This is a genomic window from Pseudomonas fluorescens, from assembly GCF_902498195.1.
GTDB classification, from domain to species: Bacteria; Pseudomonadota; Gammaproteobacteria; order Pseudomonadales; family Pseudomonadaceae; genus Aquipseudomonas; species Aquipseudomonas fluorescens_BU.
In genome coordinates this window covers 57,462-115,132 of record NZ_CABVIY010000010.1, presented here as the reverse complement: position 1 = coordinate 115,132, position 57,671 = coordinate 57,462, and the positions used below count along the sequence as shown (strand labels likewise).

The following is a 57,671-nucleotide window of genomic DNA, read 5'->3' as shown; positions in this document are numbered from 1 at the left end:
GCGCGCTGCTGTCCTGGTGGCTGAGCCGGGCGCTGCGGCGCTTGACCCTCTATGCGCAGGCGGTGAGCGAAGGGCGGCGGATCGAGGTCCCGCATTATCGGGGTGGCGAGCTGGAGCAACTGGCGACCGCCGTGGAACAAATGCGTACGCAGCTGGAGGGCAAGGCCTACGTCGAGCGTTACGTGCACACGCTGACCCACGAACTCAAGAGCCCGCTGGCGGCGATTCGCGGCGCGGCGGAGTTGCTGCAAGGCGAGATGCCGCTGGACCAGCGGCAGCGTTTTGTTAGCAACATCGACAGCGAGAGTGCGCGGATGCAGCAACTGATCGAGCGTTTGTTGAACCTGGCGCAGGTTGAGCAACGTCAGGGGCTGGAAGAACGGGTGAGCGTGCCGCTGGCGGCATTGGTGGATGAAGTGTTGAACGCTCAGGCGGCACGCATCGAAGGCAAACAGTTGCGGGTTGAACGAACCCTTGCGACGGATCTGACGCTGATGGGGGAGCCGTTTCTATTGCGTCAGGCACTGGCGAACCTGCTGGAGAACGCGCTGGATTTCACGCCGACCCGGGGCGCGTTGCGATTCACTGCCGAGCGGGTGGGCGAGCAGATCGAGATCACACTGTTCAATCAGGCCGAGGCGATTCCCGACTATGCGCTGCCGCGATTGACCGAGCGTTTCTACTCCCTGCCGAGACCGGACAGTGGGCGTAAAAGCACCGGGCTGGGGCTTAATTTTGTCGAGGAAGTGGCCAAGTTGCATGGTGGGGTGATGAGCATCGGCAATGTTGAGGGCGGGGTTGAAGTCAGGTTGCGCCTGGCTTAGGACCGAGCCGCGGCATTCGCGAGCAAGCCCGCTCCCACATTTGACCGAGCACTCTGAACCAATGCAATCAAATGTGGGAGCGGGCTTGCTCGCGAAGAGGCCGGCCCATTCTCCACACAATCTCCATATTCCTTCCATAAAGCCCCCACACACCCACCCCAGACTCTCCCCATCCAAACAGGGAGAGTCCCATGAACCGCCATCTGACCTTGAAACTCGGGGCCATCGCCCTTCTGATTCTGTTGTTGCTGATCCCGCTGCTGATGATCAACGGCGTCATTCAGGACCGCCAGCAACAGCGCGACGCGGTGCTCGAAGACATCGCCCGCAGCTCCAGCTACAGCCAGCAATTGAGCGGGCCGTTGCTGGTGGTGCCGTATCGCAAAGTGGTGCGCACCTGGAAGCTCAACGAAAAAACCAACGAACGCTATCAGGACATCGGCGAAGAACGCGGCCGATTGTATTTCCTGCCGGAGCGCTTCGAACTCGACGGGCAAGTCCAGACCGAGCTGCGCTCGCGAGGCATTTACCAGGCGCGGCTGTTCCACGCCGACAACCGTATCAGCGGGCATTTTTCGTTGCCGGCGCAACTGGGCATCCAGGAAGACTTCGCCGATTACCAGTTCGACCGACCCTTTCTTGCCGTCGGGATCAGCGACATACGCGGCATCGAGAACGCCTTGAAACTCGAACTCAATGACCAGCAACTGGACTTCGTTCCTGGTAGCCAGGTCGGCTGGCTGGGCGAGGGCGTCCACGTGACACTGCCGGTCCTGGACGCGAAGCAAACCACCGAACTGGCCTTCGGCTTCGACTTGAAACTGCAAGGCACTGGCCAGTTGCAGATCCTGCCGGTGGGCAAAACCAGCAAAGTCTCGCTGGCCGCCAACTGGCCGCACCCCAGCTTCATCGGCAACTACCTGCCGGCCCGGCGCGACATCACCGATCTGGGTTTCACCGCCAACTGGCAGACCTCGTTCTTCTCCACCAATCTGCAAGAAGCCTTGAACAGTTGCGTGTCCCGTAGCAGCTGCGAGGGGTTTCATGGACGCAGCTTCGGCGTGAGCTTCATCGACCCCGTGGACCAGTATTTGAAAAGTGACCGCGCGATCAAATACGCACTGCTGTTCATCGTCCTGACCTTCGCCGGATTCTTCCTCTTCGAAGTGCTGAAAAGCCTGGCGGTGCACCCGGTGCAATACGCGCTGGTGGGTGTGGCGTTGGCGTTCTTTTATCTGCTGTTGCTGTCGTTGTCCGAACACATCGGTTTTGCCCTGGCGTATGTGTTGTCGGCCAGTGGTTGTGTGTTGTTGATCGGGTTCTATGTCTGCCATGTGCTGCGCAGCGTGCGTCACGGCTTGAGTTTTTCCGCGGGGTTGGCGGCGTTGTACGGGCTGCTGTATGGCTTGTTGAGTGCCGAGGATTACGCGCTGTTGATGGGGTCGTTGTTGCTGTTTGGGGTGTTGGGTGTGTTCATGGTGCTGACGCGCAAGCTGGATTGGTATGGGGTTGGGCAGAAGGTGGCCAAACCGGTTGAGTTTGATCTGGGAGCGGTGGAATGAGCCGGTCGGTGGGGTTGCGGGAGGATCAGCGGGAAGGGGAGGTGTTGGCGATGCGGATTGCGATGTTGTTTCCCGTTGATCGAGTGAGGTCCTATCGGGTGCCGGCTCGCTCCAGGAAGGGGAGGGCTGAGTAGGGGCAAGCTAAATTGGGGGCAGATTTAACTCTTCATGCTTTAAATAAATCTGTCCCCTTTTGTCGTCCCCTTTTGTCCTCCTTTTGTCTCTGCTAGTTGGTCACTCTCCATTGAGACAGATTTCTACTTCCTTCGCTATACACAATTGCCTCTCTATAAGAGGGTAGTCTGTTATGGTTGCGAGGTGTGGTAATGGCAGTAAAGTAGTTGGGTGGTGGCTCTGAACGAATCGAGTGCATTGGGGCCTCAAGTTGTTCAATGCTTGATTGCGTTCTGCGTGCCATCCTGGTGTAACGTAAGGCGCGGTCTGGGTTGGAGTTGATTAATGTCGCAGCAATGTCAAGTTGGACTAGTTCTCTTGCTTTCAGGGTTTCTATTGTCTCCGTCAAATGTTGCATTGATGATGTGTTGAGTTCGATAGGATTTAACTCTGGTAGGTCATTAAGTAGGTAATAGTGAGTTTTTACATTCGCTCGTTTTGCTAGTTTTTCGACTACGCCCTCACCACCTAATACATGGACCCGATTGGTCAAGGCATGTACTGTAGTTTCAGAAAGCGGATCGACTCCGACGCGGGTGAGATGTCTGTTGGCCTGTGTAATAAATTGTGCAAGCCAGGCCCTGCCATTGGGGTCTCGTCTATTGATCGAATCTCCCCCGCAATACGCATATGCATTCAAACCACCTTTCCCAAACGGGCTAAAACTGTCCTGATTTAAAAACCGCATCAATACCGGGCTGTACATTCGATAACCATTGCCCAGCGAATACCAGCCTGTCATTGCCTCCCGAAATACGCCATTAAATCGAAACTGATTCTGCGGGTCTTCGCCCGTTGGGCTATCTCCGTAGGGCGTGTAGGCGATGGCATTGTTTCGGGTCGAATCGACGGTGTTCGAGACGGAGCCCGCATAATCGGGTGCTAACAAGAGTGTCTTGCGTGAGCGCGCAGGCATTGGCTGATCTCCGATCCCAAACCCAAAGGAAGGCGGTTTCAGTGTCGGAGTATTTTCAGCCTTTGCCTACTATCAGAACTGCTAGTCCTTTGACCTTGCCAAACTCAAACCTTCGGCATCGTCGCCAGCATCGAAGGCCGCTGGCTCACTTCGAAGTACCACGCCGCCAGCTGCGGATTCGCCTCGCGCCAATCCAGGTCCGGGTGGCGCAGATCCACATAACCCAATGCGCACGCCACGCTGATCGCCGCCACGTCGAAATGGCTGGTCAGTTCTGCGATGGCGTCTTTTTCCAGCAACGCCAGGGCGCGGCGGATTTTGTCGCGCTGGCCGTCGAGCCAGGCGTCCCAGTGTTTTTCCGGGGCGCGCAGGGCGACTTCGTAGCGCACCAGGACGGCGGCGTCCATGATCCCGTCGGCCAGGGAAGCCAGGGTCAGGCGGCGCCAGCGGGCCGAGCCTTCGCGGGGGATCAGCGGGTTGCCGACGTGCTGGTGATCGAGGTAGTCGAGGATCACCCGACTGTCGTGGATGACGTTGCCGTCGGCCAGACGCAGTGCCGGGATCTTGCTCAGGGGGTTGTCGCTGATCAGTGCGCTGTCCGGATCGACCGGTGTGAGCACGCAGTTTTGCAGGGCCACGCGGTCCTGTTGACCGGTTTCGTGCAGCAGCACCATGACTTTGCGGACGAAAGGGGAAAGCGGGTTGTGGTACAGGGTCATGCTCGGGGCGGACATGGCAGCGTCTCGGTCGGTGGCGGAGTCGAGGCAGCATAGCGTGTGGAACTCTGTAGGAGCGAGCCTGCTCGCGATGGTCGTCAACGATGACGCTGGCGTCCTGACACTCCGAGGCGTTCTCAGGTGCATCGCGAGCAGGCTCGCTCCTACAGTAGATCGGTGGGGTTGTGGGTTTTGTGCAGATCAGTGGCGTTGGAGGAGGCCACGCAAGGCGAGGACGGCAGGGATGCCCAGCCCCAGCCAGCTCAGGGCATCCCACGGGCCATCGCCGAGCAGCGCGGCAAACAGCCCGGCCGCGCTGAACAGGGCGATGACGGAGGGCGTGGCAAATACCTTCCAGAAGTTAGACTGGCGCGGTTTCATGCCACGCTCCCGGCTTTTTCCAGCACGGGTTTCGCGGCCTTGCGCCGTACCACCCACAAGTACACGCCGCTGCCGAGGACGATGATCGTCAGCACATCCAGGGTCGCCCAGAGGATTTTCATCGGCATGCCGCCGTAGTCACCGAAATGCAGGGGCTGCGACATGCCCATGGCGTCCATGTACCACGGCCGCTGCGCCACGGCGGTGACTTGCAGGGTGCTGGCGTCGATCAGCACGGGCGTCAGCAGGTGCGAGGTCAAGTGCGTGCTGCCCTTCATGAACACCGCGTAATGGTGCTCGCTGGAGAACCGCGTGCCGGGAAACGCGATGAAGTCCGGCTGCATGCCTGGTGCGACGTCCTTGGCGATGTCGAGCAAGCGCGTGGCCGGCGCGAGTTGCGTCAGTGGCGGTGCGTCGCGGTACGGGGCGATCATCGCGCTCAGGCTGTCGGTGCGCCACGCGGCGATCAGCAGGTCGGCGCAGGCGCTGATCACGCCGGTCACGCCAACGACCAGGGCCCAGGTCAAGGTCACCACGCCAATCAGGTTATGCAGGTCGAGCCAGCGCAGGCGGGTGGATTTGTCCTGGCGCACGGTGGCGAATGTCAGGCGGCGCATGAACGGCAGGTACAACACCGTGCCCGAGACAATCGCGACAACGAACAGCAGGCCCATGAACGCCAGCAACAACTTGCCCGGCAGGCCGGCGAACATGTCCACGTGCAGGCGCAGCATGGTCATCATGAAACCGCCGTTGGCCGACGGCGTTTCCAGCGCCTCGCCAGTGCGGGCGTCGAGCATGAAGGTATGGGACGAGTTCGGTTCGGTGCCGGCGGTCGCCGCCATGATGGTCAGTACGGCATTGGGCTCATCGTCCTCGAAGCCGAAATACTGCATGACTTCACCAGGGCGATGCTTCTCGGCTGCCGCCACCAGCTGCTGCAAATCCAGGCGCGGGGTGTCCGCGGGCATTTCCTTCACTTGCGGCGCATCGCCCAGCAGGTGGTCGATCTCGTGGTGAAAGATCAACGGCAGGCCGGTCAGTGCCAGCAGCAACAGGAATACCGTGCAGATCAGGCTGGTCCAGGTGTGGACGAAGGACCAGCGGCGAATTGTTTTACTTTTCATTTCATAGCCTCCAGAAATACCAAAGCCGTCCTCGTAGGACGGCCTGGGTACCGGGCGTGTCAGTTCAAGCCTTTACCACTTGTAGGTGGCACTGGCGACGACGCTGCGTTCATCGCCGTAGTAGCAGTAGAAACTGTCGCAGGTGGAGAGATAGTCCTTGTCGAACAGGTTGGTCGCGTTGAGTGCCAGCGACGCCCCTTTGAGGCTGTTGTCCAGACGGCCGAGGTCGTAGTGCACCGTCGCGTCGAACACGGTGTAGGCATCGGCCTTACCGAGCTCGGTGTTGGCCTGGTCGCCATAGGTGTTGCCGGTGTAGCGAACGCCGCCGCCGATGCCGAAGCCATCCAGCACGCCGTTGTGCCAGGTGTAATCGGCCCACGCCGACGCGGTCTGGTTAGGCATCAGTTGCAGGCGATTGCCCTTGAACGTGCCGTCTTGCACTTCGGATTTGGCCAAGGTGTACGCGGCGGTGAGCTTGAGGTTTTCCGTCACATCGGAAACAGCTTCCAGCTCCAGACCCTTGACCTTGACTTCACCGGTCTGGCTGGTGACCGGAATGCCGCCGATGTTGTTGGTGACCGAGACATTTTTCTGGGTCAGGTCATACACCGCGGCGGTCAGCAACGTGTTGCTGCCAGGTGGCTGGTACTTGATACCCAGTTCCCACTGCTTGCCTTCGGTCGGCTTGAACGATTCGGTGGTGGAGGTATCGGCGTTGCTCGCCGGCTGGAACGATTCGGCGTAGGACAGGTAAGGCACGACGCCGTTGTCGAATACGTAGCTGATCGCTGCGTTGCCGCTGAAGTTCTTGTTGCGGTCGGTGTTGGTGGCATCGCCCTTGTTGAAGAACTTGGTGCTGGTGTGGACCCAGTCTTCACGGCCACCCAGCGTCAGGCGCCATTGATCGAGGGCCATCTGGTCCTGCACATACAGGCCGGTCTGATAGGTCTTCTGGTTGTAATCGTAGAAGGCCGACGAGCGAGGCGGACGCACGATTGGCAGGCCATAGACCGGGTTGTTAACGTTGGTCGTCAAGCCGTCGCCGAAGATCGAGGTGTAATTGGTGTTGGTGCGCTGGTGATCGAGGCCGATCAGCAGGGTGTGGCGGATGTCGCCGGTGGCGAAGTCAGCCTGCATGTTGTTGTCCACGGCGAACTGACTGATGTCCTCGTCGGTCGTGGTGCTGGTACGGCCAACGTTACCGTCGGCATCGACCTGGGTAAACGGGTAGGCGCCGGGGGTGAGGGCCTGGAAGGACAGGTCCGACTTGGTGTAGCGCAGGTTCTGGCGGAACTGCCAGACATCGTTCAGGCGGTGTTCGAAGGCGTAGCCCAGTGCGTAGTAAGTACGGTCGTAGTATTCCCAGTCCGGGTCGCCCAGGTTCTTGTGATGGGAAATATCGCCCAGTGGCGAGTGGATCTTGGTGCCCTGGATTGGCCGGAACTGGCTGGTGATACCGGTATCGTCACGCGTGAATTGCGTGAGCAGCGTCAGCCGGGTGTCTTCGTCGATGTTCCAGGTCAGGCTTGGCGCGATGTTGTAGCGCTTGTCGTCGATGTGGTCAATGGCGGTTCCGCCATCACGCACCACGCCGCTGAGGCCGTACAGGAACTGACCTTCATCGTCGATCTTGCCGGTGCTGGCAAAGTTGATCTGGCGATGGTTGTCGCTGCCGTATTGCAGCTGGATTTCATTGCTGGATTCGGCGCTGGGACGGCGGCTGACCATGTCCAGCAAGCCACCCGGCGGGGTCTGGCCATAGACGGACGAGGCCGGGCCACGCAGCACGGCCAGGCGATCGAGGTTCCAGGTTTCCTGCTTGGGGTTGGCATAGACGCCCTTGGGCAGCGGCAGACCGTCCAGGAACTGGGTCGGCTCGAAACCGCGCACGCGCAACCAGTCGGCACGGGTATCGCTGCCGAAACTGGCGCCGGTGGTGCCCGGCAAGTAGCGCACGGCGGCGTCGAGTGTGTGCACGTTGCGATCGTCCATCTGCTCGCGGGTCACCACCGAGATCGAGCGCGGTGCTTCAACCAGTGCCGTGTCGGTTTTGCTGCCGGCAGCGGTGCGCTTGGCCACGTAGCCTTCCACCGGACCCCAGGCGCTTTCCGTGCTCTCCACGCCGATCACGCTGGTCGCGGGCAGGGCCATTACGCCTTCGGGCACGGCCACCAGGGTATAGGTGCTCCCGCTCTGTTCCAGTTGCAGACCGGTGCCGCGCAAGGCTTCTTGCAGGGCGCCGGCGGCATCGAACTGGCCTTTTACCGGGGCGGACGTCTTGCCGGCGGCCAGGGATGGATTCAACGACAGCGCCAGGCCGGCCTGGCTGGCGATCTGGTTCAGGGTGCTGGCCAACGGCGCGGCCGGCAGGTTGTAGGCACGAACGCTGGACGCCTGTTCGGCGGCGATCAGTTGGCTGCTGGCCAAAGGCGTGCAAAGGGCAATGGCAACCGCCAGCAAACCGGGGCGCATCAAGGTGTCGAGTGAACGTGACATACAGCGGCTCCTGAAAGGGAATACTTCTCAATTGCCTAGGTGCCGGACGAGAATCGAAAAGTGATAGGGCTGGATGAAAATAATTTTGATTCAGTAAATGAAATCGGGCTTTTGTGGTGAGGGTGAGGGCCCCTTCGCGAGCAAGCCCGCTCCCACAGGGTGGGTGGATATCCTGGGCTTGCCCGGACACCCTCACATCAAGGCTTGACCTCGGTCTTCGCCGCCACCGTCACCCACCACTGCGTGCGCTGTTCGATCTGCACCGGCAGGGTTGGCAGCAGGGCGCTCAGGGCCAGGTTGGTGTCCTTGAGCGGGAAGCTGCCAGTGATCCGCAGGTCGGCCACTTGCGGTGCAACGCCCAGGTGCCCGGGGCGATAGCGGGCGAGTTCATTCACCAGATCTTCCAGTCGCGCGTTGTCCACCACCAGCATGCCTCGCGTCCAGGCATCGGCGCCCGGGTTGAGCACGGCAACCGGTCCCAGGCCGTCGCTGCGGATCAGCACCTGCTGGCCTTCGCGCAGGATCTGTTCATCGAGGCTCGATTGCGGATGGGCCGCCACCGCCGACTGCAACACGCTCAGGCGCGTGCCTTGTTCCTCGCGCTTGACCAGGAACCGCGTGCCCAGCGCGCGCATGCTGCCTTCACGGGTTTCGACGATAAACGGCCGGGCATCGCCATGGCCGGTCTCGACAAGGATTTCCCCTTCCTGCAGGACGATCAGGCGTTGCTGCTCATCGAAACGCACGTCCACGGCACTGTGGGTGTTGAGGTTGATCAAGGTGCCGTCGCTCAGGCGAAGGGTGCGTTGCTCGCCGGTGGCGGTGCGCTGGTCGGCCAGCCAATAGTCGACGGGCAGATAACGCTCGCCGGCAAACAGCGCCAGACCGATGACCGCGGCCACACTGGCCAGCCCGCTGCCAAGCTTGCGCACCCGCCGGCGAATGCTTTCGCGCGATTGCAGCAATGCGGTGCGGGCCGGGCCGCTGGCGACGCTGAAACGCTGGTCGAGCATGCCCAGCTGGCGCCACGCGCGAGCGTGCTCTTCGTGGGCGGCATGCCATTTGGCGAACTCTTCGCGCTCCACCGGGTTGCCGGAGTCCAGGGACAATTGCCAGGCGATCGCGGCATCGAGCACTTGCGCCGACACCGGTTTGGAGCTGACCGGGCTCATGTCGGCTCACCGTACAACGCGATGTAGCACTGGCGGACGCCCTGGGCCAGGTACTGGCGCACACGGGGCACCGACACGCCCAGGCGTTCGGCGATTTCCGCGTGGCCCAGGCCGTCGAGACGGTTATACAGAAACGCCGCCCGGGCCTTGCTCGAGAGCTTGCCGAGCAGGCGATCGATGTTCTTCAGGTCTTCGAGGATCATTTGCTGTTCTTCCACCGAGGGCTGCTCGGCTTCGGGAATCAGCATCAATTCGGTGAGGTAGGCCTGTTCCAGCGCGGCGCGGCGGAAATAGTCAAACAGCAGGCCCTTGGCAATCGCCACCAGGAACGCCCGGGGCTCGCGCGGTTCTTTCAGTTCCTCGCGGCCCAGCAAGCGCACGAAGGTGTCCTGGCTCAGGTCTTCGGCCCGTTGCGGGCAGGTGACATTGCGCCGAAGCCAGGCCAATAGCCAACCGCGATGGTCGCGATATAACGCACCGACGAGCTCACTTTGAGGGCTTGGGACTGACGACACGTAGCATCACCGATTGGGAAGTGTTAACTAACGAGAATTGTTCGCGATTGTGTCAGAGGCGAGGGAGGTAAAGCAATTGGCGTTGGTCGGGTGGTTTGGAGGGCAGTTGGACCGCGTTATCGTTCTTCGCGAGCAAGCCCGCTCCCACAGTTGACCGGGTGCTCCAGACAGATGCGGTCGATTGTGGGAGCGGGCTTGCTCGCGAAGGGGCCGATACAGGCACTGGAAATTCAGAAGGATGGAGAATTCTGGCGGCGCTTCCACTGGCTCAACCGCTGCTGCAGATTCACCGGGCTATGAATCTGCTGCTGCCGCGCCCGGCTGAACAGGATCAACGCCAGCTCGGCGGTGGCCAGGGCGTCGGCGCTGGCGTTGTGGCGCTCGAAGACTTCCAGCTTGAACCAGTCGATCCACTCGTCCAGTCCCGCCTCGCGGATGTTGGCCTGCGGACACAGCAGGGGGGCAATGTCCGCCACATCCAGAAAGGCGTGCTGCAACTTGTAACCCAGATGATCTTTCAGTGCCCGCCCCAGCATGTGCTGGTCGAACGGCGCATGAAAGGCCAGCAACGGGCTGTCGCCGACGAACTCCATGAAGTCGAGCAATGCCTGGGCCGGGTCGCTGCCGGCCGCAATCGCACTGGGGCCCAGCCCGTGAATCAGCACGCTGGGGCTGAGTTTGAGCTCAGCGCATTGCAGGGTGCGTTCGAATTGCTGGCTGAAATCGATGGCGCCATCCTCGATCACCACCGCGCCGATGGACAGCACCCGGTCCTTGTTCAGGTTCAGCCCGGTGGTTTCCAGGTCGAGCACCACCCAGCGCTGCTCGCGCAGGCTGCATTCGCCCAGCGCCGTCGCTGCCGGCAAGCGTTGCAGACGTTGTTGCAGATCACCGGACAGGCTCGGGCCGGCCGGGCGCAGCCATGAAAACAGGCTCATAGTTGATACCGCAACGTCAGGCTGCTTTGCAGGCGCTGCGCCTGGCGCAGGGATTCACGCAGGATTCGTCGATCCAGATGATTGAGGCTGTCGGGGTCGACCCGGTTGGAGTAGGGCAGGTTCTCGCGGGTCTGGCGTTGATGTTGCTGCATGCGGGTCTGCTGGATGAAGTGATACGCCTCTTCGTAGGCCGCGCCATCGAGTGGCTCGATGACTTCTTTATCCACCAGTTGGCGGAAACGCTCCAGGGTATTGTTGGCCTCGATGCCATGGGCCAGCGCCAGCAAGCGCGCGCCGTCGACAAAGGGCGTCAGGCCCTGGATCTTCAGGTCCAGGGTGGCCTTCTCGCCATTTTTGCGCGCCAGCACAAACTCACGGAAGCGTCCCACGGGCGGGCGATTGCGCAAGGCATTCTCGGCCATCATGCGTTGGAACAGACGGTTGTCGCCGACCTGGTCGAGAATCCCGCGACGCAACTGTTCACAGCCTTGCTCGCTGCCCCAGACCACACGCAAATCGAAATAAATGCTCGACCCCAACAGGTTCTCCGGCGTGGCCTCGCGTATGAACGCGGCAAAGCGTCGTGCCCATTCGACCCGGGACAGGCACAGCTCGGGGTTGCCCGCCATGATGTTGCCTTTGCACAGGGTGAAACCGCACAGCGCCAGGCTGTGGTTGATCTGGTGGGCAATGGGCAGCAGTTTTCCGCGAATTTCCGCCGCGTGGGCGGCATCCCGGGCTTCGAACAGAATGCCGTTGTCCTGGTCGGTGTGCAGTGTCTGCTCGCGGCGACCTTCGCTGCCGAAACACAGCCAGCTGAAGGGAATGCCGGGGTCGCCTTTCTCGGCCAGGGTCAGTTCGATTACCCGGCACACGGTGTGGTCGTTGAGCAGGGTGATGATGTGGGTGATTTGGGTCGAAGACGCGCCGTGGGCCAGCATGCGTTCCACCAGTTGGCCGATCTCGCCACGCAGCGCCACCAGGTTTTCCACGCGCTGGGCGCTGCGGATGGTGCGGGCCAGGTGCACCAGGTCGACGCGCTGCAGGGAAAACAGATCCCGCTCGGACACCACGCCGCACAGGCGCTGGTCCTTGACCAGGCAGACGTGGGCGATGTGCCGCTCGGTCATGGCAATCGCCGCGTCGAACGCGCTGTGATCCGGGCTCAGGTAAAACGGCGCCTGGGTCATGTGTCGTTCGATGGCTTCGTTGAAATCGCCGGTGCCATTGGCCACCACCTGGCGTAAATCGCGCAGGGTGAAAATCCCCAGCGGCGCTTTGTGTTCGTTGACCACCACGATGCTGCCGACCTGCTGCTCGTGCATCAGGGTCACGGCTTCACGCAGCGGCGTTGTCGGGCTGCACGTCACCGGATGACGCATGGCCAGTTCGCCCAGGCGGGTGTTGAGCGAGTACTGGGTGCCGAGGGTTTCCACGGCTTTTTGCTGGACCTGCTGGTTCACCTGGTCCAGCAGGCTGCTCACGCCGCGTAGGGCAAAATCGCGAAAGGTGTGGGAAATGGCGAATAGCTTGATGAATGCCAGCTTGTTGAGTTGCAGGCAAAAGGTGTCTTCGGCGGCCAGGTGTTCAGTGCGGGTCGCCCGCTCTCCCAGCAGCGCGGCGAGGGGAAAGCACTCGCCGGTGGTGATTTCAAACGTGGTTTCAGTGCCGCCCTTGGCCGAATGCGGACGCTCGCCCACCACCCGGCCCTGCTTGACGATGTAAAAGTGCTCAACCGGGCCATCGGCAGGCTTGATGATGCTTTCGCCGGGGCCGTAGAAACGCAGTTGGCATTGCTCGACCAGGTACGCCAGGTGGGCGTGTTCCATCTGGTTGAAGGGCGGGAAGCGCTGAAGGAATTGCAAAGTGCCCTGGATGTTTTGCAACACCGCGGTTTTCCCTGCCTGTGTGAAGGCGTCCGCTTTACTCATAACCATTACCGCAGTCTTTTTTGGATTTGTTGTTGTCGGATGACTCACCCATGGTCGACCCCTGCGGTCGGGGTGCCCATTGGACGTAAGTCTAGGTAGGCAATCGGTGTGATCAAATGTCGGAAAAAACCCACGCTAATGAGAGAAAAACCTCTCGACTTAGCTATTGGAAAATTATCCGACGAAGTGCACATTGAAGGTCTGCTTAGCGATGTCTCACCACTGTGCTAGGGAATTGTACTGAACATGTAGAGAACGCCATGTCCGACCACGATATTTTGAGTGACGCCGAGCGCGAAGCGCTCAGTGCCGTCATGCTGGAACCCGACCTGCCACCGCAGCGGGTGCTGATCGTTGACGACGACAAGGACGCCCGGGAATTACTGTCAGAGATCCTGGCCCTGGATGGCATTCGTTGCATGACGGCGGCCAGCGGCGAAAGCGCACTCAAGATGCTGGAAGAGAAACCCTCGATCGGCCTGGTGATTACCGACCTGCGCATGGGCAATGTCGATGGCCTGGACCTGATCCGTCAGGTGCGGGAGTCGGTGAGGGCAGCGATGCCGTTCATCATTGTCTCCGGCGATGCCGACGTGAAGGATGCCATCGCGGCGATGCATTTGAGCGTGGTGGATTTCCTGCTCAAGCCCATCGATACCGGCAAGTTGTTGGGGTTGGTCAAGCATGAGTTGGGGATGGATTTGTGAATAGCCGAAAAGATCGCAGCCTTCGGCAGCTCCTACAGGGCAATGCGATCATTCAGTAGGAGCTGCCGAAGGCTGCGATCTTTTGATTTTAATAAAAAAAGCCCTGATCGAAAGACCAGGGCTTTTTCATGTCCGGCATCAGCGCTCAGTTACAGGCCATTGGCAGCCTTGAACTCGCGGCGACGACGGTGCAGGACCGGCTCGGTGTAGCCGTTCGGCTGTTTGGTGCCCTCGATCACCAGTTCGACCGCCGCCTGGAAGGCGATGTTGCTGTCGAAGTTCGGCGCCAGTGGGCGATACAGCGAGTCGTTGGCGTTCTGACGGTCAACCACCGGCGCCATGCGCTTGAGGCTTTCCATCACTTGGGCTTCGGTGACGATGCCATGACGCAGCCAGTTGGCGATGTGCTGGCTGGAAATACGCAGCGTGGCACGGTCTTCCATCAGGCCGACGTCGTTGATGTCCGGCACTTTCGAACAGCCGACGCCCTGGTCGATCCAGCGCACCACGTAACCCAGAATGCCCTGGCTGTTGTTGTCCAGTTCGTTCTTGATCTGTTCGGCGGTCCACTGCGGGTTGACCGCCAGCGGGATGGTCAGGATGTCGTCCACCGACGCGTGGGCACGTTTGGCCAGTTCGGCCTGACGGGCGAACACGTCAACCTTGTGATAATGCAACGCGTGCAGCGCCGCGGCGGTGGGCGACGGAACCCAGGCGGTGTTGGCGCCGGCCAGCGGGTGAGCGATTTTCTGTTCCAGCATCGCCGCCATCAGGTCGGGCATCGCCCACATGCCTTTACCGATTTGCGCACGGCCTTGCAGGCCGGTGCTCAAGCCGATATCGACGTTGGAGTTCTCGTACGCGCCGATCCATTTTTCAGCCTTCATGTCCGCCTTGCGCACCATCGGGCCGGCTTCCATGGAGGTGTGAATCTCATCGCCCGTACGGTCGAGGAAACCGGTGTTGATGAACACCACGCGTTCGCTCGCCGCCTTGATGCAGGCCTTGAGGTTGATCGTGGTGCGACGCTCCTCGTCCATGATCCCGACTTTGAGGGTGTTGCGCGGCAGGCCCAACACGTCTTCGATACGCCCGAACAGCTCGTTGGTGAACGCCGCTTCTTCAGGGCCGTGCATCTTCGGCTTCACGATGTAGACCGAGCCGGTGCGTGTGTTTTTGCGCGACGTGTTGCCATTCAGGTTGTGGATGGCTGCCAGGCAGGTGACCAGACCGTCGAGGATGCCTTCCGGCACTTCGTTGCCGTCTTTATCGAGGATCGCGTCGATGGTCATCAGGTGACCGACGTTGCGCACGAACAACAGCGAGCGACCGTGCAGGCTCAATTCGCTGCCGTCGACGGCGGTGTAGGTGCGGTCGGCGTTCATGGTGCGGGTGAAGGTCTTGCCGCCCTTGGCGACTTCTTCCGACAGGTCGCCCTTCATCAGGCCGAGCCAGTTGCGGTAGATCACTACTTTGTCGTCGGCATCGACGGCGGCAACGGAGTCTTCGCAGTCCATGATGGTGGTCAGCGCGGCTTCCATCAGCACGTCTTTCACGCCGGCAGCGTCGGTCTGGCCGACCGGGGTGCTGGCATCGATCTGGATTTCGAAATGCAGGCCGTTGTTTTTCAGCAGGATCGCGGTCGGTGCTTGAGCCTCGCCCTGGAAGCCAATCAGTTGCGCGTCGTTGCGCAGGCCGGTGTTGCTTCCGCCTTTAAGGGCGACCACCAGTTTGCCGTCGACGATTGTGTAGTGTGTGGAATCGACATGGGAGCCGGCGGCCAGTGGCGCCGCTTCGTCGAGGAAGGCGCGGGCGAAGGCGATGACCTTGTCGCCGCGAACCTTGTTGTAGCCTTTGCCTTTTTCCGCGCCGTCAGCTTCGCTGATGGCGTCGGTGCCGTAGAGCGCGTCGTACAGCGAACCCCAGCGGGCGTTCGAAGCATTGAGCGCGAAGCGGGCGTTCATCACCGGCACCACGAGCTGTGGACCGGCCATGCGGGCGATTTCTTCATCGACGTTTTGCGTCGTCGCCTGGAAATCAGCCGCTTCTGGCAGCAGATAACCGATGTCTTGCAGGAAGGCTTTATAAGCCACGGCATCGTGAGATTGACCGGCACGGGATTGGTGCCAGCCGTCAATACGAGCCTGGAAATCATCGCGTTTGGCGAGTAGGGCTTTGTTCTTCGGCGCCAGGTCATGAATGACCTTGTCGGCACCGGCCCAGAACTGTTCGGCGGTGAGGCCGGTTCCGGGAATGGCTTCGTTGTTCACGAAGTCGAACAGGACTTTGGCGACCTGCAGGCCACCGACTTGAACGTGTTCAGTCATTGCTTGCCTCACTCTGCTCAGCTATTTCGCTTTTCAGCTCTTCAATTTAACAATGAAGCCATTGGCATTTAAACCACAAACCCTGCGACCAGTGCATGCCATTTCTGACGGCTGGGTTGGGACCAATCAACGGCTTGGAGGCCTTGCTGACGGGGCTTTCAGGGATGCGACCGTGCCGGTGGCAGACATCGATCCAACGTTATGTAGTGCGCGCTGCGGCATACTACATGATGAATTGCGCTTGTGAAAATTAGACTAATTACGTCGTTCTGCGACCCCGTGACGCATTGCAGTCACGTCGGGGATCGGGATGTTCTCAAAAAACCATGAGATTGTTCCAGTTAAATATAAAAAGTTGTACACGATTTGTCTTCGGCAGGATTTTCCAGGGTGAACCATTCGCGAGCAAGCCCGCTCCCACAAAGGCTCGCTCGGCCCTGTGGGAGCGGGCTTGCTCGCGAAGGCGTCATCCCGATCAACGCGTGATCACCCCTTGCCTATACTTGCCTTTCCATAACAAAAGTCATGACCAGAGGGCTGCGCCATGGACCACCTCGTACTCACTGTTTTCGCTCCGGACAAGCCCGGGCAGGTCGAGCGCATCGCCCAATGCATTGCCGAACAGGGCGGCAACTGGCTGGAAAGCCGCATGTCGCGCATGGCCGGGCAATTCGCCGGGATTCTTCGGGTGGGCGTGCCGGCCGAAGCCTACGATTCACTGGTGGATGCCCTGCAGGGGTTGTCTGCCCATGGCATTCGCGTGTTGATCGCCGAAAGCGGCATCGAGCAATCCTGCACCTGGAAACCGATCGCGATGGAGTTGGTGGGCAATGACCGACCGGGGATCGTGCGCGATATCACGCGGTTACTGAGCGAGCAGGGAGTCAACCTGGAACGGCTGGTGACAGAAGTGCGGCCGGCGCCGATGAGCAGCGAACCGCTGTTTCACGCCGAGGCGATTCTGGCGGTGCCGCTGACGCTGTCACTGGATGTGCTGCAAACACGCCTGGAAACCCTGGCCGACGATTTGATGGTGGAACTGGTGCTGCGCAGTGAACCTTGATCGGGTTATCCAAGTTAAACGTGCACCTGCCTGTGGATAACCTGTAGAGACAGCCCGCCAGGCCACGTCCGTCGTGGCTTGGCGAGTGTTGATCAAAAAATCGCCAGTATTCAGTGACTTGCGCACAATCGCCGGGGATCACGCTGTGGATAACCTTGGGAAGGAACGAGGCAGGCCACGTGAACCGTGGCCTGTAGAGGTTTGTGTGTTTTTTGATCAGCTGCGCCGGCGCAAACTTATCCACGCATCGACGCTGTAAACCGCCAGACCCGCCCAGATGAAGATAAACGCCACCAGGGTGCTGGACGACAGGTGTTCGCCAAACAGCAGCACGGCTTGCAGCAAGACCAGGGTCGGCGCCAGGTACTGGAGAAATCCCAGGGTGGTATAGGGCAAATGCCGCGCGGCGGCGTTGAAGCACACCAGCGGCACCAGCGTGACTGGCCCGGCGGCCACCAGCCACCAGGCTTCGGAAGTGGTCCAGAACTCGGCTTGAGCGCTGTGGGCGGTCGGGTTGAACAGCAGCCAGGCGATCGCGATCGGCACCAGCATCCAGGTTTCCACCACCAGGCCCGGCAGCGCCTTGACCGGTGCCTGCTTGCGGATCAGCCCGTAGAAACCGAAGGTCAGGGCCAGCACCAGCGACACCCACGGCAGGCTGCCCACCTGCCACACCTGCTGCGCCACGCCGATGGCCGCCAGGCCCACGGCAATCCATTGCATGCGTCGCAGTCGTTCGCCGAGGATCAGCATGCCCAGCAGCACGTTGACCAGCGGGTTGATGTAGTAGCCGAGACTGGCTTCAAGCATGCGTCCGTTATTCACCGACCAGACGTAGGTCAGCCAGTTGGCCGCGATCAATGTGCCGCTCAAGGCCAGGATCGCCAGGCGTCGCGGGTTCTCCCGCAGTTCGCGCCACCAGCCCGGATGCTTCCACACCATCAGCAGCAAGGCGCCGAACAGGGCTGACCAGAGCACGCGGTGGATGATGATCTCCACGGCGGGCACGCTGGCGATGGCTTTGAAGTAGAGCGGGAAAAGTCCCCAGATGATGTAGGCCGTCAGGCCCAGGATGTACCCGCGACGCGGGTTGGCGGCTTGCATGCAGAATCCTTGCTTAGGCAGCTAACAAAAGAAGGGATTGTAGGGCGGTTGTATAGATGTGTCGTGTCAGAAAATAAAAAGATCGCAGCCTTCGGCAGCTCCTACAAGGGAATGGTTTACACCTGTAGGAGCTGCCGAAGGCTGCGATCTTTTGATCTTAAAAAAGCTTCAGGGGTTCTTCGTTGAGTGCGGCCAACTGCTCACGCAACGCCAGCACCTGATCACCCCAGTAGCGCTCCGTACCAAACCACGGAAAGCTGCGCGGGAAGGCCGGGTCGTCCCAGCGGCGGGCGAGCCAGGCGCTGTAGTGCATCAGGCGCAAGGCGCGCAGCGGTTCGATCAGCGCCAGTTCCCGCGGGTCGAAGTCGTGGAATTCGTTGTAGCCGTCCATCAACTCGGACAACTGCCCCAGGCATTCCTGGCGGTCGCCGGCCAGCATCATCCAGATGTCCTGCACGGCCGGGCCCATGCGGCAGTCGTCGAGGTCGACGATGTGGAACATCTCGTCGCGGCACATCATGTTGCCGGGGTGGCAATCGCCGTGCATGCGGATGTTCTGGTGCGGTGTGTTGCTGTAGGCATCTTCCACACGCTTGAGCAGGTCGCGGGCCACGGACTCGTAGGCCGGCAGCAGGCTGCGGGGGATGAAATTGCCTTCGAGCAAGGTGGTCAGCGAATCATGGCCGAAGTTTTTCACCGCCAGGGCTTCGCGGTGCTCGAAGGGCTTGGTCGCACCGACCGCATGCAGGCGACCGAGCAATTGTCCCAGGCGATACAGTTGATCGAGATTGCCCGGCTCCGGCGCGCGACCGCCGCGACGGGGGAACAGGGTGAAACGGAAACCGTTGTGTTCGTGCAGGGTTTCGCCGTTGTGGATCAGCGGCGCCACCACCGGCACCTCGACCTCGGTGAGTTCGAAGGTGAACTGGTGTTCTTCCAGAATCGCTTCGTTGGTCCAGCGCTGCGGGCGGTAGAACTTGGCGATCAGCGGCTCGCAGTCTTCGATGCCGACCTGATAGACGCGGTTTTCGTAGCTGTTCAGCGCCAGGATGCGCGCGTCGCTCAAGAAGCCGATGCTTTCGACGGCATCGAGCACGAGGTCTGGGGTGAGGGTTTCGAACGGGTGGGCCATGCTGACTCCTGCGCGCAGCAGGCTGCTGCGTCCGGCCAGGCATGTTAGCGCAGACGGGGCGGCTTTAGGGGTTGGGGTTGAGATGTGTAGTGTTCGTGCTGGCGCCTTCGCGAGCAAGCCCGCTCCCACAGGAGATCTTTGTGTGTCACCGGCAGTGTGCACACCCAAGACCCCCTGTGGGAGCGGGCTTGCTCGCGAAGAGGCCCGATCAGGCCCCGACGATCCCGCCATCCTGACGGGTGATGGCCATCACCGAGGACCGGGGCTTGCCATTGGGCAAGTGCTCGGGGAAGGTCGAGCCGCCGAATTCGCCCGGATGCTGGATCCCGACAAACAAGGTCTTCTGATCCGGCGAGAAGCTGATGCCCGTCACCTCGCAACCAATCGGCCCGACCATGAATCGGCGGATTTCCCCGGTCACGGGATCGGCGCAGAGCATCTGGTTGTTGCCCATGCCGGCGAAGTCACCGGCATTGCTGGCATCACCGTCGGTTTGAATCCACAAGCGCCCGCCATCATCGAACGCCAGGCCATCCGGGCTGTTGAACATGTTGTGCGGCGTGATGTTCGACGAACCGCCCTTGGGCGTGCCGGCATGCACTTGCGGGTTACCGGCCACCACGAACAAATCCCAGGAAAAGGTCCTGGAGCCATGATCGTCGCGGTCGGTGCGCCAGCGCAGGATCTGCCCGTAGACGTTCTTCTCCCGAGGATTCGGCCCGCCCACCGGTTGCCCGTCGTCACCGCGCTTGGCGTTGTTGGTCAGGGTGCAATAGACCTGGCCATCCTTGGGACTGACCACGATCCATTCCGGGCGATCCATGCGCGTGGCCTTGACCACGCTGGCCGCCAGGCGTGCGTGAATCAGCACTTCGGCCTGATCGGCAAAGCCGCTGCCGGCATCGATGCCGTTCTGGCCATGACTCAGTTCGACCCACTCGCCCTGGCCTTTGGGGTGATCGGCGTTGCCATCGCCGGCGTCGAAACGCGCCACGTACAAAGTGCCATGGTCCAGCAGGTCGCGATTGGCCTTGGGGTTTTTGTGGTCGATTCTGTCGCGGCTGACGAATTTGTAGATGAATTCGCCGCGCTCGTCGTCGCCCATGTACACCACGGCATGGCCGTCACGGGTTTCGGCCAGGGCGGCATTTTCATGTTTGAAGCGACCCAGCGCGGTGCGTTTGACGGGCGTCGATTGTGGATCGAACGGGTCGATTTCCACGATCCAGCCATGGCGATTGAGTTCGTTGGGGTTCTTCGCCAAATCAAAGCGCGCATCGTGCGGGTGCCAGTTGATCTCTTTGCTGGCCGCCACCGCGCCGTAGCGTTTCTGCGCGGGGTCGAACTTCTGCTCGGCGTTGCTGCTGCCGAAGCAGTCGGTAAAGTTCTCTTCGCACGTCAGGTAAGTGCCCCAGGGTGTCTTGCCGTTGGCGCAGTTCTGGAACGTGCCGAGGACGGTTTTGCCCTGCGGGTCTGCGCTGGTTTTCAGCCGTTCGTGACCCGCGGCCGGGCCACTCAGAGTGATCGGCGAATTACCGTGGATGCGCCGGTTGTAGCGCGAGCCCTGGACGAATTGCCATTGACCGTTGTGGCGCTGCACTTCGAGCACCGTCACGCCTTCGGCGGCCAGTGCCTTGCGCACCTCTTCGGCCGATTGCGGCATGCCGCCGTGAGGGTAGAGGTAGCGGTAATTGGTGTATTCGTTGTTGATCGCCATCAGCGCCCGGTCGGGGTCGTCGGGGAAGGCGAACAGGCTCATGCCGTCGTTGTGATCGCCAAACTGCACTTCCTGCTGCTCGGCGCTGCCGTGCCCGCTCGGGTCGAAGGCCGGGCCGTTTTTATGCAGGGGCTGGCCCCAACTGATCAACACCGAGGACTTGTAGCCGGGTGGCAGGCGGATGCTGTCAGCGGTGGCGGCGGGAATGCTGTCGAAGCCCAGCAGCGGGCTGTTGCCGGCGCTGACACTGGCGGCCAGCACGCTGCGGCTCAGCACGTTGCCGCCCAGGAACAGCGCGGCGCCGCACAGGGCACCCGCGCTGATGAATCCACGGCGGCTGAGGCCGACCATCTGTTCGAGGTCGGTGGTTTGGTGTTCTTCCAATAGGCTCACATCAGGCTCCCTGCGGTTTTTGCAGTCACCTTAATGATGGGCGATGAAGGTTTTGTTGCAGTGCTTTTACAACGGCGTACCCAGCAGCACGTTCGAGGGCGAAAACTGCACGCTCACCGGCTTGCCAACGCCGAGATGACGGGCGCGCAGATGCTCGGGTTCGGTCAGGGCGCAGAGTGTCTGGCCGTTGGGCAGGGCAATGCGCACTTCGCTGGGGCCGTCGCTGGCGTCGAGAATCGCTTCGAGGGTGCCTTTGAGGTAACTGTATCCGGGTGTTGCACTGTCCTCGGCACCCAGTACCTCAAGCCAGCCGGCCTTGATCAGCGCCACCACTTCGGTGCCGGGTTGCAGCTCCAGGCGCAGGGTGCTGTCGTGGGTGATTTGTGCATCGATGCTCAAGCCTTCGGCCAGCTCAAGGCGAATCCGGTCGTTGTGGCCCTGGGTTTCGATGGCGGCCACTTTGCCGTGCAACTGATTGCGCGCACTGGTGCGCAGCATCAAACGGCCGAGCAGGTCGAGATCGCTAGCCTCCTCGGCGGCCTCCAGCACCTGCGCTTGCAACGCCTGCAACTTTTGATACAGGCGCAACACCCGCTCCCCTTCGCTGGACAGCCTGGCGCCACCGCCGCCCTTGCCGCCGACGCTGCGTTCCACCAACGGTTTGTGCGCGAGGTTGTTGAGCTCATCGATGGCGTCCCAGGCGGCCTTGTAGCTCAAGCCCGCGCTTTTCGCCGCGCGGGTGATCGAACCCTGTTCGGCGATGTGCTGCAACAGGGCGATGCGTTGCGGGCGGCGGACAATGTGCTGGGACAACAACGTGGGGAGGGACATGGCAGGGCGCTTCGGGCTGTGGCGATGGTGAGGACGTTGGCGGCTGGAAGCTCGGGAGTCAAGTCGAGCACTGGTCCTGTGTGGGAGCGGGCTTGCTCGCGAAGACGCATTTTCATTCAGCACAGACGTCGACTGAACTGACGCCTTCGCGAGCAAGCCCGCTCCCACAGGTTCTTGTGTTTTCGGGTCAAGCGGCGTAACCGGGTTTTGGGGTGCGGGCCAGGCAATACACATCGACCCTTGCGGCGCCGGCGTCCATCAGCAGGTGAGCCAGTGCCTGCGCCGTGGCGCCGGTGGTCAGCACGTCGTCCACCAGGGCCAGGTGCAGTCCTTTGACTGATGTTTGCGGTGCCAGCGCAAACGCATCGCGCAGGTTTTTCCGCCGTTCATTGGCGTTCAGCGCTTGTTGCGTGCCGGTGTCCTGAGTCCTCAGCAGCAACCGTTCATCGCAAGGTAAATCGAGGCGGGTGCTGAGCCATCGCGCGACCATCGCGGCCTGGTTGAATCCCCGCTCGCGCAGGCGTCGGGTGGCTAGCGGGACCGGCACCAGTGAGTCAGGACGCGGCAGATCATCTTCGAAGCGATGTTGCAGCGCCTGGGCGAGAAGTTCGCCGAGCAGGCGGCCAAATGGCCAGTTCGCGCTGTGTTTGAAGCGGGTTATCAGGCTGTCTATCGGAAAACTGTAGGTCCAGGGTGCAACCACCCGTTCAAAGGCCGGCGGATGCTTCAGGCATTGACCGCACATCAGGCCCGGCGCGGGCAACGGCAGGGCGCAGGTCAGGCAATGATCGCCGAGCCACGGCAGCTCCGTTTCGCAGGCCGTGCACAGGGGCGTGACCCCATCGGCGGCTTCATTACACAGCAGACAGAATTGTTTGTTTTTTAACCAGATGTAAACCTGTCCTGGGTATCGTGGTTGACAGCGCATCGCTCTTCCTTAAATATGCCGAACATCCGTGTAGCGCCTGTGGGTATTCCTTCCCGCAGGCGCCAGCCCAGCATAAAACCTTGCCCTGGTTAAAATAAAGGTAACGCCCATGAGCGCCAGCACCTCTGCAACCCTGCGTCATGACTGGTCTTTGGCCGAAGTCAAAGCTCTCTTCGTTCAACCCTTCAATGACCTGCTGTTCCAGGCGCAGACCGTGCACCGCGCGCATTTCGACGCCAACCGCGTCCAGGTATCGACCTTGCTGTCGATCAAGACCGGCGCCTGCCCGGAAGATTGCAAATATTGTCCGCAGTCCGGTCACTACAACACCGGCCTGGAAAAAGAAAAACTGATGGAGGTGCAGAAGGTCCTCGAAGAGGCCGCTCGCGCCAAGGCCATCGGTTCGACCCGTTTCTGCATGGGCGCGGCGTGGAAACATCCGTCGGCCAAGGACATGCCGTATGTGCTGAAGATGGTCGAAGGCGTGAAGGCCCTGGGCCTGGAAACCTGCATGACCCTCGGTCGCCTGGATCAGGATCAGACCGAAGCGCTGGCCAAGGCCGGCCTGGACTACTACAACCACAACCTCGATACCTCGCCTGAGTTCTACGGCAGCATCATCACCACCCGCACCTACAGCGAGCGCCTGCAAACCCTGGCCTACGTGCGGGAGTCGGGGATGAAGATCTGTTCCGGCGGTATCCTCGGCATGGGCGAGTCCCTCGACGACCGCGCCAACCTGCTGATCCAGCTGGCCAACCTGCCGGAGCATCCGGAGTCGGTGCCAATCAACATGCTGGTGAAAGTGGCCGGTACGCCGCTGGAAAACGCCGACGACGTCGACCCGTTCGACTTCATCCGCATGCTCGCCGTCGCCCGGATCCTGATGCCCAAATCCCACGTGCGCCTGTCCGCCGGCCGCGAAGCCATGAACGAGCAGATGCAGGCCCTGGCGTTCTTCGCCGGCGCCAACTCGATTTTCTACGGCGAAAAACTGCTGACCACCGCCAACCCGCAGGCCGACAAGGACATGCAACTGTTCTCGCGCCTGGGGATCCTGCCCGAAGCCCGCGAAGAGCATGCCGATGAAGTGCATCAGGCGGCGATCGAACAGGCACTGGTGGAGCAGAAGAGCAGCGAGCAGTTCTATAACGCCGCCATTTGATAGGCATCAATCGAGTGTGGGAGCGGGCTTGCTCGCGAAGGCGGCGTGACATTCAACATTGATGTCGGCAGTACGGACGCTTTCGCGAGCAAGCCCGCTCCCACCCTGGATTGGTATCACCGGATAGACGAGGCCTGCATGTCTTTCGATCTCGCCGCACGCCTGGCTGCCCGTCGTGCCGAAAACCTTTACCGCCAACGCCCGCTGCTGGAAAGCCCGCAAGGCCCCGAAGTGGTGGTCGATGGCCAGCCGTTGCTGGCGTTCTGTAACAACGACTACCTGGGCCTGGCCAATCACCCGCACGTGATCGAAGCCTGGCGTGCGGGTGCTGCGAAATGGGGCGTCGGTGGCGGGGCTTCGCACCTGGTGATCGGCCATAGCGGCCCGCATCACGCCCTTGAGGAAGCCTTGGCCGAACTGACCGATCGCCCGCGTGCGTTGTTGTTCACCACCGGCTACATGGCCAACCTCGGTGCGGTCACGGCGTTGGTGGGGCAGGGCGATACGGTGCTCGAAGACCGGCTCAATCACGCCTCGTTGCTGGATGCGGGGCTGTTGTCCGGCGCGCGCTTCAATCGCTATTTGCACAACGATGCGACGAGCCTGGCCAATCGTCTTGAGAAAGCCACCGGCAATACGCTGGTGGTGACTGACGGCGTGTTCAGCATGGACGGCGACCTTGCCGACCTGCCCGCGCTGGCCCGGGAGACCAAGGCCAAAGGCGCGTGGCTGATGGTCGATGATGCGCACGGTTTCGGCCCCCTGGGCGCCAACGGTGGCGGCATCGTCGAGCATTTCGGCCTGGGCATGGACGAGGTGCCGGTGCTGGTCGGCACGCTCGGCAAGGCGTTCGGCACGGCGGGGGCCTTTGTCGCCGGCAGTGAAGAGCTGGTCGAGAGCCTGATCCAGTTCGCCCGGCCTTACATCTACACCACCAGCCAGCCGCCGGCCCTGGCCTGCGCCACGTTGAAAAGCCTGGAACTGCTGCGCAGCGAGCACTGGCGTCGTGAACATCTGCAAGGCTTGATCCGCCAGTTCCGCCAGGGGGCCGAGCAGATCGGCCTGGAGCTGATGGACAGCTTCACACCGATCCAGCCGATCATGATCGGGGATGCCGGGCGCGCGGTGCGCTTTTCGCAAATGCTGCGCGAGCGCGGTTTGATGGTAACCGCGATCCGCCCGCCGACCGTGCCGGCCGGCAGCGCGCGACTGCGGGTGACCTTGACCGCGGCCCACAGCGAAGCGCAGGTGCAGCTATTGTTAGAGGGATTGGCCGATTGTTTCGGACAACTGGGACCGGAGCCGAGCAATGCGTGATCGACTGATTCTGCTGCCCGGCTGGGGCCTCGGCATTTCCCCGCTGGAACCGCTGGCCGCGGCCTTGCAAGGCCTGGACGAGCACCTGCGGGTGGACATCGAGCCACTGCCGGAGCTGGAGTCGAGTGATCCTGAAGAATGGCTCGATGAGCTCGACTCGACGATCCCCCAGGACGCCTGGCTCGGCGGCTGGTCGCTGGGCGGCATGCTTGCATCGGCGTTGGCGGCGCGTCGGGGTGATCGGTGCTGCGGTTTGTTCACGCTGGCGAGCAATCCTTCTTTTGTCAGCCATGAGCAGTGGCCGAGCGCGATGCCCGGGGAAACCTTCGATGCGTTTCTGGCGGGCTGCGCGGCGGACCCGCGCATGACCTTGAAACGCTTTTCGCTACTGTGCGCACAAGGCGCCGAAGACCCGCGCGGGTTGTCGCGGTTGCTGCTCGGTGGCGCGCCACACAGCTCGGCGTCCGTACTGATGAGCGGCCTGGAAGTGCTCGCGCAACTGGATACCCGGCATGCACTGCAGGCCTTTCGCGGCCCGCAGTTGCATCTGTTCGCCGGTCTCGACGGTTTGGTGCCGGCCGAGGCGGCGGGCGACTTGCTGACGTTGCTGCCCGATGTCGAAATCGGCCTGATCGAACAGGCCGGCCACGCGTTTCTCCTGGAAGATCCCCACGGTGTGGCGGGGGCGATCCAGGCCTTTTTGCATGAGTGCGGTGATGACTGATTTATCCCTTCCACTTCCCCTTCCAAAGCAGCCCGGCGGTTTGCCCGACAAACGCCAGGTCGCGGCCTCTTTCTCCCGTGCGGCGGCGAGCTACGACAGCGTGGCCGAGTTGCAGCGTGATGTCGGCAGCCAATTGCTGCGCCGATTGCCGGATGATTTCGTGCCGGAGCGCTGGCTCGACCTGGGTTGCGGCACCGGGCATTTCAGTCGCGCGATGGGTGAGCGGTTCCCGGCCGGTCACGGGGTGGCGCTGGACATCGCCGAAGGCATGCTCAATCACGCCCGGCCCCTGGGCGGTGCCACGCACTTCATCGCCGGCGATGCCGAGCGCTTGCCCCTGCACGACTCGACCTGCGACCTGATTTTTTCCAGCCTGGCGGTGCAGTGGTGTGCCGATTTCGCTTCGGTGCTCAGCGAAGCCCATCGCGTGCTCAAGCCTGGCGGGATTTTCGCGTTTGCTAGTCTGTGCGTGGGTACCTTGATTGAACTGCGTGACAGTTGGCGGCAGGTGGATGGCATGGTGCACGTCAACCGCTTCCGTGAGTTCGCGGTTTATCAACAGCTATGTGCGGCCAGCGGCTTGAAGGCGGTCAGCCTGGAAACCTGTCCTCACATACTGTATTACCCGGATGTGCGCAGCCTGACTCACGAACTCAAGGCGCTGGGCGCGCACAACCTCAACCCTGGCCGGCCGGGCGGATTGACCGGCCGGGCGCGAATTCTGGGGTTGATCGAGGCGTATGAGCAATTTCGTCAGGCCCAGGGCCTGCCGGCGACTTATCAAGTGGTGTACGCCGTTATGGAGAAACCCTTATGAGCGCAGCCTATTTCATCACCGGCACCGACACCGATGTCGGAAAAACCACGGTAGCCGCCGGTTTGCTGCACGCCGCGCGGTCGGCAGGCCTGAGCACGGCGGCGGGCAAACCCGTCGCCTCGGGTTGCGATGTGACGCCCAAGGGCTTGCGCAACGCCGATGCGCTGGCGCTGCTGGCGGAGTGTTCGCTGCCGTTGACCTATCCACAGGTCAACCCGCTGGCGTTCGAACCGCCCATCGCCCCGCACCTGGCAGCACGCGAGGCGGGCGTGGCGTTGACGGTGCAGTCGCTGTTGACGCCCATGCAGCAGATTCTCGACATGCAGGCCGACTTCACCTTGATCGAAGGCGCCGGTGGCTGGCGCGTGCCGTTGGCGGATCAGGACAACCTGTCTGACCTGGCCATCGCGCTGGGGTTGCCGGTGATCCTGGTGGTCGGGGTGCGCCTGGGGTGCATCAGCCATGCGTTGCTGACCGCCGAGGCCATTGCCCGGGACGGTTTGCAGCTGGCGGGGTGGGTGGCCAACATCATTGATCCGAAGACCTCGCGCCTGGAGGAGAACCTGGCGACCCTGGCCGAGCGTATCCCGGCGCCGTGCCTTGGACGGGTGCCGAAACTCAAGGTGGTGACGGCCGAAGCCGTGGCGGAACACCTGCAGCTGGATTTGCTCGACTAGATTTTGGCTATGACAAGGCACTGTGCCATTAGTGTTTTTGTCGGGTGTTTTGCTCAAGCCTCTGCTTCAATAGCCGCTGTTGATCCTTTACAAGGACGAGTTCTCCCATGGAAATCTCAGGAAACACCGCTTTTTATGCCGGTCTGAGCACCCTTCAGACAGGGCAGAACCGTGTCGATCAAGCCGCCGGGCAGATTGCCAACCAAACCCTGGAGCGTTCGGTCACCAGCCAGTCTTCCGAGGTTCAGGCCGATCGCCTGCGTTCGGTCGATCGCAGCCAGCAATCGGACCTGGCCAGCAACATGGTGGAAATGGCCCAAGGCAAATTACAGGTGGAATTGGGCGCCAAAGTCGCCAAGGCATCCGACGAAATGCTCGGTACGTTGATCGACACCTTCGCTTGATGCTTCGCTGAACCCGCCCCCCCGACGCCGCGATCCTTCGCGGCGTTTTTCTGCGTAAGTCCTTCTCTGCAAACTATTCTTTCCTGCATCGCGTGTTGCTCGGGCAACGCCGTTGCCCGGCTGCGCGCCCTGCATGGCGACGGAGTCGATGGCGATCGGCAAAAGATCGACGCTTGACAAGATTTAGGCGTAAACGTATGTTTCAAACAACTGTTTGACCGTCATACCACAACAACACGGTCGTTCATTCCCGGTTACATCAGCAGAGGTTTATCGCTATGCCTGACTACAAGGCCCCCTTGCGTGATATTCGCTTCGTTCGTGACGAACTGCTCGGCTACGAAGCGCACTATCAGAGCCTTCCGGCTTGCGCGGACGCAACTCCGGACATGGTTGACGCCATTCTCGAAGAAGGCGCCAAGTTTTGTGAGCAGGTGCTGGCACCGCTGAACCGCGTGGGCGACCTCGAAGGCTGCACCTGGAGTGAGTCCGGCGTTAAAACCCCGACCGGTTTCAAAGAGGCCTACAAGCAATTCGTCGAAGGCGGCTGGCCAAGCCTGGCCCATGACGTCGAGCACGGCGGCCAAGGCCTGCCGGAATCCCTGGGGCTGGCTGTCAGCGAAATGGTCGGCGAAGCCAACTGGTCGTGGGGCATGTACCCGGGCCTGTCGCACGGTGCGATGAACACCATCTCCGAGCACGGCACGCCTGAGCAGCAAGAGGCTTACCTGACCAAGCTGGTGTCCGGCGAATGGACCGGCACCATGTGCCTGACCGAACCTCACTGCGGTACCGACCTGGGCATGCTGCGCACCAAGGCCGAACCTCAGGCCGACGGTTCCTACAAAGTCTCCGGCACCAAGATCTTCATCTCGGCCGGTGAACACGACATGGCCGACAACATCGTCCACATCGTGCTGGCTCGCCTGCCGGACGCACCGGCCGGTACCAAGGGCATTTCCCTGTTCATCGTGCCTAAATTCATGCCGAACGCCGACGGTTCGATCGGCGCGCGTAACGCGGTGTCCTGCGGTTCCCTGGAACACAAGATGGGCATCCACGGCAACGCCACGTGCGTGATGAACTTCGACGCGGCCACCGGTTTCCTGATCGGCCCGGCGAACAAAGGCCTGAACTGCATGTTCACCTTCATGAACACCGCACGCCTGGGCACCGCGCTGCAAGGTCTGGCCCACGCCGAAATCGGCTTCCAGGGCGGCCTGAAGTACGCTCGCGATCGCCTGCAAATGCGCTCGCTGACCGGCCCGAAAGCACCGGAAAAAGCCGCTGACCCGATCATCGTGCACCCTGATGTACGCCGTATGCTGTTGACCATGAAGGCGTTCGCTGAAGGCAACCGCGCCATGGTTTATTTCACCGCCAAACAGGTCGACATCGTCAAATACGGCGTCGACGAAGAAGAGAAGAAGAAAGCCGACGCACTGCTGGCCTTCATGACACCGATCGCCAAGGCCTTCATGACCGAAGTCGGTTTCGAATCGGCTAACCACGGCGTGCAGATTTACGGCGGCCACGGTTTCATCGCCGAGTGGGGCATGGAGCAGAACGTTCGCGACAGCCGCATTTCCATGCTGTACGAAGGCACCACCGGTATCCAGGCGCTCGACCTGCTGGGCCGTAAAGTGCTGATGACCCAGGGCGAGGCGCTCAAAGGTTTCACCAAGATCGTCCACAAGTTCTGCCAGACCAACGAAGGCAACGAAGCGGTCAAGGAATTCGTCGCACCGCTGGCTGCACTGAACAAGGAATGGGGCGAGCTGACCATGAAGGTCGGCATGGCGGCCATGAAGGATCGCGAAGAAGTCGGCGCGGCCTCGGTGGACTACCTGATGTACTCCGGTTACGCCTGCCTGGCTTACTTCTGGGCTGACATGGCACGCCTGGCTGCCGAGAAACTGGCGGCCGGCACGACCGACGCGGCGTTCTACACCGCCAAGCTGCAGACGGCGCGCTTCTACTTCCAGCGCATCCTGCCGCGTACCCGCACGCACGTTGCAACCATGCTGTCGGGCGCCAACAACCTGATGGACATGAAAGAAGAAGACTTCGCGCTGGGCTACTAAGCCTTAACGCTGTTCTTCAAGAACCGCTGGTCCTTCGGGGCCGGCGGTTTTTTTTCGCCTGCTTATTATTGCCGGGGGCGATAGGTTTAACCGGGAAGTGCGCGTTATCGTTAAGGTCCATCGCGAGCGTGCTCGCTCCTACAGGGTATTTATAAAACTAACGCACAAGATTAGTTGCTGGAGTTCAAGTAGTGACTTCAGTTCGAGTTGCCTTTGGCACAATATGCAGTAAGTAAGCTTGACGCTGTTTCTCTGGCATTGACTCTCTTTCCAGGTTTGCATTGTTTCAATGCAGCAATAACTCTGCCAAATCTAAAACCCAGCACGGTAAGGCTTGTGCGTCAGGCGGGCTGGGCGTTGTGGGGGGTTATCCCCAAAACGGGGGCGTCTTTCCCCCGAAGTTGCGCAAGTGTTGGTTATTCAGTTCCCGCCAAATAAAAATTGTAAATTTAACCTTCCGAAATCTTTTGTTACGACTACAGTGCACTTAAGCGTCGCCGCAGAGCGACGAGCCAATACTTATCAGCCAACGATTAGCGAGCACTTCGCCAGTCCAGCCATGCCTTGTACCCGACAACTTCGGTTCGATGTCGTCGCGCGTGCGGGCAGCAAGGTGTCTGGCCATGAGTCCATCTCGCGACGGGTTAACCGGAGCCTGGCAACTCCGCTCTGTATCGGGAGAGTCACCATGGTCAAATACTTGCGAGTCCTGCACATCATCCCCCTGGTCTGCGCGCTCATGAGCGGCCTGTCACTGAACGCCGCTTTCGCCGCGGACCCCGAGGAGGTCGAGCCCCCCGTGCCGGAGGTGGAGGTGCCCAGCCTGCAATCGCTGCGCGGCATGATGCCCCCCGATCCCTCGGGTACCGAGGGCGGGCGCAAGGTCGATCTGATGACCGACTACGTGCTCAACCGCTCGGCGGCGGTGCTGTTGGGCAAGGCACTGTTCTGGGACATGGAGGTTGGCAGCGACAGCACCACCGCCTGCGCCTCCTGCCACTACCACGCCGGCGTCGATCACCGCACCACCAACCAGATCAACCCCGGCCAGGCGCACACCAACGCCAACGTCGCATCGATCTTCAACAAGCCGTTCATGGCTTCCGACATCCCGGGCGATGTGCCTTCCTACACGACCCGGTCCGGAGGCAAGGGCGGGCCTAATTACCTGTTGAAGAAAGCCGACTTCCCGACTCACGTCCTGTCCAACCCACTGGATCGTAATTCAGCCATCGTTTACTCGACTGACGACGTGATCGGTTCCCAAGGCGTGTTCGACGCCAACTTCGTCAAGCCCAACCAGCCGCGCTTCGACAAATGCACCCAGCAACCGGACGGGATCTTCCAGGTCGGCGGCATCAATGTCCGGCGCAGCACCGGCCGCAACGCGCCGTCGGTGATCAACGCCGCGTTCAACGTGCGCAATTTCTGGGATGGCCGGGCCAATAACGTGTTCAACGGCTTCTCGCCATTTGGTAACCGAGACCCCGATGCCGGGATCTACGTGACCAAGGACAACAGCGGCGTGGCGCTCAAGGTACGCCTGGCGCTTAACGATGCCTCCGCCGCCTCGCAGGCGGTCGGGCCTCCCGGCAGCGCCGTGGAAATGTCCTGCGGCGGGCGCACCTTTGCCGACATCGGCCGGCGCATGCTCGACACGCTGATGCTCAAGCAGCAGCGGATCGCCTCCACCGACTCGGTACTCGGCCCGGTGTCGGGAGCCCGTCGGCCAACCTACCGCGAACTGATCAAGAATGCGTTCCAGCCACGCCTGTGGAATGCCACGCAGCAAGTGTCGGTGGGGGGCGCGCCGTACACCCAGATGGAAGCCAACTTCCCGCTGTTCTTCGGCCTGGCGATCCAGATGTATGAAGCCACGCTGGTGTCCGACCAGGCGCCGCTGGATGCTTACTTGCAGGGTGATCACTCGGCCATGAACGCGCAGCAGGTCCAGGGCATGGAGCTGTTCCTGGGCAAGGGCAAGTGCGTCAATTGCCATGGCGGCGCGGAGCTGACCAACGCCGCCAGCCGTTTGCAGTTCCACCCCCGTGAGCGCATCGAACGCATGGTCATGGCGGACGGCCTGACGACGCTCTACGACAACGGTTTCTACAACACCGGCGTGCGCCCGACCTCGGAAGACCTGGCGCTCGGTGGCAACGATGCCTGGGGCAACCCGTTGTCCTTCACCCGTCAGTACAACACTGTGCTCAAAGGCGGGAAGATCCCGGACTCGCTGGATGTCGACGTCTGCACCTTCGAAGCGCCGTTGAGCGCGGCGATTCCCTGCGATGCGACGCTCCAGCCGAGCATCGGATTCCGTGATTCGGTCGATGGCGCCTTCAAGACGCCGACACTGCGCAACATCGCGTTGACCGGGCCTTACTTCCACAACGGCAGTCGCTCGACGCTCAAGCAGGTCATGGAGTTCTACAACCGGGGCGGCGACCGGCGCGGCGAAGATGCCAGCAACACCAGCGGTTTCGAGCACCCGACGGTCAACCAGCACAACGGCTCGAACCTCGATCCGGACATGACCAACCTCAACCTCACGCCCGATGAAGTGGATGCACTGGTCAAATTCATGGAAGTCGGCCTGACCGACCCGCGGGTCGCGTGGGAACGGGCGCCGTTCGATCATCCTTCACTGGTACTGCCTCAGGGCCACGTGGGTGACGAAAACGCCGTGACGCAAAAACCGGTCAGCCCGAAGATCACCACCCGCCAGGCGCAGGACGCCAACATCCAGCTCAGTCCGATCGGTGCTGAAGGCCGCAGGCCCGAAATGGGGCCACTGCAACCGTTCAACAACGATATTTGAGTGACCTCTCCCTGTCCCGCCATCGACCCCCTTCAAGGGGGCGGTGGCGGGTGTTGCATCCAGTTACGCATGATCAAAAAAAACCTGTCCCATCGCTCAGTAAGTCCGGGCAGCTGCCGTTAACAATGATGGCCATGTGACCTTGGTCAGAATGTGTGTGCTTATTGACCTGCATTGCAGGCACAATGCCATCAATTGTTATGACGGTCGGAGCTTTACCCTTGCCGCGTTCTTCCGCTGTACGTTTCAGTCATTTTTTGCCGTCATTGCTGCTGTTGTTGGCGGGGCTCGCGGCTGCGTACGTCAAGGATCTGAACGTCTTCTTCACCTCGCTGTTCAACGTGCTGCCCACCCTGGTGCTGCTGCTCGGCGGTGCCTACTGCGCGGTTTACCGACGTCAGCGTGAACTGTTCCTGATGGTCACGGTGTACATCGCCTACTTCCTGCTCGACACCCAGACCGATTACTACCGCGACAACGGCAAGGTGCGCGAAGACGCCGCCGTGGTCTTTCATTTGTGTTGCCTGCTGCTGCCGCTGCTGTTTGGCGTGTTCGCCGCGTGGCAGGAGCGAACCCACCTGTTCCAGGACATGGTGGCGCGTTTTGCCGTGTTGCTGGCGGTGGGCAGCGTGGCGTTGGGGCTGGAGCAGAGTTACCCCCAGGCGCTGTTGATGTGGCTGTCGGAGATCCGCTGGCCGTCCTGGCACGGGTCATGGATGAGCCTGATCCAGCTGTCGTATCCGGTGTTCATCGCCTCATTCCTGCTGCTGGCCTGGCAGTACTGGCGCAACCCGAGGCCGCTGCACGCCGCGCAACTGGTGGGTTTGCTCGGGCTGTTCTGGATGCTGCCGAAAACCTTCATCCTGCCGTTCACCCTGAACATCATGTGCAGCCAGGTGATGCTGATGATCGCCGCCGCCGTGGCCCATGAGGCCTATCAAATGGCCTTCCGTGACGAGCTGACGGGGCTGCCGGGGCGCCGCGCGTTGAACGAACGCATGCAGCGCCTGGGGCGCAACTACGTGCTGGCCATGAGCGACGTCGACCACTTCAAGAAATTCAACGACACCCATGGCCACGATGTCGGTGACCAGGTGTTGCGCCTGGTGGCCAGCAAGCTGGCGAAAATCGGCGGTGGCGGCAAGGCCTATCGCTACGGCGGCGAGGAATTTGCCCTGGTGTTTGCAGGCAAGACCCTCGAAGAGTGCATGCCGCACCTGGAAGTGATTCGCGAGTCCATCGCCACCTACAACATTCACCTGCGCAATCAGGACAACCGTCCGCAAGATGACAGTCAGGGCCGTCAGCGTCGCTCCGGTTCCAGCGCGTCGAGCGTGTCGGTCACGGTCAGTATCGGCGTCGCCGAACGGGTCGAGCAGCGCACCCCCGAAGAAGTGCTCAAGTCCGCTGACCAGGCGCTCTACAGCGCCAAGGGCGCCGGGCGAAACTGCGTGGTGGCCTTCGGGCAGACCCGCCGTGGCGCCGTGCGCATGGATGCCGCTGCGGTTGAGTGATGATGGCGCATTCAGCGTCTGGACTGTGATTGTGAGGCGTGGTTGCCAGCAGTAGGTTGAAGAAAACCTGCCGCCGGAGAAACGACCATGCCCGAGTACAAAGCTCCCCTGCGCGACATGCGCTTTCTGATCGACCACGTCTTCGACTTTCACAGCCACTACGCGGCACTGGGGGCCAACGACGCCAGCCCGGACATGATCAATGCGATCCTCGAGGAAGGCGCGAAATTCTGCGAGAACGTGCTGTCGCCCCTCAACCGCAGCGGCGACGAAGAGGGCTGCCATTTCGACAACGGCGTGGTGACGACGCCGGCCGGCTTCAAGCAGGCGTTCGCACAATACGTGGAAGGCGGCTGGCATGGTTTGGCGGCCGATCCGGCCTACGGTGGCCAGGGTTTGCCCAGCTCCCTGGGGCTGGTCATCAGCGAAATGGTGGCGTCCAGCAACACCTCGTGGGGCATGTACCCTGGCCTGACCCATGGCGCCATGTCGGCGATCCACGCCCACGGCACCGACGCGCAGAAACAGACCTACCTGAGCAAACTCACCGCCGGCCAATGGACCGGCACCATGTGCCTGACCGAAGCCCATTGCGGCACCGACCTGGGCATCATCAAGACCCGCGCCGTGCCCCAGGCCGATGGCAGTTATGCAATCTCCGGCAGCAAGATTTTCATCTCTGCCGGTGAGCACGACATGAGCGACAACATCATTCACCTGGTGTTGGCGAAACTGCCGGATGCGCCCGCCGGGACCAAGGGCATTTCACTGTTCATCGTGCCCAAGTTCCTGCCCGATGCCGCGGGCGAAGCCGGGGCGCGCAATGGCGTGTCGTGCGGGTCCATCGAACACAAAATGGGCATCAAGGCCTCGGCCACCTGCGTGCTGAACTTCGACGGCGCCCAGGGTTTCCTGATCGGTGAAGCCAACAAGGGCCTGAACTGCATGTTCACCATGATGAACCATGCGCGGCTGGGTACTGGCATGCAGGGTTTGTGTCTGGGCGAAGCGAGTTTCCAGGGGGCGATCAAGTACGCCAATGAGCGCTTGCAGATGCGCGCGCTGACCGGCCCGAAAGCGCCGGAAAAAGCCGCCGACCCGATCATCGTTCATCCCGACGTCCGCCGGATGTTGCTGACGATGAAAGCCTTCAACGAAGGCAACCGCGCGCTGACCTATTTCACCGCGCAGTTGCTGGACACCGCGCACCTGAGCGCGGACGCGGCGGCGCGCCAGGACGCCGAAGACCTGTTGGCGTTCCTCACGCCGATCTGCAAAGCCTTCATGACCGAAACCGGCCTGGAGGTGACCAACCACGGCATGCAGGTGTTCGGCGGCCATGGTTTCATTCGTGAATGGGGCATGGAGCAACTGGTTCGCGATTGCCGTATCGCGCCGATCTATGAGGGCACCAACGGTATTCAGGCGCTGGACTTGCTCGGGCGAAAAGTCCTCGGCAGCCAGGGCAAGCTGCTGCGGGGCTTTACCAGAATCGTCCACAAGTTCTGCCTGGCCAACGCCGCGCATCCACAGTTGGCCGTCCATGTGGCCCAGCTCAATGACCTGAATCGGCAATGGGGTGAGTTGACGACCCGGGTCGGCATGGCCGCGATGAACAATCCGGATGAGGTCGGGGCCGCCTCGGTGGATTACCTGATGTACAGCGGTTACATCATTCTGGGTTATTTGTGGTTGCGCATGGCGTTGGTGGCGCAGGCTCGGCTGGAAGAGGGCAGCGGCGATGCCGATTTCTGCCGGGCGAAACTGGCGACCAGCGAGTTTTACTTCAAGCGCCTGTTGCCGCGCACCGAGGCGCACCGGGCGGGGATCGAGGCGGGGAGTGATTGCCTGATGCAGCTGCCGGCGGAGCTATTCGCCCTCTGACACTGCCCCCTGTAGGAGCTGTCGAGTGTAACGAGGCTGCGATCTTTTAATGGCAAGATCAAAAGATCGCAGCCTTCGGCAGCTCCTACAATTCTTACGATTCCCTGTGTATCAAGCGATGACTAAAAATTACAAATTGGTCATGTGCTGACCCTATGTGTCGCAAAAGTTGTTGGGTTACACTCCGACACATCCAAAGCACCATTCCTGTGAATCACCTGTATTAGATCTTGCGAGGTTTGCCATGGCTGACTACAAAGCGCCCCTGCGCGATATGCGCTTCGTCCTCAATGAAGTCTTCGAGGTCGCCAAACTCTGGGCCGAGCTGCCGGCGCTGGCCGATACCGTCGATGCCGAAACGGTCGAAGCCATTCTCGAAGAGGCTGGCAAGGTCACCAGCAAAAGCATCGCACCCCTGAGCCGCGCGGCTGACGAAGAAGGTTGCCACTGGGCGGACGGTGCCGTCACCACCCCAGCCGGCTTCCCCCAGGCTTACCAGACCTACGCTGAAGGCGGTTGGGTCGGTGTCGGTGGCGATCCGGCCTACGGCGGCATGGGCATGCCCAAGGCGGTATCGGCCCAGGTCGAAGAAATGGTCAACTCCGCGAGCCTGTCGTTCGGCCTGTACCCGATGCTGACCGCGGGCGCCTGCCTGTCGATCAACGCCCACGCCAGCGACGAGCTGAAGGCCGCGTACCTGCCGAACATGTACGCCGGCGTCTGGGCCGGTTCCATGTGCCTGACCGAGCCGCATGCCGGCACCGACCTGGGGATCATCCGCACCAAGGCCGAACCCCAGGCCGACGGTTCCTACAAGGTCAGCGGCACCAAGATCTTCATCACCGGTGGTGAGCACGACCTGACCGAAAACATTATTCACCTGGTGCTGGCCAAGTTGCCGGACGCACCGGCGGGACCCAAGGGCATCTCGCTGTTCCTGGTGCCCAAGTTCATGGTCAATGCCGATGGCAGCCTGGGCGCGCGCAACCCGGCCAATTGCGGTTCGATCGAACACAAGATGGGCATCCAGGCGTCCGCGACCTGCGTGATGAACTTCGATGAAGCCGTGGGTTATCTGGTTGGCGAGCCGAACAAGGGCCTGGCGGCGATGTTCACCATGATGAACTACGAGCGCCTGGGTGTCGGCATCCAGGGCCTGGCCAGCGGTGAACGCTCCTATCAGAACGCCGTCGAGTACGCCCGTGATCGTCTGCAAAGCCGTTCGCCGACCGGCGCGCAGAACAAGGACAAGGTGGCGGACCCGATCATCGTCCACCCGGACGTGCGTCGCATGCTGCTGACCATGAAAGCCTCGAACGAAGGCGGTCGTGCCTTCTCGACGTATGTGGCCATGCAACTGGACACCGCCAAGTTCAGCGAAGACGCCACGACGCGCAAGCGCGCGGAAGATCTGGTGGCGCTGCTGACCCCGGTGGCCAAGGCGTTCCTCACCGACCTCGGCCTGGAAACCACGGTGCACGGCCAGCAGGTGTTCGGCGGCCACGGTTACATCCGTGAATGGGGCCAGGAGCAGCTGGTGCGCGACGTGCGCATTACCCAGATCTACGAAGGCACCAACGGCATTCAGGCGCTGGACCTGGTCGGGCGCAAGATCGTCGGCAGCGGCGGGGCGTTCTACAACCTGTTCGCCGACGAGATTCGTCACTTCACGGCCACCGCCAGCGCTGACCTGGCGGAGTTCACCAAGCCGTTGAACGATGCGGTGACCACGCTGGATGAGCTGACCGCCTGGTTGCTCGACCGGGCGAAAAACAACCCGAATGAAATCGGCGCCGCTTCGGTGGAGTACCTGCAAGCCTTCGGCTACACCGCTTACGCCTACATGTGGGCATTGATGGCCAAGGCGGCCTTGGGCAAGGAAGCGCAGGACGATTTCTACGCGAGTAAACTGGGCACGGCGCGGTTCTATTTCGCCCGCCTGTTGCCGCGCATCCACTCGTTGAGTGCGTCGGTGAAAGCGGGCAGTGAGTCGCTGTTTCTGCTGGACGCGGCGCAGTTCTGAGAATGTAACCTCATGTAAGCATTCTCTTACATGACGTGCTGCTGTTCTCCCATAGTAGCGAATTGGATCCACGGCTAATCTACTTCACATGGACGTAGCGCAGGAAGCGCAAAGCAACAACACGGACACGTAGGATTCTGCCAGGATGGCGGAGTGAAATGGATGTCAGGGAAACAGTCTGCAAAGCCCCGCTTCGGCGGGGTTTTCTTATGCCCGCGAAAAAGTATTCAGCTCAGGCCATCCCGTTCCGACGTGCTGTTCAAGCGCTCATCCGGCTGATTCATCACTTCTTCCAGCAAGGTGCGCAACAACGCCAGCGAGGCCTGTTGCCGTTGCACATCCCGACACACCAATCCGACTTTGAGTGGCACCCGTGGTTCGCTCAGCGGCTTCCACAGCAAATCCTTATTGCCATGGGCCTTTTGTGAGCGCCCGGGCAGCACGGTGGCCAGGCGCGTGTGCGGCAGGCTGTCGAGAATCCCAGCCATGTTGTTCAGTTCCGCCTGCACCTGCGGCCGCCGTCCCAGGTTCGCCAGCTGCGCCTGCCAGATCTGCCGCACCTGGAACTCCTCGCCCAGTAGCAGCATCGGCAGCTCGGCAGCCTGCTTCATGGACACTTTCTTGAATTCGCGCAACGGATGCTCCGCCGGGATGACAAGGGTCAGTTCATCTTCGTACAGCATCACGCCGTGCAGTCCCGGTTGCCGGGGTGGCAAATAGCTGATGCCGATGTCCAGCGAACCATTGAGCAGGCGTCGCTCGATCTCCAGGCCCGTCAATTCATAGATCTGCACCACCAGATGCGGTTGGGCCTTGCGCACCCGTTCGAGCATTTGCGGCACCAGGCTGGTGTGCACGGTCTGCAGGACACCGATGGCCAGTGTGCGCAACGCCTGGCCCTTGAAATTACCCAGCGCTTCGCGGGCCCGTTGCAAGCCGTCGAGCAAGGGCAGGGCGTGGTTGTACAGCGTGTGGGCCGCCAGCGTCGGCAACAGGCGTTTACTGCTGCGCTCGAACAGGCTGACATCGAGAGTCTGCTCGAGGTGGCGGATCTGCTGGGACAGCGCCGGTTGCGAGATCGACAGCCGTTCGGCGGCGCGTCCCACATGGCCTTCTTCGTAGACCGCGACGAAATAACGCAGTTGCTTGAAATCCATAAGTAATACTTATCGAAAATGCTCGGAAATCGAAATGGCTCAACGCCGTGTCTGCGCCTAGTCTAACCGCATTCATAAGGCTTACAGGGCCACAGAACGCGATGAATAGCGATTGCTTCGATGGTGTTTACATAGGTAACGCAAAAAACCTCAAGCGAGGGTTGAACCCATGAATCTGTTCAACCTGCGCCGTCATTCACCGAGCCTCGATGATCTGGTGGCTGACGCATCCTTTGCGTCCGGGGATGACATCCTGGCGAGCGAGTGTCTGATGCCGAGTGTCGAGCGGCCGCAGCAGGTGTTCGTCCGCGGCCAGGGTTCGTGGTTGTGGGACAGCGAAGATCGCGCGTATCTGGATTTTTCCCAGGGCGGCGGGGCCAATAGCCTCGGCCACAGCCCCAAGGCCCTGGTCAACGCGATAACGGCGCAGGCCCGGTCGCTGATCAATCCCGGCTTCGGCCTGCATAACCGCGGCATGCTCAACCTCGCCGAACGCCTGTGCCTGAGCACCGGTAGCGACCAGGCGTATCTGCTCAACACGGGCAGCGAAGCCTGTGAAGCGGCGATCAAACTGGCGCGCAAATGGGGTCAGCAGCACCGGGGCGGCGCTTCGCGGATCATCGTTGCCAGCAACGGCTGCCATGGCCGTAGTCTGGGGACGATGTCGGCGTCAGACAGTTCGACGCTGATCAACCGATTCGAGCCGCAACTTCCGGGTTTCAGCCCTGTGCCGTTCAACGACCTCCCAGCGTTGCACGCCGCCGTGGATGAGCGGACGGTGGCGATCATGCTGGAGCCGATCCAGAACGCAGCCGGGGTGATTCCGGCCACGGCCCATTACCTCAGAGGGGTCGAGCGCCTGTGTCGGGAGCTTGGCATCCTGCTGATCCTCGACGAAGTGCAAACCGGTATCGGTCGCTGCGGCACCGTGCTCGCCGAACAATCCTACGGCGTACGGGCCGATATCGTTGTGCTCGGCAAAGGCCTGGGCGGTGGCGTACCGCTGGCGGCCTTGCTGGCGCGGGGCAAGGCCTGTTGCTTCGACAGCGGCGAAATGAGCGGCACCCATCATGGCAATGCGCTGATGACCATGGCGGGCCTGGCCGTGCTCGACAGCGTGCAGGACAAAGGGTTTCTCGACCATATCGGGGAAACCGCCCAGCACCTGCGCGAAGGCCTGCAACGTTTATCCCATCGTTATGGCCACGGCGAATTGCGTGGCCAAGGACTGCTCTGGGGCCTGACCCTGTCCGACGATTGCGCGGAGGCGGTGGTCAAGGCGGCGCTGTACGAAGGCTTGCTGCTCGACGCCCCGCAACCCGACGTCCTGCGCTTTACCCCGGCATTGACCGTCAGCAAGGCCAACATCGACGAAATGCTGCTACGCCTGGCCCGGGCCTTCTCCCGTGTGCGCACGGCGCAATTGCAGTGCCGCAAAGGAATCGCCGTCTGACCGGACGCGCCCTGCCTGAATTCCCGAACCGTCTCGCGGTATAACGCACGCCCCACGCCTGATTCTTTTGGCGTGGGGCGTTTTTTTGTGGCTGGGTTTTGCACAAGGCAATTTCGGCTTGAGCCATGACGGGATCAGTGGCTTTTTACAGGGCGTCGGCAAGGAGTGCCGATGCTGGCGTAACAACTTTGTTGGGGCGTTGGCTTTGAGTTCCATACCACTGGGTGGTATGTTTTCAGGGAAGGGATGCCAATGTCACCAAGGCTGTTCAAGACAAAACGTTTTGCAATGCAGGCCGCGAAGGCATGGATCGGTGATGACGAGCTTCGGGAGGCGTTCGCCGAAATGCTGAATGGCCAGGCTGATAACCTGGGTGGTGACGTTTGGAAGAAACGTTTGAATGCCAACCGTCATCGGTCGATTCTTTTGGCAAAGGGAGGCCGTTACTGGGTGTATCAGTTTCTCTATGCCAAGAAGGATCAGAGCAATATCACTCCGAGGCACTTGGCCGACTTGCGCGAATTAGCCAAGACATCCGGAGGGCTGTCTGAGATGGGAATCCAGCGTTTGCTGGATATGAGGGAGTTTGTGGAGATACGTTATGAGTAAAAAATTCAAAAGTGAAATAGCGGAGTCGATTCACGAGTCTGCCAGTGCCTTGTTTGCCATCGGTGCAATAACAAAGGCGACCATGCGCGAGTTCGATGAGTCCTGTCTTGCGACCGTCCCGGACGCAATTCCAGCAGAGCAGATCAAAGCGCTGCGTGAGCGCAACAATGTCAGTCAGCCGGTGTTTGCACGTTACTTGAACACCAGCGCGTCCACGGTCAAGCAATGGGAGGCCGGGGACAAGCACCCCAGTGGCATGGCGTTGAAGTTGCTGAGCATCGTCCAGAAACACGGGCTTGAAATACTGGCCTGAGGAAAAGGGCTGAACCCTGACCAACGGCACAGGTCGATTGCATGTAGGGCTCGCATGAGCCGACTTCAATCAGGAGCTGACCCCATGGATTTTATTCGCATCATCATCGCCATTCTGTTGCCGCCGTTGGGTGTGTTTCTGCAAGTAGGGTTTGGCGGGGCGTTCTGGCTGAACATTCTGTTGACGTTGTGCGGTTACATTCCGGGGATCGTGCATGCGGTGTACATCATCGCCAAGCGTTGAGTCTGGCCCCGCCTGGTAGATAGCTTTCGCGGGCAAGCCCGCTCTCACAGGTTTTGTGTACACCACAGACTCTGTGGGAGCGTGCTTGCTCGCGAATGGCGGCGCCGCAAATTCTGCTCAGTCCAGCTGATCCATCACCCGCCGATAAAACAACCACTCCTGTTCCAGTGCATGGGCCTGGTTGCCGGCCTTGCGAAAGCCATGGCGTTCGTCCGCGTAGTAATGGGCTTGGACCGCAATGCCGTTGTTGTGCAGCGCCTCGACCATGTCCCGGGTCTGCTGCGGAACGACCACGGCGTCCAGTTCGCCCTGAAAGAAGATCACCGGCACGCGGATGTTGCCCGCGTGCAGCAGCGGCGTCCGCGCGGCATAGCGCTCGGCGTCTTGCACGGGATCACCGATCAGCCAATCCAGGTAGTCGCCCTCGAATTTGTGCGTCGCCCGGCCCAGGGCGACGGGGTCGCTGACCCCATACAGGCTGGCGCCGGCCCGGAATACGCTGCGGAAGGCCAGCGCACACAGTGTGGTGTAGCCACCGGCACTGCCGCCGCGAATGAATGCGTTGTCGCCATCAATCAATCCGCGTTCGGCGAGATGGCTGACCACCGCGCAAGCGTCTTCGACATCCACCTCGCCCCAACTCAAATGCAGCGCCTGCCGGTACGCTCGACCGTAACCGCTGCTGCCACGGTAGTTGAGGTCGGCGACGGCGAAACCGCGTTGGGCCCAGTACTGGATGCGGGGGTCGAGCATCGGGTAGCAGGCGGACGTCGGTCCACCATGGATAAACACCACCAGTGGCGGTTTTGCCTCGCCCGTCATGGCCGGGTAGAAGAAGCCGTGCGCCTGCCCCGCGCCGCTTGGATAGCACAGGGTTTGCGGGCGACTGACTTGCTCGGCGGGCAAGGGTGCGATACCGCCGGCAAGCACCTTGACCTGCCGGGTCTGGCGGTCGATGGCGATCACTGCCGAGGAACTGACCGGCGAGGCGGCGATGCAGTAAATGCACTGAGCATCCACGGCGAGGCTTCGGAAACGGGTGTAGTCGCCAGCAAACTCTTCAACGGCACCTGACCACAAACCCAACCGGCCGAAACCGCCTTCGGTCCAGCTCGCGAGGTAGCGATCGTCGGTCAGCGGCAGCCAGGTGCATCCGCCGAGTTGCCAGGGGGCAGGGCCATGATCGGCCGCCGCGCTCGGCAATGGGGTCAGGCCGCTCGCCGACTCCAGCCACGGTTGCCAGTAGCCGCCGCGATCCGTCAGGCAACCCAAACGGCCTCGGTTATCGAATCGCGGTTGTTGCAGGGACTCTTGAGCGTCATCGCCGGCCACGCAGCGGCCCGGGCCAAAGCCTCCGTCGCGTTGGCGTTCGGCAACCATCAACCGGGTGGCGGTCCACGGCTGATCCGGGCGACTCCACTCGATCCACGCCAGGCGTTGCACATCGGGACTGAGGGTCGGGGCGGCGTAGAAGTCGGCACCTTCGGCCAGCACATGGCGCTTGCCGTCAGCCAGATCGATGGCCACCAGCCGATGCCGGTCGCGGTTTTCTTCAACCGCCAGGACTTGGCCGCTGGCGAACTGCAAGTCGCCGTAACGGCAGACACCGGTGGTCAGCACCTCGGGCGCTTCGCCCTGAAACGATTGGCGATACAGTTGCTGGTCCGCTTCGTTGACGAACACCACCCCGTCGTCCGTCAGGCAAAACGCGCCACCGCCATATTCGTACACCCGACTGCGCACGCTGAAACCCGGTGGCGTCAGACATTTCGCGACGCCATCGCGCCAATGCCAGAGGCGGCAGGCGGCGTCCTCCGGGCGGTATTCGTTCCAGAACAAACCCTGTTGGCCGACCTGCAGTTCGGCAAAGTCGATGCCGGCCGCGACGGCCCTGGCGGCGCTGAAGGGTTCAGCTTTTGGCGATGAGGCGTGAATTTCGTTCATTGCGAAAGGCCAGTTGTCCAATGGTCTGGGTCGCGTGCTCGGCCTCTTCGCGGGCGGCGAGAATCACGCCGTGATGGTGCGACTTGCTGCACACCGGGTCGGCGTTGCTCGCGTCACCGGTGAGCATGAACGCCTGGCAGCGACAGCCACCGAAGTCTTTTTCCTTCTCGTCGCAGGAGCGACACGGCTCGGGCATCCAGTCGTAACCGCGAAAGCGATTGAAGCCGAACGAGTCGTACCAGATGTGCTGCATGCTGTGGTCGCGCACGTTGGGAAATTGCACCGGCATCTGTCGGGCACCGTGACACGGCAACGCGGTGCCGTCCGGCGTGACCGTCAGAAAAATACTGCCCCAGCCATTCATGCAGGCCTTGGGGCGTTCTTCATAATAGTCAGGCGTGACGAAAATCAACTTGCACGGATGCCCTTGGGCTTCGAGCCGGGCGCGGTATTCATTGGTGATGCGCTCGGCACGGACCAATTGCTCTTTGGTCGGCAACAGCCCGACCCGATTGAGCTGGGCCCAGCCGTAGAACTGGCAGGTGGCGAGCTCGACGAAGTCAGCCTCAAGCGCAATGCACAGCTCGATGATGCGGTCGATCCGGTCGATGTTGTGCCGATGGGTGACGAAGTTCAGCACCATCGGATAGCCGTGGGCCTTCACCGCGCGGGCCATCTCCAGCTTCTGCGCGAAGGCCTTTTTCGAGCCGGCCAGCAGGTTGTTCACCTGTTCGTCGCTGGCCTGGAAACTGATCTGGATGTGATCGAGCCCGGCCTTTTTGAAATCGCTGATTTTCTGCTCGGTCAGGCCGATGCCGGAGGTGATCAGGTTGGTGTAGAAACCCAGCTGGCGCGCCTCGGCAATCAGCTCGGCGAGGTCCTGGCGCACCAGCGGTTCACCACCGGAAAAGCCCAATTGCGCGGCGCCCATTTCCCGCGCTTCGCGAAACACCTTGATCCATTGTTCGGTGCTCAGCTCCTTGCCTTGTTCGGCGAAGTCCAGCGGGTTGGAGCAATACGGGCATTGCAGCGGGCAGCGATAGGTCAACTCGGCCAGCAACCACAGGGGCAGGCCGATGTCCGGTTTGGGCGGCACTTGCACCGATGAATCAGGCAAGTTCGATCCAGTGCTGAGCACGGGCGACCTCCATGAATTGCTCGATGTCGTCACCGAGCTCGGGCACGCCGGGGAACTGCTGATCGAGCTCGGTGATGATCGCCGCGACATCGCGCTGGCCATCGATCAAACCGCCGATCAGCGCGGCGCTTTCATTGAGTTTGATCATGCCTTCCGGGTACAGCAGCACGTGGCCTTTCTGTGCCGGTTCGTACTGGAAGCGGTAGCCGGGCCGCCAGGTCGGGGTCTTGCTGCGGTCGAAACTCATAGTGTAATTCCCTTATGCCAGACCCGTTGTTCGGTCACGCTGTGATAGGGCGGGCGCTTCAATTCGTAGGCCATGCTCATGGCATCGAGCATGCTCCAAAGAATGTCCAGTTTGAACTGGAGAATTTCCAGCATGCGCTCCTGGCCTGCCTGTGTCGTGTAGTGCTGCAAGGTAATCGCCAGACCGTGCTCGACATCACGGCGCGCCTGGCCCAGGCGCGTGCGGAAATACGCGTAGCCGGCCGGGTCGATCCACGGGTAATGCTGCGGCCAGCTGTCCAGGCGCGACTGGTGGATCTGCGGCGCGAACAGCTCGGTCAGTGAGCTGCTGGCGGCTTCCTGCCAACTGGCGCGGCGGGCGAAGTTGACGTAGGCGTCCACGGCAAAGCGTACGCCGGGCAGCACCAGTTCCTGGGAGCGCAGCTGGTCCGGGTCGAGCCCGACGGCCTGGCCCAGACGCAACCAGGCTTCGATACCGCCGTCTTCACCGGGAGCGCCGTCGTGGTCCAGCAGGCGCTGAATCCACTCGCGACGGATCTCGCGGTCCGGACAGTTGGCCAGGATCGCGGCGTCCTTGAGCGGGATGTTCACCTGGTAGTAAAAGCGGTTGGCGACCCAGCCCTGGATCTGTTCGCGGGTGGCCCGGCCTTCGTACATCGCCACATGGTAGGGGTGGTGGATGTGGTAGTAGGCGCCTTTGGCGCGCAGGGCGGCTTCGAATTCGGCGGGGGACATCGGGGTGTCGGTCATGCGGTTCTCCGGGGTATGGCCGGTGGATTCTTTGGTGTCTGATCGGACGCCTTCGCGAGCAAGCCCACTCCCACATTGGAATGCGGTCAACTGTGGGAGCGGGCTTGCCCGCGAAGGAACCATCCGCTACAGCACAATACTCATGCCGTCATACGCCACTTCAACACCCCGCCGATCCAGCTCCGCGCGCTGCGGCGAATCCTCATCGAGAATCGGGTTGGTGTTGTTGATGTGGATAAGCACCTTGCGCTGCTTGGGCAGTTGCTCCAGCACTTCAAGCATGCCGCCGGGGCCGTTCTGCGCCAGGTGGCCCATCTCCCGACCGGTGCGGGTGCCGACGCCGCGGCGCTGCATTTCATCGTCGTCCCACAGCGTGCCGTCCACCAGCAGGCAATCGCTGCCGGCCATGATCTCCAGCAACGGCGCATCGACCTTGCCCAGGCCCGGTGCGTAGAACAGCTTGCCGCCGGTGTTCAGGTCTTCGACGATCAGGCCGATGTTGTCGCCCGGGTGCGGGTCGAAGCGGTGCGGCGAATACGGCGGCGCGGCGCTGCGCAAGGGCAGTGGGGTGAAGCGCAGGTTCGGGCAGGCCGGGATGCTGAAGCTCTGGTCCAGTTCGATGCGGTTCCAGCTCAGGCCGCCGTTCCAGTGGGTCAGCATGTTGAACAGCGGGAAACCGCTGCTCAAATCCTCATGGACCATGTCGGTGCACCAGACCTGATGCGGGCACCCTTCGCGCAGCATGAGCAGGCCGGTGGTGTGGTCGATCTGGCTGTCCATCAGGATGATCGCGCTGATCCCGGTATCGCGCAGGGCGCGGCCCGGTTGCATCGGGGCGAAGCTCTGAAGCTGGGCGCGGATGTCCGGGGAGGTGTTGCACAGCACCCAGTTCACGCCGTCATCGGAAATCGCGATGGACGACTGGGTTCGCGCCTTGGCCCGCAGGCTGCCGTCGCGAAAACCTGCGCAGTTCACGCAGTTGCAGTTCCACTGGGGGAAACCGCCGCCGGCGGCGGAACCTAGAATCTGGACAAACATGGGTGCTCCATCATTTCAACGCTGAAAATAAAAACGCCTCGGCAAACCGAGGCGTTGAAACCACAAGACAAACTTAGCGGCTGGCGAAGTACATGGTGACTTCAAAGCCGATACGCAGGTCGGTGTAAGCAGGTTTGGACCAGGTCATGGGGGCGCTCCTTAAGGTGATGGGACAGTAGAGACCTATACATATAGTCCACCTCCGGCGGGAGATGTTCAGATAGTTAGGCAGCTATGTTACTCAAAATTTCACGGTGATTGGCTGCAAATGTTCGAGAAAGTTAATTGCAGCCTCGGTAATGATCATTTTGTCACTTGCCAAGGGGCGCCAGGGCAAGGCCCGCTGGACAGGCAGCGCCAGCCGCCTTCGGCTTGTATCAGGCGCCGGGCGGCGTCGATGAGCGCCGGTCGGTCCACTGAGAGAATTGCCTCAGGCAGTTGAGTCAGAAAATCCGACGAGCGGCCGGCCAATTTGCCGTGCCAGAGCAGTTCGGCGGCTTGGGCGTTGGGCAGTGCGCCGCAGGCGAACTGATCGGCCAGGGTGTGGCGCAGGGCGGTGAAATGGCCGTCATCCATGTCGCGGAGCATGTCTGGCAAGCCGTTCAGGAACTGCTCGATGTGTTGCAGCAAAACCGGTGGCGTCACGCTCGGTGACTGCACGCCGAACAACAGCCCGGTTTGCCCGTGCAACTGGCGCAGGCCGCTGAACACTGCGTAGCCGAGCTGCAACTCCACCCGCAGGCGCTGGTAGAACGGGGTCTGGGCCAGGTGAGCGAGTAAGCGCCACGCCGATTCGCTGGCAATGTCGTCGGTTGCAGTGGGGCAGAACAGCAGCAATGCATGCTCGCTGGAGCCGGTTTCGACGTGGCTCCAGAGGCAGTGCGAGCGGATCGATGGCGGTGGTGTCAGCTGATTGTCCGCAGTCCCTGGGATACGACTCAGGGCAAGGCCCATGGCAGCTTGAGTCTGAGCCGACAGGCCCGTCGCCAGGCCATCCCAGCGCGCACTTGCCCACAGTTGCTGCAAGCTTTGCGACTCGGGGCTGCGTTCGAGGCATAGACCGGGCAGCACCTTGAGCAGCTGTCGAATCGGCATCAGCGCAACGCTCGTGGATTGCTCCTGTGAGAAATCTCCACCAGGTTTTGTCAGTTCTTTCAGAGCATGCTCAAGGATGATGGGCATAGGCTCTTGCAGACCGGTCATTTTCAGCAGCCACTCATTGCCTGATGCGCCAAAACTCAAGTCCACGCCCGCCTGACGTGCATCTTCGCGCAGCGGATGAAGGCCATTGTCCAGATGCGCCTGAACGTGGCTGCCCGGTGCGTATTCCAGACGCCAACGAACATACACAGCGCCTTCGGCCGTGTTATCCGGCAAGGCCTGGCTGAATTGCATCGGCGAACGTTCGCGGCGACTGCGCGAGCGATCCTGGGCAAAAGTCCGCAAGCCTCGGTGGGCGCTGGTCTGGCCACGAATCAACCCGGCGTTGGGGGCGGGTGCTTCGGATCGCAGGAACGGATTGGGTGCCGGCAGCTGCCATGGGCCGGTGAAGTTATCCACAGCGCCAATTTGTTGCAGGACATCCTTGAGGGCGGTCACGCCTTGTCCGGATAACCCGGCTTCGTGTTGTTCACTGTCCAGTCGTGCCAGCTGCAAGGCGCCACTGACGTGCTGCTGGCGCTGGAGCAGGGCGGTGTATTCGTCACGCAGCCCGCTCCATTCTTGCCGGGCAAAAAAGCCTAGCCAATCCAGCAGCAAGTGATGGATCGCAGAGGGCTGCGCATCGGCGTTCAGTGTGCATTCGATGTGCAGCAAGGCCTGTCCGGCGAACTGATACAACGGCGCCGCTTTCAGGCTGTCGGCCCAGCCACGGCTGCGCAACTCAGCCAGCAATCCACCGCTCTTCGCGTTGTTCAACCAGTGACACAAGAACGCCAGCGCTTCAGGGGAACGCTCGGGCAGCGTTTCGAATGCGAACAACAGATCCAGGCGACGTTCGTGGGGCTGTTGATAACTTTTTGTCAGGGTGTCCATCAACGCCACGGGCGCTTGCCGAGGAACTTTTTCACCTTCTGGGAGGGCGTCGGCAAATTCCTGCGCCAACGCTTTCAAGGCTTCGAGCGGTTGAGGCCCCACCAGGCTCAGCGTCATTTGCCCGGCCTGATAGAACTGCTGGTAGAAACCCTGCAACGCTTGCTGAAACGCCGGTTGCTCAACGGGCAGGCTGTCGCGGTTGCCAGCGTGGAAGCCGCGCAGGGGATGTTGCGGCGATAGCCCGTCGAACAGGGCCAATTGCTGTTGGGCCGTCGCATCCTGTGACCAGGCGACAAATTCCGCCTGCAACACTTCCCGTTCCCGCTGCTGATCCTCCAGATTCATACGTGGATGGGCGAGCATGTCTGACAGACGCTCAAGCCCACCGGCAAACGCCTGGGGTGGCAACTCGAAAAAGTAATCGGTGGTGCGCTCATGGGTGCGCGCATTCAACTGCCCGCCATGGCGCTGGACATACGCCATCAGCCCTTGTTCCAGCGCAAAGCGCTCAGTCCCCAGAAACAGCAGGTGCTCAAGGAAATGCGCCAGCCCGGGCCATGCCAAGGGCACGTCATGGCTGCCAGCAGCCACTCGCAACACGGCGGCACAACGCTTCAAATCGGGGGCGTGACGCAGCGTCACCCGCAAGCCGTTGGCCAGGGTTTCAGTGTGGGGGTGAGGGGGATTCAGCGCGGGCATGGGCACTTCCAGAACAGTGAAGTGCCAATGCTAGCGGATTAGCGCTTGTTCAGCGCGCCGTAAAGCTCGGGACGGCGATCGATGAGGTAGCGATTGGCGCCGCGGGAGTCGGCCATCAATTGACGATTCAGCTCACCGACAATCAAGGCTTCATCAAGGCCGGCCTGGGCGATACGGCTGCCATCCGGCGCGGCAATGCTGCTCTGGCCGCAATACTGGATGTCGCCTTCCTGGCCGCAGTAGTTGGCGTAGGCCACGTAGCACTGGTTTTCGAAAGCGCGGGAGCGAACGGTGACATCGGCGATGAAATCGAAGGGAATCATGTTCGCCGTCGGCACCAGGATCAGTTCGGCGCCTTCGATGGCCAGGCGGCGGGCGTTTTCCGGGAACTCCAGGTCGTAGCAGATCAGGAAACCGAGCTTCCAGCCGTTGAGTTCAACGACGGGGAATTGGTTGGTGCCGGGGCTGAACATCGAGCGGTCAAGATCACCGAACAGGTGGGTCTTGCGGTAATTGCAGACACGCTCGCCCTCGGCGTCGATCAACTGCACGGCGTTGTAGATCTGCCCGTCCTCGGTGCGTTCGGGATAGCCGTACAAAATGGCAATCCCGGCGGCGCGGGCGATGCGCGCGACCTGCTGTGCCGACTCACCGTTGTGCACTTCCGCCAGCACGCTGACGGCATCGACGCCAATGTTGTAGCCGGTCAGGAACATCTCCGGCAGCACCAGCAAGTCGGCGCCTTTGGCTTCCTGCGCCAGCTGTTGCAGGCGCTGCAGGTTGCCGGGGACATCCAGCGGCAGGGGTGGGCATTGGTAAAGGGCTACGCGCATCGGGAACTCCTCTTACTCGGGCAGGGCGATAGGGCCTATGTCTTTGAACACATCACCCGGGCCAGGGTTCTCTTTATGTGTGACGCCGCCGAAATGCTTCATGATGCCCCACACCGCATTGAGCGAGGTCTGTACCGCACCCTCGACCCAGGCCGGCGTCCACGAAACGTCGTCGCCGGCGATGAAAATCCCGCGCTGTTCGGGCGGCATGTCGTCCTGCATGAAGTGCGCGTACATGCGCTGGTTGTAGCGGTAGTGGCCGGGCAGGGCGCCTTTGAAGGCACCGAGGAAATGCGGGTCGGCTTCCCAGGACACGGTGATCGGATCGCCGATGATTCGCGCGGCGATGTCGACCTTCGGGTAGATCTTCTTCAGCGCATCCAGTGCCAGTTTCACGCGTTTTTCCACCGGGTGCGGGAGCATTTTCAACGCGTCGCTCATCCACGAGTACGACAGGCAAATCACCCCGGGCTTGTCGTCGCCGTTATCGAACAGGTACGTGCCACGGGTCAGGCGATCGGTGAGGGTCATGCTCATCAGGTCGCAGCCGGTTTGCGGGTCCTTGTCCTTCCAGAACGGGCGGTCGACCATCACGAAGGTTTTCGACGATTGCATGTAGCGGGTGCGGTCCAGGGCCATCCACATCTTTTGCGAGAACAGGGATTCGTCGCATTCGATCTGGGTGGTCAGCAGCCAGCTCTGGCAGGTGGTCAGCACCGCCGCGTATTCGCGGGTGTCGCCGTTGTTGTCGGTGACCGCGAAGCGACCGCCCGGTGCGTGGGCGATTTTCTTCACGCCGGAACGTGGCGCACCGCTGTGCAATGACTTGAGGCTGGTACCCTGCGGCCAGTGCACACAGCGCTCCGGAACATGGCGCCAGATGCCCTGCGGCACTTGTTCCACGCCGCCGACCACCAGGTGCTGGTGATCGTCGCAGTTGGTCATCACCACGCGGAAGATTTCCAGCATCGAGTTGGGGAAGTCCGAATCCCAGCCACCGGTGCCGAAGCCGACCTGGCCGAACACTTCGCGGTGATGGAACGACAACTTGGCGAAGGCTTTGGAAGTGGCGACGAAATCGTAGAAGGTGCGGTCGTCCCACAGCGGCACGAGGGTGTTCCACAGCTCCTTGAGGCGCGGGACGTCGCGGTCGCGGATCGCTTGCTGGATATCGGAGAACTGCGAGCCGGCTTCCAGGGCATCGGCCCAGGCGTCAGCCACTTCCTGGAACAGGGCAGGAAGATCCGCCAGTTTCTGTGCGTAATGGGTTTTGCCTTCCAGGTCGATGACGGTGCTGCCAGAGGCCGGCGTCAGCGGGTTGGGGAAGGGCTTGGTCTCGAGGCCCAGCTTGTCGACGTAGTGATAGAACGCGGTGGACGACACCGGAAAACGCATGCCGCCCAGCTCGGCGACGATGCCGTCGGTGCCATTGAATGCCTGGGAGCGCAGGCGCCCGCCCAGCTTCGAAGCCTCGTAGACGACAGGCTTGAGGCCAAGCTTCATCAGTTCGTAGGCGGCCACCAGCCCGGCGATACCGGCACCGACGATCGCCACTTCGGCACCATGATGGTGCTCGGGAATACTGCCCAGGCCGGCCGGGTGCTCGATCCAGTCGTCGAAGGCGAAAGGAAAGTCAGGGCCGAAAATGGTGACCGGTTTTTTACCGTCTGCAGGATGGCGATTGTTCTTGTTCATGGCTGACCTTGCTGGCGTCCGGACGCGGAGTGCGCGTCTGAGTATAGGAAAAGATGGCAGCCATTCTAGAGAGCCTGGAACACGTTAATAAGACGCAAAGTGTCGTCGTTATGCTAATGAAATGAACAATATGACGAACTGTTGATGCTAACTGCGCAGGTGTGGGAGCGGGCTTGCTCGCGAACGCAGTGTGTCAGTCAGCTTAAAGGTCACTGATAAACCGCGTTCGCGAGCAGGCCCGCTCCAGCATTGACTGTGTTCAAACCGGCTGCCCCCGGTCAATCTTGCTGCTCAAGATGATCGACGTCGTGGTCTTCTCCACCCCATCCACGCTGCCAATCTGATCCAGCAGCTGATCCAGCTGCTCCGGCGAGTCGGTGCGCAGCCACGCCACATAATCAAATTCGCCACTGACCGCACATAACTGCTGCACCTGGGCCATGGCACTCAGACGACGCAACACTTCCTTGCCGGAGCGCGGCTGCACGGTAATCCCGACGTAGGCCTGCAAGCCACCATCTACCACCCGCTGACCGAGGCGCACGCCGTAACCGGTGATCACTTTGGCTTTCTCCAACCGTGCCAGACGCGATGTCACGGTGGTTCGGGCGATGCCCAGTTGGCGGGCGAGCATGGCCACGCTTTCGCGCGCATTGATTTGCAAGGCGGCAATCAGCTGACGGTCGATTTCGTCGAGAACGGGCGGGCGAGTGTCAGGCACAAGGGGGCTCCAGCGGCACAGGTGGACGGGCTAGCATGTTACAGGTCACTACCGTTCATGCCATTTCTGTGTGCGACAATTTGCCATAAGTAACTAGGTAGTACATCATTTCGCCCTTGTCACAAATGGGGAAAATTTCCGACATGAATAATTCTGGGGCTGCCGCCGGCAGCAAATGGTTGCTGGCGGGGCTGGGTGTCCTGATCGCACTGATCGGGCTTGGCCTGGTCGGTGGCGGTGGTTACCTGATCACGCTGGGCGGCAGTGCGTACTTCCTGTTGATGGGCCTGGCGATGCTGGTCTCCGGGGTGATGATCGCCCGTCGTAAGCCGCAAGGTGCCTGGCTGTACGGCCTGGCGCTGATCCTGACGGCGATCTGGGCGGTGTGGGATGCCGGTTTCGAATACTGGCCGCTGGTTTCTCGCGTGCTGACGTTCGCCGTGATCGGCCTGGTCGTCGCGTTGATCTACCCGACGCTGGTGCGTGCATCGGGTGCGACGGCGGGTCGTGGTGCCTATGGCCTGGCCGGCATCCTGGGCGTGGGTGTCGTCGCGACCATGGCCTACATGTTCGTGCCGACCCACGTGGTCAAGGCCAGCAGCGAACCGACCGTGACACCGGTCGCACCGGGCACCGAGCAAAAGGACTGGGCGCACTGGGGCAACACCACCGCCGGTAACCGCTTTGCCGCGCTGGACCAGATCAACAAGGGCAATATCGACAAGTTGCAGGTGGCCTGGACCTTCCGCACCGGCGACATCCCGCAAAGCACCGGCGCTGGCGCCGAAGACCAGAACACCCCGCTGCAAATCGGCGATACGGTCTACACGTGCACGGCCTACGGCAAGGTCTTCGCCCTGGACGTCGATACCGGTGCCCAGCGCTGGAAGTTCGACCCGCAAGGCACCGCGCCCAATTGGCAGCGCTGCCGTGGCCTGGGTTATTCCGAAACCCCTGCGTCTTCAGACAACCAGCCAACAGCCTGTAAGAAACGTCTGTTTCTGCCGACCGGCGATGCCCGCCTGATCGCCATCAATGCCGAAACCGGCAAGCCGTGTGAAGCGTTCGGCAACCAGGGCACCGTCGACCTGACCACCGACATGGGCGAAGTGAAGCCCGGTTATTACCAGCAAACCTCGACGCCATTGGTCGCGGGTGATGTGGTGATCGTCGGTGGTCGCGTGGCCGATAACTACTCCACCGGCGAACCGCCCGGTGTGGTCCGTGCCTACGACGTGCGTAGCGGTGAGCTGGTATGGGCGTGGGATCCGGGCAACCCGAACACCACCAAACGCCCGCCGGCCGGCGAGACCTATACCCGTGGCACGCCGAACGTCTGGTCGGCCATGTCCTACGACGCCAAACTCGGCCTGGTGTACCTGCCGACCGGTAACGCCACCCCGGACTTTTTCGGCGGTCAACGCACCGAGTTCGATGACAAATGGAGTTCGTCCATCGTCGCCATCGACGTGAAGACCGGCCAGGTGCGCTGGCACTTCCAGACCACTCACCACGACCTGTGGGACTTCGACCTGCCCGCCCAGCCGCTGCTGTACGACGTGCCGGACGACAAGGGCGGCCTGCAACCGGCCTTGGCGCAAGTCACCAAACAGGGCGAGATCTTCCTGCTCAACCGTGAAACCGGCGTGCCCATCGCACGTGTCGAAGAGCGCCCGGTGCCACAGGGCAGCGTGCCCGGCGAACGCTACTCGCCCACCCAGCCGTTCTCGGTGGACATGCCGTCCATCGGCAATAAAACCCTGACCGAAGCCGACATGTGGGGCGCCACGCCATTCGACCAGCTGATGTGCCGCATCCAGTTCAAGGGCATGCGCCACGAAGGCGTCTACACGCCGCCGGGCATGGACCGTGCCCTGCAATTCCCGGGTTCGTTGGGCGGCATGAACTGGGGCAGCGTCTCGGTCGATCCGAACAGCCACTACATGTTCGTCAACGACATGCGCCTGGGCCTGGCCAACTACATGATCCCCCGTGACAAGATCGGCGCCGGGGCCAGTGGTATCGAAATGGGCGTCGTACCGCAGGAAGGCACGCCGTTCGGCGCCATGCGCGAACGCTTCCTCTCGGCGGTCGGCATTCCCTGCCAGAAACCACCGTTCGGCACCATGTCCGCCATCGACCTCAAGACCCACAAACTGATGTGGCAAGTCCCGGTCGGCACCGTGCAGGATACCGGCCCGTTGGGCATCCGCATGCACCTGCCAATCCCGATCGGCATGCCGACCCTCGGCGCCTCGCTGGCCACCCAGTCGGGCCTGCTGTTCTTCGCCGGCACCCAGGATTTCTACCTGCGCGCCTTCGATACCGGCAACGGCAATGAAATCTGGAAGTCACGCCTGCCAGTGGGCAGCCAGTCCGGGCCGATGACCTACGTCTCGCCGAAAACCGGCAAGCAGTACATCCTGCTGACGGTGGGCGGTGCGCGTCAGTCGACGGACCGTGGGGACTATGTGATTGCCTATGCCTTGCCCAAATAAAGGCTGACAGGCAGGAAAGAAAAAGCCGTGCGATTGCACGGCTTTTTTGTGTGAAGATTCAGGGCAGTTACAGTCATTCGTAGTCGAACGGGAGATCCGACGCGATGCATGTGAAGAAGATGCCTGCCGCTGTGCGCGAACATGCCCTGCAGATCGCCCATCATGAAATGGGTCACTATGCCGTGGCCCGGACCCTGGGGTTTGAAACGGGTGGCGTGACCCTGGCCGTGACCATGGACCTTAGGCATAAAGGGGGCGCTTGCATCACCCTGGCCCGTTCAATCGCCTCGATGCAGGCGATGAAGGACTATCTGGAAGCCCGGATCATTGTCCTGTTCGCCGGCGCGATGGCGCAGACATTACCTTCAACCCCTGCGCGCAAGAAACGTGTCGATACATCGCAAGCCGCCGCCATCCTCAATGGCGCGTTCGGCGCGGAACGCGATGACGCAAAAATCAGGGAGCTGCGACACCTGCTGCGCAACATCACCTGGCCCGATACCGATCCCGCATCGTCCGACAGCATCACGGCCGAGTTGAAAGCGCTCAATGATCGCCTGTGGATACGGGCTCAGGAAACCGTCGAGGCGCTGGCCGACACCATTACCAAACTTGCAGAGCAACTGGTGAACCGCATGGTGCTGGTGGAGCAGTGGGGCAGGCCGGCCGACACCTATGAGGTCGTATTGACGCGTGAAATGCTCGAGCGATTGGAGTCCCTGCAGGTTCGTTGATTGACAGGGGACTAATCGGTAAGAAGTGGGTGATCTGAAAGCAGGCGCCAGACACGCAAAAGCCGCGCAATGCGCGGCTTTTTTGTTTGGTGGGCCCACACGGACTTGAACCGTGGACCAAAGGATTATGAGTCCTCTGCTCTAACCAACTGAGCTATAGGCCCCAGTAGGTCGCGGATTATAACGACGGTTTGGCGGCTGTGCTATCCGAAAAATCCATTACGGCTGTACGAAGAAACGTCGCGGCGAATTCGTCGGGGGGCAGGGGCACGCTGACGATGTAGCCCTGAATCTGCTCACATCCCTCAAAGGCCAGAAATTGTTGCTGCGCCTGCGTCTCGACCCCTTCGGCAATCACGGTGAATTGCATGCTGCGACCCAGCGCGATGATCGCGCGCACGATGGCGGCGTCGTGGGGATCGTCCGGCAATCCTCGAACGAACGACTGGTCGATCTTGAGGATGTCCAGAGGCAGGCGCTTGAGGTAGCTCAATGACGAGTAGCCCGTACCGAAATCATCGATCGCCAGTTGCACGCCCAGGTGCTTGAGTTGGTGCAGTACCGCCAGCGCTTCCTCCGCCTGGCTCATGATGAAGTTTTCGGTGATTTCCAGTTGCAGGAAGTCGGGCTTGAGGCGGTAGTCCTTGAGCAGCTGTTCGATGCGGCCGAGCAGGTTCGGTTGGCGCAGTTGCGCACCGGCAAGGTTGATCGACAGCGGGCCCAGGCCCACGTAGGTCTTGTTCCATTCGTGCAGTTGGCGGCAGGCGGTTTCCAGCACCCAGTCGCCGATTTGCAGGATCATGCCGTTTTCTTCGGCCAGGGAAATGAAGTGCTCCGGCGGGACGTCGCCAAACGTCGGGTGACGCCAGCGAATCAGCGCTTCGGCCCCCACCAGGCGATAGTCGTCGAGGCTGATTTTCGGCTGGTAATAGAGGTGCAGCTCATTGCGCTCGATGGCGCGCCGCAGTTCATGTTCCAGCGCCACGCGTTCACTGGCTTGCGCGGTGAGGTCACAGGTATAGCTTTCGACCCGGTTACGGCCCTTGGCCTTGGAGCGGTACATCGCCGCGTCGGCGTTCTTGATCAGCGTGGCCACGTCGCAGCCGTCCTGTGGATAAAGGCTGGTGCCGATGCTGGAACTGATGAAGAACTCATGCTCGCCGGCCTGGAAGGGGGCGGTGA

Annotated in this window: 48 protein-coding genes and 1 tRNA gene (2 of these 49 cut by a window edge); 21 read left to right on the top strand and 28 right to left on the bottom strand. The window is 61.4% G+C overall.

What is annotated here, in order from left to right; translation table 11 throughout:
* Positions 1-824: the 3' portion of a two-component system sensor histidine kinase CreC gene (gene creC, locus F8N66_RS30165; protein ID WP_150773545.1), read on the top strand. Its footprint begins 595 nt before the window's first position; only the last 824 of its 1,419 coding nucleotides appear in the window; the start codon falls outside the window, past its left edge; its stop codon occupies positions 822-824.
* Between the two features lie 191 nt (positions 825-1,015).
* On the top strand, positions 1,016-2,386 hold the full coding sequence (gene creD, locus F8N66_RS30160) for a cell envelope integrity protein CreD (protein ID WP_150773544.1): 1,371 nt from the start codon (positions 1,016-1,018) through the stop codon (positions 2,384-2,386).
* Positions 2,387-2,612: 226 nt separating this feature from the next.
* On the opposite strand, the gene F8N66_RS30155 is transcribed toward creD, so the two are convergent.
* The 9 genes from F8N66_RS30155 to F8N66_RS30115 form a co-directional block, all read right to left on the bottom strand.
* The gene (locus F8N66_RS30155; protein ID WP_150773543.1) at positions 2,613-3,476 is read right to left on the bottom strand and encodes an RHS repeat-associated core domain-containing protein; all 864 of its coding nucleotides are present in this window, start codon (positions 3,474-3,476) and stop codon (positions 2,613-2,615) included.
* 104 nt (positions 3,477-3,580) lie between these two features.
* Positions 3,581-4,210: a glutathione S-transferase gene (locus F8N66_RS30150; RefSeq protein ID WP_150773542.1), complete on the bottom strand. Its 630-nt coding sequence runs from the start codon at positions 4,208-4,210 to the stop codon at positions 3,581-3,583.
* Between the two features lie 183 nt (positions 4,211-4,393).
* Positions 4,394-4,573: a hypothetical protein gene (locus F8N66_RS30145; RefSeq protein ID WP_150773541.1), complete on the bottom strand. Its 180-nt coding sequence runs from the start codon at positions 4,571-4,573 to the stop codon at positions 4,394-4,396.
* Positions 4,570-5,700 carry a PepSY-associated TM helix domain-containing protein gene (locus tag F8N66_RS30140; protein ID WP_150773540.1) on the bottom strand — a complete coding sequence of 377 codons (1,131 nt, stop codon included), beginning with the start codon at positions 5,698-5,700 and terminating at the stop codon, positions 4,570-4,572. Before F8N66_RS30140 ends, F8N66_RS30145 begins: the two co-directional genes overlap by 4 nt.
* Before the next feature lie 72 nt (positions 5,701-5,772).
* Complete coding sequence (locus F8N66_RS30135; RefSeq protein WP_150773539.1) at positions 5,773-8,196, bottom strand: TonB-dependent siderophore receptor; 2,424 nt, start codon at positions 8,194-8,196, stop codon at positions 5,773-5,775.
* A gap of 197 nt (positions 8,197-8,393) precedes the next feature.
* Positions 8,394-9,368 carry a FecR domain-containing protein gene (locus tag F8N66_RS30130; protein ID WP_150773538.1) on the bottom strand — a complete coding sequence of 325 codons (975 nt, stop codon included), beginning with the start codon at positions 9,366-9,368 and terminating at the stop codon, positions 8,394-8,396.
* A complete protein-coding gene (locus tag F8N66_RS30125; RefSeq protein ID WP_150773537.1) occupies positions 9,365-9,883 on the bottom strand; it encodes an RNA polymerase sigma factor in 519 nt (172 codons plus the stop codon). Before F8N66_RS30125 ends, F8N66_RS30130 begins: the two co-directional genes overlap by 4 nt.
* A gap of 230 nt (positions 9,884-10,113) precedes the next feature.
* A complete protein-coding gene (locus F8N66_RS30120; RefSeq protein WP_150773536.1) occupies positions 10,114-10,821 on the bottom strand; it encodes a PolC-type DNA polymerase III in 708 nt (235 codons plus the stop codon).
* Positions 10,818-12,752 carry a putative nucleotidyltransferase substrate binding domain-containing protein gene (locus F8N66_RS30115; protein ID WP_318195463.1) on the bottom strand — a complete coding sequence of 645 codons (1,935 nt, stop codon included), beginning with the start codon at positions 12,750-12,752 and terminating at the stop codon, positions 10,818-10,820. Before F8N66_RS30115 ends, F8N66_RS30120 begins: the two co-directional genes overlap by 4 nt.
* A gap of 260 nt (positions 12,753-13,012) precedes the next feature.
* On the opposite strand from F8N66_RS30115, the gene F8N66_RS30110 reads away from it, so the two are divergent.
* Positions 13,013-13,459 (top strand): response regulator, encoded by a 447-nt coding sequence (locus tag F8N66_RS30110; RefSeq protein ID WP_150773534.1) that lies wholly within the window; start codon positions 13,013-13,015, stop codon positions 13,457-13,459.
* Between the two features lie 149 nt (positions 13,460-13,608).
* Here the strand turns inward: F8N66_RS30110 and F8N66_RS30105 are convergent, their stop codons facing one another.
* Complete coding sequence (locus F8N66_RS30105; protein WP_150773533.1) at positions 13,609-15,786, bottom strand: malate synthase G; 2,178 nt, start codon at positions 15,784-15,786, stop codon at positions 13,609-13,611.
* Positions 15,787-16,330: 544 nt separating this feature from the next.
* Between F8N66_RS30105 and F8N66_RS30100 the strand changes: the two genes are divergently transcribed.
* Positions 16,331-16,849 carry a glycine cleavage system protein R gene (locus F8N66_RS30100; protein WP_150773532.1) on the top strand — a complete coding sequence of 173 codons (519 nt, stop codon included), beginning with the start codon at positions 16,331-16,333 and terminating at the stop codon, positions 16,847-16,849.
* 216 nt (positions 16,850-17,065) lie between these two features.
* On the opposite strand, the gene rarD is transcribed toward F8N66_RS30100, so the two are convergent.
* The 5 genes from rarD to F8N66_RS30070 all read right to left on the bottom strand — a co-directional run bounded on the left by rarD (position 17,066) and on the right by F8N66_RS30070 (position 22,954).
* Positions 17,066-17,953 carry an EamA family transporter RarD gene (gene rarD / locus F8N66_RS30095; protein WP_150773531.1) on the bottom strand — a complete coding sequence of 296 codons (888 nt, stop codon included), beginning with the start codon at positions 17,951-17,953 and terminating at the stop codon, positions 17,066-17,068.
* A 157-nt stretch (positions 17,954-18,110) separates the two neighbouring features.
* Positions 18,111-19,085: a serine/threonine protein kinase gene (locus F8N66_RS30090; RefSeq protein ID WP_150773530.1), complete on the bottom strand. Its 975-nt coding sequence runs from the start codon at positions 19,083-19,085 to the stop codon at positions 18,111-18,113.
* Positions 19,086-19,293: 208 nt separating this feature from the next.
* Positions 19,294-21,195: a PhoX family protein gene (locus F8N66_RS30085; protein WP_150773529.1), complete on the bottom strand. Its 1,902-nt coding sequence runs from the start codon at positions 21,193-21,195 to the stop codon at positions 19,294-19,296.
* A gap of 66 nt (positions 21,196-21,261) precedes the next feature.
* Positions 21,262-22,026 carry a TOBE domain-containing protein gene (locus tag F8N66_RS30080; RefSeq protein WP_150773528.1) on the bottom strand — a complete coding sequence of 255 codons (765 nt, stop codon included), beginning with the start codon at positions 22,024-22,026 and terminating at the stop codon, positions 21,262-21,264.
* A 187-nt stretch (positions 22,027-22,213) separates the two neighbouring features.
* A complete protein-coding gene (locus F8N66_RS30070; protein WP_150773527.1) occupies positions 22,214-22,954 on the bottom strand; it encodes a ComF family protein in 741 nt (246 codons plus the stop codon).
* A 109-nt stretch (positions 22,955-23,063) separates the two neighbouring features.
* Here F8N66_RS30070 and bioB point away from each other — a divergent pair, with 109 nt between their 5' ends.
* From bioB to F8N66_RS30010, 11 genes are all read left to right on the top strand, one after another.
* Positions 23,064-24,119, top strand: a complete 1,056-nt coding sequence (gene bioB, locus F8N66_RS30065; RefSeq protein ID WP_150773526.1) for a biotin synthase BioB — start codon at positions 23,064-23,066, stop codon at positions 24,117-24,119.
* Positions 24,120-24,257: 138 nt separating this feature from the next.
* Entirely contained in the window at positions 24,258-25,436 is a 1,179-nt protein-coding gene (gene bioF, locus F8N66_RS30055) for an 8-amino-7-oxononanoate synthase (RefSeq protein ID WP_150773525.1), read from the top strand.
* Positions 25,429-26,160: an alpha/beta fold hydrolase gene (locus F8N66_RS30050; RefSeq protein ID WP_150773524.1), complete on the top strand. Its 732-nt coding sequence runs from the start codon at positions 25,429-25,431 to the stop codon at positions 26,158-26,160. The genes bioF and F8N66_RS30050 overlap by 8 nt, the downstream gene beginning before the upstream one ends.
* Positions 26,153-26,977, top strand: a complete 825-nt coding sequence (bioC, locus tag F8N66_RS30045; RefSeq protein WP_150773523.1) for a malonyl-ACP O-methyltransferase BioC — start codon at positions 26,153-26,155, stop codon at positions 26,975-26,977. The genes F8N66_RS30050 and bioC overlap by 8 nt, the downstream gene beginning before the upstream one ends.
* Positions 26,974-27,654: a dethiobiotin synthase gene (bioD, locus tag F8N66_RS30040; RefSeq protein WP_150773522.1), complete on the top strand. Its 681-nt coding sequence runs from the start codon at positions 26,974-26,976 to the stop codon at positions 27,652-27,654. Before bioC ends, bioD begins: the two co-directional genes overlap by 4 nt.
* Before the next feature lie 107 nt (positions 27,655-27,761).
* A complete protein-coding gene (locus F8N66_RS30035; protein ID WP_150773521.1) occupies positions 27,762-28,058 on the top strand; it encodes a pyrroloquinoline quinone biosynthesis protein PqqE in 297 nt (98 codons plus the stop codon).
* A 278-nt stretch (positions 28,059-28,336) separates the two neighbouring features.
* On the top strand, positions 28,337-30,142 hold the full coding sequence (locus F8N66_RS30030) for a phenylacyl-CoA dehydrogenase (RefSeq protein ID WP_150773520.1): 1,806 nt from the start codon (positions 28,337-28,339) through the stop codon (positions 30,140-30,142).
* A 739-nt stretch (positions 30,143-30,881) separates the two neighbouring features.
* Positions 30,882-32,963: a cytochrome-c peroxidase gene (locus F8N66_RS30025; RefSeq protein WP_412070761.1), complete on the top strand. Its 2,082-nt coding sequence runs from the start codon at positions 30,882-30,884 to the stop codon at positions 32,961-32,963.
* A gap of 221 nt (positions 32,964-33,184) precedes the next feature.
* The gene (locus F8N66_RS30020) at positions 33,185-34,477 is read left to right on the top strand and encodes a GGDEF domain-containing protein (RefSeq protein WP_150773518.1); all 1,293 of its coding nucleotides are present in this window, start codon (positions 33,185-33,187) and stop codon (positions 34,475-34,477) included.
* 87 nt (positions 34,478-34,564) lie between these two features.
* Entirely contained in the window at positions 34,565-36,361 is a 1,797-nt protein-coding gene (locus tag F8N66_RS30015; protein WP_150773517.1) for an acyl-CoA dehydrogenase C-terminal domain-containing protein, read from the top strand.
* 244 nt (positions 36,362-36,605) lie between these two features.
* Positions 36,606-38,384, top strand: coding sequence for an acyl-CoA dehydrogenase C-terminal domain-containing protein (locus F8N66_RS30010; protein WP_150773516.1), 1,779 nt, complete (start codon positions 36,606-36,608; stop codon positions 38,382-38,384).
* Between the two features lie 227 nt (positions 38,385-38,611).
* On the opposite strand, the gene F8N66_RS30005 is transcribed toward F8N66_RS30010, so the two are convergent.
* Complete coding sequence (locus F8N66_RS30005) at positions 38,612-39,541, bottom strand: LysR family transcriptional regulator (protein ID WP_150773515.1); 930 nt, start codon at positions 39,539-39,541, stop codon at positions 38,612-38,614.
* Between the two features lie 169 nt (positions 39,542-39,710).
* Here F8N66_RS30005 and F8N66_RS30000 point away from each other — a divergent pair, with 169 nt between their 5' ends.
* The 4 genes from F8N66_RS30000 (at position 39,711) to F8N66_RS29985 (ending at position 42,159) form a co-directional block, all read left to right on the top strand.
* Positions 39,711-40,994: an aspartate aminotransferase family protein gene (locus F8N66_RS30000; protein ID WP_150773514.1), complete on the top strand. Its 1,284-nt coding sequence runs from the start codon at positions 39,711-39,713 to the stop codon at positions 40,992-40,994.
* 252 nt (positions 40,995-41,246) lie between these two features.
* Positions 41,247-41,603: a type II toxin-antitoxin system RelE/ParE family toxin gene (locus tag F8N66_RS29995; RefSeq protein WP_150773513.1), complete on the top strand. Its 357-nt coding sequence runs from the start codon at positions 41,247-41,249 to the stop codon at positions 41,601-41,603.
* On the top strand, positions 41,596-41,916 hold the full coding sequence (locus tag F8N66_RS29990) for a helix-turn-helix domain-containing protein (protein WP_150773512.1): 321 nt from the start codon (positions 41,596-41,598) through the stop codon (positions 41,914-41,916). The genes F8N66_RS29995 and F8N66_RS29990 overlap by 8 nt, the downstream gene beginning before the upstream one ends.
* 84 nt (positions 41,917-42,000) lie before the next feature.
* Positions 42,001-42,159: a YqaE/Pmp3 family membrane protein gene (locus F8N66_RS29985; protein WP_003228885.1), complete on the top strand. Its 159-nt coding sequence runs from the start codon at positions 42,001-42,003 to the stop codon at positions 42,157-42,159.
* A gap of 117 nt (positions 42,160-42,276) precedes the next feature.
* Here the strand turns inward: F8N66_RS29985 and F8N66_RS29980 are convergent, their stop codons facing one another.
* The 10 genes from F8N66_RS29980 to F8N66_RS29935 all read right to left on the bottom strand — a co-directional run bounded on the left by F8N66_RS29980 (position 42,277) and on the right by F8N66_RS29935 (position 53,257).
* A complete protein-coding gene (locus F8N66_RS29980; RefSeq protein ID WP_150773511.1) occupies positions 42,277-44,103 on the bottom strand; it encodes an alpha/beta hydrolase family protein in 1,827 nt (608 codons plus the stop codon).
* The gene (pqqE, locus tag F8N66_RS29975; RefSeq protein WP_150773510.1) at positions 44,069-45,241 is read right to left on the bottom strand and encodes a pyrroloquinoline quinone biosynthesis protein PqqE; all 1,173 of its coding nucleotides are present in this window, start codon (positions 45,239-45,241) and stop codon (positions 44,069-44,071) included. Before pqqE ends, F8N66_RS29980 begins: the two co-directional genes overlap by 35 nt.
* On the bottom strand, positions 45,213-45,488 hold the full coding sequence (gene pqqD, locus F8N66_RS29970) for a pyrroloquinoline quinone biosynthesis peptide chaperone PqqD (protein ID WP_150758522.1): 276 nt from the start codon (positions 45,486-45,488) through the stop codon (positions 45,213-45,215). Before pqqD ends, pqqE begins: the two co-directional genes overlap by 29 nt.
* Positions 45,485-46,237, bottom strand: coding sequence for a pyrroloquinoline-quinone synthase PqqC (gene pqqC / locus F8N66_RS29965; protein WP_150773509.1), 753 nt, complete (start codon positions 46,235-46,237; stop codon positions 45,485-45,487). Before pqqC ends, pqqD begins: the two co-directional genes overlap by 4 nt.
* Before the next feature lie 126 nt (positions 46,238-46,363).
* Positions 46,364-47,275: a pyrroloquinoline quinone biosynthesis protein PqqB gene (pqqB, locus tag F8N66_RS29960; protein WP_150773508.1), complete on the bottom strand. Its 912-nt coding sequence runs from the start codon at positions 47,273-47,275 to the stop codon at positions 46,364-46,366.
* A 73-nt stretch (positions 47,276-47,348) separates the two neighbouring features.
* A complete protein-coding gene (gene pqqA / locus F8N66_RS29955) occupies positions 47,349-47,423 on the bottom strand; it encodes a pyrroloquinoline quinone precursor peptide PqqA (RefSeq protein ID WP_003194766.1) in 75 nt (24 codons plus the stop codon).
* A 155-nt stretch (positions 47,424-47,578) separates the two neighbouring features.
* Complete coding sequence (gene pqqF / locus F8N66_RS29950; protein ID WP_150773507.1) at positions 47,579-50,008, bottom strand: pyrroloquinoline quinone biosynthesis protein PqqF; 2,430 nt, start codon at positions 50,006-50,008, stop codon at positions 47,579-47,581.
* Between the two features lie 38 nt (positions 50,009-50,046).
* Positions 50,047-50,841 (bottom strand): carbon-nitrogen hydrolase family protein, encoded by a 795-nt coding sequence (locus F8N66_RS29945; protein WP_150773506.1) that lies wholly within the window; start codon positions 50,839-50,841, stop codon positions 50,047-50,049.
* 12 nt (positions 50,842-50,853) lie between these two features.
* On the bottom strand, positions 50,854-52,536 hold the full coding sequence (locus F8N66_RS29940) for a flavin monoamine oxidase family protein (protein ID WP_150773505.1): 1,683 nt from the start codon (positions 52,534-52,536) through the stop codon (positions 50,854-50,856).
* 259 nt (positions 52,537-52,795) lie between these two features.
* Entirely contained in the window at positions 52,796-53,257 is a 462-nt protein-coding gene (locus F8N66_RS29935) for an Lrp/AsnC family transcriptional regulator (protein ID WP_007980298.1), read from the bottom strand.
* A 143-nt stretch (positions 53,258-53,400) separates the two neighbouring features.
* Here F8N66_RS29935 and F8N66_RS29930 point away from each other — a divergent pair, with 143 nt between their 5' ends.
* Positions 53,401-55,755: a glucose/quinate/shikimate family membrane-bound PQQ-dependent dehydrogenase gene (locus F8N66_RS29930; protein WP_150773504.1), complete on the top strand. Its 2,355-nt coding sequence runs from the start codon at positions 53,401-53,403 to the stop codon at positions 55,753-55,755.
* Positions 55,756-55,874: 119 nt separating this feature from the next.
* Complete coding sequence (locus F8N66_RS29925; protein WP_224790531.1) at positions 55,875-56,489, top strand: peptidase M41; 615 nt, start codon at positions 55,875-55,877, stop codon at positions 56,487-56,489.
* An 87-nt stretch (positions 56,490-56,576) separates the two neighbouring features.
* Here F8N66_RS29925 and F8N66_RS29920 read toward each other — a convergent pair.
* Together F8N66_RS29920 and F8N66_RS29915 are read right to left on the bottom strand one after the other, a co-directional pair.
* Positions 56,577-56,653 (bottom strand) — tRNA-Ile (locus F8N66_RS29920).
* A gap of 14 nt (positions 56,654-56,667) precedes the next feature.
* Positions 56,668-57,671: the final stretch of an EAL domain-containing protein gene (locus tag F8N66_RS29915; RefSeq protein ID WP_150773503.1), read on the bottom strand. Its footprint extends 2,743 nt past the window's final position; only the last 1,004 of its 3,747 coding nucleotides appear in the window; its start codon lies off the right edge, out of view — the gene reads right to left on this strand; the stop codon is at positions 56,668-56,670.

Excerpts from the sequence above, each read along its gene's own strand:
- creD (WP_150773544.1), top strand. The coding sequence starts at position 1,016 with ATGAACCGCCATCTGACCTTGAAACTCGGGGCCATCGCCCTTCTGATT.
- F8N66_RS30155 (WP_150773543.1), bottom strand. The coding sequence starts at position 3,476 with ATGCCTGCGCGCTCACGCAAGACACTCTTGTTAGCACCCGATTATGCG.
- F8N66_RS30150 (WP_150773542.1), bottom strand. The coding sequence starts at position 4,210 with ATGTCCGCCCCGAGCATGACCCTGTACCACAACCCGCTTTCCCCTTTC.
- F8N66_RS30145 (WP_150773541.1), bottom strand. The coding sequence starts at position 4,573 with ATGAAACCGCGCCAGTCTAACTTCTGGAAGGTATTTGCCACGCCCTCC.
- F8N66_RS30140 (WP_150773540.1), bottom strand. The coding sequence starts at position 5,700 with ATGAAAAGTAAAACAATTCGCCGCTGGTCCTTCGTCCACACCTGGACC.
- F8N66_RS30135 (WP_150773539.1), bottom strand. The coding sequence starts at position 8,196 with ATGTCACGTTCACTCGACACCTTGATGCGCCCCGGTTTGCTGGCGGTT.
- F8N66_RS30130 (WP_150773538.1), bottom strand. The coding sequence starts at position 9,368 with ATGAGCCCGGTCAGCTCCAAACCGGTGTCGGCGCAAGTGCTCGATGCC.
- F8N66_RS30120 (WP_150773536.1), bottom strand. The coding sequence starts at position 10,821 with ATGAGCCTGTTTTCATGGCTGCGCCCGGCCGGCCCGAGCCTGTCCGGT.
- F8N66_RS30115 (WP_318195463.1), bottom strand. The coding sequence starts at position 12,752 with ATGAGTAAAGCGGACGCCTTCACACAGGCAGGGAAAACCGCGGTGTTG.
- F8N66_RS30110 (WP_150773534.1), top strand. The coding sequence starts at position 13,013 with ATGTCCGACCACGATATTTTGAGTGACGCCGAGCGCGAAGCGCTCAGT.
- F8N66_RS30105 (WP_150773533.1), bottom strand. The coding sequence starts at position 15,786 with ATGACTGAACACGTTCAAGTCGGTGGCCTGCAGGTCGCCAAAGTCCTG.
- F8N66_RS30100 (WP_150773532.1), top strand. The coding sequence starts at position 16,331 with ATGGACCACCTCGTACTCACTGTTTTCGCTCCGGACAAGCCCGGGCAG.
- rarD (WP_150773531.1), bottom strand. The coding sequence starts at position 17,953 with ATGCAAGCCGCCAACCCGCGTCGCGGGTACATCCTGGGCCTGACGGCC.
- F8N66_RS30090 (WP_150773530.1), bottom strand. The coding sequence starts at position 19,085 with ATGGCCCACCCGTTCGAAACCCTCACCCCAGACCTCGTGCTCGATGCC.
- F8N66_RS30080 (WP_150773528.1), bottom strand. The coding sequence starts at position 22,026 with ATGTCCCTCCCCACGTTGTTGTCCCAGCACATTGTCCGCCGCCCGCAA.
- F8N66_RS30070 (WP_150773527.1), bottom strand. The coding sequence starts at position 22,954 with ATGCGCTGTCAACCACGATACCCAGGACAGGTTTACATCTGGTTAAAA.
- bioB (WP_150773526.1), top strand. The coding sequence starts at position 23,064 with ATGAGCGCCAGCACCTCTGCAACCCTGCGTCATGACTGGTCTTTGGCC.
- bioF (WP_150773525.1), top strand. The coding sequence starts at position 24,258 with ATGTCTTTCGATCTCGCCGCACGCCTGGCTGCCCGTCGTGCCGAAAAC.
- F8N66_RS30050 (WP_150773524.1), top strand. The coding sequence starts at position 25,429 with ATGCGTGATCGACTGATTCTGCTGCCCGGCTGGGGCCTCGGCATTTCC.
- bioC (WP_150773523.1), top strand. The coding sequence starts at position 26,153 with ATGACTGATTTATCCCTTCCACTTCCCCTTCCAAAGCAGCCCGGCGGT.
- bioD (WP_150773522.1), top strand. The coding sequence starts at position 26,974 with ATGAGCGCAGCCTATTTCATCACCGGCACCGACACCGATGTCGGAAAA.
- F8N66_RS30035 (WP_150773521.1), top strand. The coding sequence starts at position 27,762 with ATGGAAATCTCAGGAAACACCGCTTTTTATGCCGGTCTGAGCACCCTT.
- F8N66_RS30030 (WP_150773520.1), top strand. The coding sequence starts at position 28,337 with ATGCCTGACTACAAGGCCCCCTTGCGTGATATTCGCTTCGTTCGTGAC.
- F8N66_RS30025 (WP_412070761.1), top strand. The coding sequence starts at position 30,882 with ATGAGCGGCCTGTCACTGAACGCCGCTTTCGCCGCGGACCCCGAGGAG.
- F8N66_RS30015 (WP_150773517.1), top strand. The coding sequence starts at position 34,565 with ATGCCCGAGTACAAAGCTCCCCTGCGCGACATGCGCTTTCTGATCGAC.
- F8N66_RS30010 (WP_150773516.1), top strand. The coding sequence starts at position 36,606 with ATGGCTGACTACAAAGCGCCCCTGCGCGATATGCGCTTCGTCCTCAAT.
- F8N66_RS30005 (WP_150773515.1), bottom strand. The coding sequence starts at position 39,541 with ATGGATTTCAAGCAACTGCGTTATTTCGTCGCGGTCTACGAAGAAGGC.
- F8N66_RS30000 (WP_150773514.1), top strand. The coding sequence starts at position 39,711 with ATGAATCTGTTCAACCTGCGCCGTCATTCACCGAGCCTCGATGATCTG.
- F8N66_RS29995 (WP_150773513.1), top strand. The coding sequence starts at position 41,247 with ATGTCACCAAGGCTGTTCAAGACAAAACGTTTTGCAATGCAGGCCGCG.
- F8N66_RS29990 (WP_150773512.1), top strand. The coding sequence starts at position 41,596 with ATGAGTAAAAAATTCAAAAGTGAAATAGCGGAGTCGATTCACGAGTCT.
- F8N66_RS29985 (WP_003228885.1), top strand. The coding sequence starts at position 42,001 with ATGGATTTTATTCGCATCATCATCGCCATTCTGTTGCCGCCGTTGGGT.
- F8N66_RS29980 (WP_150773511.1), bottom strand. The coding sequence starts at position 44,103 with ATGAACGAAATTCACGCCTCATCGCCAAAAGCTGAACCCTTCAGCGCC.
- pqqD (WP_150758522.1), bottom strand. The coding sequence starts at position 45,488 with ATGAGTTTCGACCGCAGCAAGACCCCGACCTGGCGGCCCGGCTACCGC.
- pqqC (WP_150773509.1), bottom strand. The coding sequence starts at position 46,237 with ATGACCGACACCCCGATGTCCCCCGCCGAATTCGAAGCCGCCCTGCGC.
- pqqB (WP_150773508.1), bottom strand. The coding sequence starts at position 47,275 with ATGTTTGTCCAGATTCTAGGTTCCGCCGCCGGCGGCGGTTTCCCCCAG.
- pqqF (WP_150773507.1), bottom strand. The coding sequence starts at position 50,008 with ATGCCCGCGCTGAATCCCCCTCACCCCCACACTGAAACCCTGGCCAAC.
- F8N66_RS29945 (WP_150773506.1), bottom strand. The coding sequence starts at position 50,841 with ATGCGCGTAGCCCTTTACCAATGCCCACCCCTGCCGCTGGATGTCCCC.
- F8N66_RS29940 (WP_150773505.1), bottom strand. The coding sequence starts at position 52,536 with ATGAACAAGAACAATCGCCATCCTGCAGACGGTAAAAAACCGGTCACC.
- F8N66_RS29930 (WP_150773504.1), top strand. The coding sequence starts at position 53,401 with ATGAATAATTCTGGGGCTGCCGCCGGCAGCAAATGGTTGCTGGCGGGG.
- F8N66_RS29925 (WP_224790531.1), top strand. The coding sequence starts at position 55,875 with ATGCCTGCCGCTGTGCGCGAACATGCCCTGCAGATCGCCCATCATGAA.